The organism is uncultured Dysosmobacter sp. (assembly GCF_947631635.1).
Classification (GTDB): Bacteria; Bacillota; Clostridia; order Oscillospirales; family Oscillospiraceae; genus Oscillibacter.
Window position 1 is genome coordinate 1 of sequence record NZ_CANRMB010000023.1, and the last position, 55,012, is coordinate 55,012.

A 55,012-nucleotide genomic window follows, 5' to 3' on the forward strand; every position below is an offset into this window, starting at 1 on the left:
AATTGGCGATTTTCGTCCGGCCGAAATTGGCTGTTTTCTCCCGGCAGAAAATGGCTAATTTCTCCCGACTCTAACACAGTCTTCTGCGACTCTTCGAGTCTCACGCCCAATTTGGTGTTTCTGTTTACTTTTTTGTTTCTATCTTCACACGTCTACTGTTACTGCATGCGTTTTTCGATTTTTACTCATAGGTAAAACCTTTTTGGAACCACGCGCATAGCACGTGGTTTTCGTTTAACAAGAAGAAGCGCCCCCTGTATCCGGTTGGATACAGGGGGCGCTTGTCATGTTCAAAACGGCGGGTTCATGCCAGAGACCGCAGGGCGGCCAGGTCGCCGGACTGGATGGCCCGGATGCCTGCTGCGATCCTCTCCGTGGGCCAGTCCCACCACCGCAGCTTTAGGAGGGTGTCAATGACCTCCTGGGAAAAGCGCCTGCGGATGGTCCGCGCAGGCACGCCGCCGACGATGGTGTAGGGCGGCACATCCTTTGTGACCACTGCCCGCGCGCCAATGATGGCGCCGTCGCCCACGGTGACGCCCGCCAGGATCACTGCCTCATAGCCGATCCACACATCGTTTCCGATGACGATATCCCCCTTGTTGTCCCACGCCTCCGCGGGACTCATGCCGTGCCCCCAGGCCTCGTAAAACAGCGGAAAGGTGTACGTTGACAGGGAGTTCAGCGTGTGGTTGGCGCTGTTGAACAGGAATTTCGCCCCGCAGGCGATGGAGCAGAATTTCCCAATGACCAGCCTGTCGTGGTTGATGGGATAGTGATAGAGCACGTTGTTTTTCTGAAAATCCCTGGGATCATGAACGAAATCGTTGTAGATCGTAAAGTCGCCGACCTCGATGCTCGGATCATCGATGGCATTTTTCAGATAAATGGTCTGGGTATCCCCCGTTCTCGGATAGATCTTATGACTGTCTGGAACCGTCATTTCAGAGCTCCTCTCTTGAAATTATTTGAAGACGATCCCAGCCAGGACTTGGCAGCGTTTCACCACCACACCCGCTTTCTCTCCTTGGATTTGATCATTTCACCACCACATTGGCCTCGCCCAGCGTCTCCCGCGCCTCCTCCAGCAGGGCTTTGTGCAGCAGGACATTGCTGCCGTAGACCTTCCGGGTGTCCGCCATGACCATCTTCACCGGCGTGGTGCCGGGGAACATGGCAAAGACCAGCTTCATGTGGCGGACCGCCGGGTCCCCGATGCTGGGGAATTTCAAAAACAGCGTGTTCCCCTCCGCGATCTTCTCCCCTCTGGGCCGGGCGGGTCCCTCGGCGGGGATGCCGCCATCCACTGTGGACAGCGGATAGGCGGAGTCGCACATGATCTGGGGGGCCTTCTCGTCCCGGACGGACAGCCGCCCCTTTACCACCACCGCCTGGTTCTCCTTCAGATAGGCGCCGCAGGTGTCCAATACTCTGGAAAAACACAGCAGTTCCATGGAGGCCGTATCGTCCTCCACCATCACATAGGCCATCAGGCTGTTGTTCTTGGTGGTCTTGGTCTTGCTGGAGGTGATCACACCGGCGATGGTGACGCGCTGGCCGTCAGCGAAGCGGGTGGGGCCGCTCTCCTGGGCAAAGTCCTCCAAAATGGACCCAATGGTGGGAGCGTTCAGCTTTTTCACCGTGTTCCGGTAGGCGTCCATGGGATGGCCGGAGAGGTAAAGCCCGGTGGTCTCCTTCTCCATGTTCATCAATTCCTGGGCGCTGTACTCCCGGATATCCGGCAGCGGTATCTCCTTTACAGGCACTGTGCCGCCATTGATGCCGGCGGCCATGGAGAAAAAGTCCATCTGGCCGTCCAGATTCTGCCGCTGCTGGACGGCGGCGGAGTCCATGACCTTCTCGTAGACCCGGATCAGTTGAGAGCGCCGTGCGCCAAAGCTGTCGAAAGCGCCGGAGCGGATGAGGTTCTCCACCGCCCGTTTGTTCATCTCACTGCCGGTCATCCGGCTGCAGAAGTCATTCAGGGAGGCGAAGGGCGCGTTTTCCCGCTCCCGCATCACAGCCTGGATAAAGCCCCGTCCGATATTTTTGATGGCCACCAGGCCGAACCGGATCCCCTCCTCCTCCACTGTAAAGCGGTCGGCGGAGCGGTTGATGTCCGGCGGCAGCAGCTTGATGCCGCAGTCCTTGCACTCGTTGATATACCCCGCCACTTTGTCGGAGTTGTCCAAAACGCTGGTCAGCAGGGCCGCCATATACTCCTTGGTATAGTGGCATTTGAAGTAGGCGGTCTGGTAGGCCACCACGGCGTAGGCCACGGCGTGAGCCTTGTTGAAGGCGTACTCCGCGAAGGCGTCGATCTCCTCATAGATGCCCTTGGCAGTCTCCTCGGGAACGCCGTTGGCGACACAGCCGGCAATCTTGCGCTCCGGGTCGCCGTAGATGAAGAACTGGCGCTCCCGCTCGATCTGCGCCCGCTTCTTCTTGCTCATGGCCCGTCGCACCATGTCCGCCTGGCCCAGGGAATAGCCCGCCAGCCGCTGGAAGATCTGAATGACCTGCTCCTGATAGACGATACAGCCGTAGGTGATGGACAGGATCGGCTCCAGGGACGGGTGGCGATATCGGATCTGCCTGGGGTCGTGCTTGCAGGCGATGAACCGGGGGATGGAGTCCATGGGGCCGGGACGGTACAGGGCGATGATCGCGGTGATATCCTCGATATTCTGGGGCTTCAGGCCCACACACACGCCGGTCATGCCGGAGGACTCCATCTGAAACACACCGGAGGTCTGGCCCCGGGAGATCATCTCGAAGGTCTCCTTATCGTCCTCCGGGATGTCCGCCAGCCGGAAATCCGGCTGATACGCCTGCACCATCTTCACCGCGTCATCCAGCACCGTCAAGTTGCGCAGGCCCAGGAAGTCCATCTTCAAAAGGCCCAGCTCCTCCAGTGTCGTCATGACATACTGGCAGACCACGGCCTCGTCGTTTTTCGCCAGGGGCACGTATTCGTAGACCGGCCGCTTGGTGATGACCACACCAGCGGCATGGGTGGAGGCGTGGCGGGGCATGCCCTCCAGCGCCCTGGCGGTGTCGATGAGCTTGCGGACCTGCTCGTCGCTGTCATAGGAATCACGGAGGGGCTTGGAGAGCCGCAGAGCGTCGTCCAGGGTGATGTGCAGGGTGTTCGGCACCTGCTTGGCAATGACGTCCACCTCGGCATAGGGGATGTTCATGACCCGCCCCACATCCCGGATGACGCCCCTGGCCGCCATGGTGCCGAAGGTCACAATCTGGGCCACATGGTCGTCGCCGTACTTCCGGCGGACATAATCCACCACCTCGCCCCGGCGGGTATCGCCGAAGTCCATGTCAATATCCGGCATGCTCACCCGCTCCGGATTCAGGAAGCGCTCAAAGTACAGGTTGTACTGCATGGGGTCGATATCGGTGATCTCCAAGCAGTAGCTGACGATGGAACCCGCCGCGCTGCCGCGCCCCGGTCCCACCGGGATGTCTACGCTCTTGGCGTAGCGCACAAAGTCGGAGACGATGAGGAAATAGTCCGTAAAGCCCATCTTCTCGATCATGTCCAGCTCGTATTGAAGCTGGCCGCGATACTGATCATCCCCGCCATAGCGGGCCTGATACCCCTCATCGCACAGCTTTTTCAGATAGGCGGCGCTGTCATAGCCGGGAGGCAGCTGGAATTCCGGCAGGTGGTACTTGCCGAAGGTGAATTCCAAATTGCACATGTCCGCGATCTTCGCCGTGTTCTCAAAGGCGCCCGCGCAGTCCCCGAACAGCTCCGCCATCTCTGCCTCGCTGCGGAGATAAAAATTCCTTGGCTCATAGCGCATCCGGTTCTCATCGTCGATGGTCTTACCGGTCTGGATGCACAGCAGCACATCGTGGGCCTCGGCGTCCTCCTTGCGGAGGTAGTGAGCGTCGTTGGTGCACACCAGGGGGATTCCCGTCTCCTCGTGGATGCGCAGCAAGTGCCGGTTCACAACGGCCTGTTCCCGGATGCCGTGGTCCTGCAATTCCAGGTAGAAGTGGTCCGGCCCGAAGATCTCCTGCATTTGCAGGGCGTATTCCTTCGCGTTTTCATACTCCCCGTTCCGCAGCATCCGGGGGATCTCCCCCGCCAGACACGCAGACAGGGCGATGAGGCCTCTGCTGTGCTCCTTCAGCAGGGCCAGGTCGATGCGGGGCTTGATGTAAAAGCCCTCCGTCCAGGCCATGGACACCATGTAGGAGAGGTTGCGGTAGCCCTCCTCGTTCTCGCACAGCAGCACCAGGTGGCGGCTCTCGGCGTCGAACTCGTGGACCTTGTCAAAGCGGGAACGGCCCCTGGGGGTCACATACACCTCGCAGCCGATGATCGGCTTGACGCCCTCTTGTTTGCAGGCCCGGTAGAAGTCGATGACGCCGTACATCACGCCGTGGTCCGTGATGGCGCAGGCGCTCTGTCCCATGGACTTCACCACCTTGGGCAGGTCCTTGATGCGGCATGCGCCGTCCAGCAGGCTGTATTCCGTATGAACATGTAAATGGACGAAGGACATGGGCTATTCCTCAACTTCCTCAAAATTCTCCCGCAAAAAGCGTAAAATATCTTTGGCTCCATCATGGGAATCAATTGTCATGATATAGTCAATTAACTTGAAAAATCGCTTGCGATTTTTCAAGCGGGCTATGCCCGCTGCGCGCAAAGTGCGCAGTAATTGACTATAAAATCTAAATCAAGGCCGCATCCCGCGGCCTGTCACAGCGCACATGCGCTGTGACACTTGAAAAGTGGTGTTACCACTTTTCAAGTTATTTGATTATGGCGTGGATGAAGTGGCGCAGATACAGCACCGTTGCGGCAGCCGCCACCACCACCGTCTCCACAGTGTGGGGTGACAGAAACCAACTGTACACGCCAAGGAGCGGAAAGACCGCAAACAGCAGCTTTCCCGCAGGATGGATACGGAACCGCCCGGACAGGACGCTTCCGCCTCGACCGTCTGAGCGGACCTCTCCGCAAAAGGGATCGTTCCACTGCCAGTCCGTCCTCAGTCCCCTGGTCCAGCCCACACCATTGCCCTTCGGCACCCAGCCGTCCGCCGCGGCATAACGGTGCACGGTCGTTCGTCTCACCGCAAAACGCCTGTTTTTCCATTTGGTCCTGATATAGACCTCCGTATTTTCCAGCTGGTCATAAAACCGGACCTCTCCCGGCAAAATGCCGGGAATGCGTGCCGGCGGCAGCGGGCTGTAAAAGATATACCTCTTTCCCATATGGCACTCTCCCCTGGCAAATTCACGCCTTCTTTTTCAGCAAGTCATTTTCAATAAACGCGATGGTCTCCTCCTGCTGGCGGCGTCCGAATTCCGGGGCCAGCTTTGTCCATAAAAACCAGCCCAGACCGCCCCACAGAAGAACGCAGACCGGCAGCACCGTCAAAGCAAATGCGCTCGCCCCGGCAAAGGCCAGTCCCATCAGGAATGCCGCCGCCATCGCGCCCAGCAGAAAATTCCGCATGGCCCTGGTCGGCTGAAAACCGCCGGAGATATAGCAGCCCTGTTCCGACTCCGTCAAGGTCCCCACAAAGGGCAGTTGGGGGCGGACCTGCCGCATCCCGCCGGTCTTGAGGAGATAAAACCGTCCATCCGGCAGGAGCTTTGCAAAAACCTGGTGCTCCTCATACATCCACCCGATCCTCATTGGCCGTGCCCGCACCAGCAGGCGGGCCCTGACCTGCTCCGGAGTCAGTTCGCTGTACCACTCATATCGTCTCATCGCAATGTACTTTCCATCCAGCGCTCCTCTCACGGTCTCATGACCTGACAGATCACAGCTTTTCACCGCAGTTGGGGCAGTATCTGGGGAGTTTACTGGGTATGCGGCCTCCAAGCATCAGGATTCTCCGCAGGAAGGACATTTGACGTACAAAAAGCCGCAGACCAGCCCCGCCGTCATGCTGGTGACACCCAGAATGGCCAATACGCCCGGGAGCACCACGGAATCTGCCGTGCCGCTGACTGCAATACTCAGGATCAACAGCACAAATCCGCTCCAAAACAAAAGATTTGTGACCCGCAGGGCCTGATGACAGTCCGGTTTCTTTTTCATATTTTTCATATCTACCGCACCTGATCTCTCAAAACAGCTTTCTCCGCGGCATAGCGCTCACGCCTGCTTTTCCCGCTCCGCCAGCATCTCCTCCACGATCTCCACGGCGGTGGTGATCATAATATCACAGTGGCCCGTCAGGCCCATGGCCTTGGCGGCGGGGGTGGTGTCGTCGGGGACGAATTTGTTTTTCAGCAGCTCCTGGCAGCGCAGGGCGCCGAATTTTCCGGAAAAGCGTTTTTGAAGCTCCTTGGACAGCGCCACCGTCCGCTTCTTGCTCCCAACAGGGTCTGCCGCGTCCACCGGGGTCAGCAGTCCCAGTGTCATGACGGCGCCGGTGATGGCGCCGCACAGCTCGCCCGTGCCCGCGCCGGAGCCAAAGCCGCCGCCGATGTCAAAGCTGGCCTGCTCAGTGAGGCCCGTCAGGTCGGTAAAGGCCGCCAGAACGCTCTGGCAGCAGTTGAAGCCCTTCTTGTGCATCTCATGTGCTTTTTCGTAACGATTCATCAGAATATCTCCTTTTATCATGTGATTTTATTTTACAGGTCTTTTGCCAGTTCCATAATTTTGCGAAGCCGGTGGTTCAAACAGGATTTGGTCACCGGCGGGTCAAACTCCTCCGCCAGCTCACTGAGGGTCAGCTCCGGGTTTTCCAGGCGGAGGGCCGCCGTCAATTGCAGCTTGTCCGGCAGCTGCTCCAGAAGCCCCGCCGTCCGAAGCCTGCGGATGGCCTCCATCTGCTCCTGGGCCGCCTCCACCGCCTTGTCCAAATTGGCGCTGTCGCAGTTGAGACGGCGGTTCACACTGTTGCGCAGGTCCTTTTCCAGCTTGGCGGACATGATCTTCATAGCCGCCACCGGCGCGCCGATCAGGGTGAGAAAATCCTCGATCTGGTCGCTCTGCTTAAAATAGGTCACAAAGCTGCTGTTGCGGGCGACGCTCTTGGGCGGATAGCCGCACTCCCGCAGCAGCACCTCCAGCTCCCGGCTGGCCTGGAGGTGGAAGGTGGTCAGCTCCAGGTGATACCGCTTCATCGGGTCCGTGATGCTGCCGCCCGCGAAGAAGATGCCCCGCAGAAACGACGCCCGGCAGCACTCCTCCTCCAGCATGCCGAAGTTGACGTGCAGCACCAGATGCTGTCTGGGGTCGTAGCCCAGCAGATTGATGATGTGATCCAGCTTTTTGCGGTCTGTGATCTGAAACACCATCTTTCCAGGCGGCTCCCCGGCGGACCCGCCGGGGGCGGTCCCATTGGGCCGGGGCGGCTCCGGCTGACGGTCGAACTGCAGATTGAACGCCCGCTTGAACAGCTTGGGGAGACGGGCGGCAAAATTGGGGTTCTCCGTGACGATGCGGACCTCCGTAGAGCTGAAGGTGTTGCAGTACAGCAGGATGCCGTATGCCTCCGCCCGGGCGCAGCACAGCTTCTGCACCGGGAGCCTGCACAATTCGTTTTTCGTATCAAAGGAAAAGGACATCCCTCAACCTCCATCTTTCGCCGCCAGCCATTGCGCTTTGATTGCATCATATTCCGGGTCTTTATCGCCGGATGCATAAGCTCCAATAACTCAGCCGGTTCCAGTCTCATAATATAGTCAGCGCAGTTGAAAAAGAGCTTATGCTCTTTTTCAACTGGCGGACCATTGGTCCGCCAGCGCGCAAGGCGCGCGTGCGTTTCCTATGAAGTCAGGCACATAAGGCCGCATATGCGGTCTGCAACGCTGCATAGCAGCGCTGCATTGAAAAGAATCCAAAGGATTCTTTTCAACTGTGCCGACTATAAAAACATGCGCCCGCGCTGGACGCCGCATATACCTGACTTGCAGCATCATAGGTCCCATAGGAGGAGGCATAGGATTCATAGCCGCTGCCCAAAACAGGAGTCTGGGATAAAATCGACAGGGCGTTCCCCTCCCTGTCATAGGCAAAGAGAGAAATTTTCCCCGGATCATCGGGACTTGGGCTGCATTCGATATAGAACGTCTCATCCTCTTCGCCGGACAGCGGGCCTTTCCTTCCTCGCGTCAAAACACGCCTTGATGCCCTCCACACGGGGGATCATGCCGTCCTCAACAGGGTCCCGCAAATGGTAGGTCTCATCAAAGGGATCACTTTCTTCCGCATCTTCCTCCTGTGCCTCAAGGTCCGCGCCGCAGGCGGATAGGAGCAGGAACGCCAGCAGAAGCCATATCCATTTTTTCCGCATTTTATGGGACCTCTTTCTTCTCCACCCGGTATGTGTCGGCTTTATAATCTCCGGCAATGCGGACGCTCCGCTCCGCATGGAGCAGGATCAGCTCCCGGGCCAGATGGTCGGGATGGTGGCGGACATAACCGTCCTCCACCGTGGCGACGGGGCGGCTCACCACCTCCACGCCTAGGGCATTGCACAGCTCTGTGTCCGCCAGCAGGGGCTCCGCCCCCTCCTCCGCATACCGGGTCACCACGCTCTTGGGGATGGGCGAGGAGTTTGCCAGGCACAGGTCAAACAGTCCCTGGGCAGAGTGGTGGAACAGCGCCGCGATGTGATCCGAGACGGTGTAGCCCTCCGTCTCCCCCTCCTGGGTCATCACGTTGCAGACATAGATCTTCAGGGCACTGGACGCCTGGATGGCCTCCACGATGCCGTCCACCAGCAAATTGGGGATGATGCTGGTGTACAGGCTCCCCGGCCCCAGCACGATCATGTCCGCCTCCCGGATGGCCGCCAGCGCCTCGGGCAGCGCCTTGGGGTATTCGGGGAGCAGGCGCACCCGCTTGATGCGGCAGTCCTCCTTCTTCTTGCAGTAGAAGATCTTGGACTCCCCCACCACCGTGGCGCCGTTTTCAAATTCCGCCTCCAGCCGCACATCCGCCGTGGTCACCGGCAGGACCCGGCCTGTGATCGCCAGGACCTGGCTCATGCGGCTCACTGCCTCGTCAAAGGTCCGGGAGACGCCGTTCAGCGCCGCCAGGAATAGATTGCCGAAGCTCTGCCCTGCCAGGGAGCCCTCCGTGAAGCGGTAGTCGATCAGCTCTTTCATCAGCGGCTCGGTGTTGGCCAGCGCCGTCAGGCAGTTGCGGATGTCCCCAGGCGGGGGCATCCCCAGGTCCTGGCGCAGCATCCCGGAGCCGCCGCCGTCGTCCGCCACCGTGACGATGGCGGAAATATTTTCCGTATATGTTTTCAGTCCGCGCAGCATGGTGGACAGGCCGTGCCCGCCGCCGATAACAGCCACCTTGGGGCCTTTGTCCCTGGGCAGACGATAATAGGATGTAGGTTCCATGAAGCTCCTTTCCCGTCAGCCGCCGCGGTTCATGTCCCGGTGGTTCTCCGTCACCGGATAGCCCTGCTGGCGGATGAACTCCGCCAGGGCGTGGGTCACCGCCACGGAGCGGTGATGGCCTCCCGTGCATCCCACGGCAATGACCAGACCGGTCTTTCCCTCCTCCGCGTACAGGGGCAGGGAAAAGGCCAGCAGGTCCTTCAGCCGTTTCAGATAGTCCTGGGTCTGCTGGAAGCTGAATACATAGTCCGACACCGCCTGGTCCAGGCCCGTCTGGTGCCGCAGCTCCTCGATATAGAAGGGATTCGGCATGAACCGCACGTCAAACACCAGGTCCGCCTCCAGGGGCAGGCCGTATTTAAACCCGAAGGACGTGACGTTGACCGACATGCCCCCCCTCTCCTCCGCGTCGCCAAACAGGCGCAGAAGCTCTCCCCGCAGCTGGGCCGTGGACAGGCGGGTGGTGTCGATCACAAAGTCCGCCCGGTCCCGCACCGGCTGCATCATCTCCCGCTCCTGCCGGACCGCCGCTTCCAAAGAATCCGTGCCGGCCCGCAGGGGATGCCGCCGCCGGGTCTCCTTGTAGCGCTTGATGATGCTCTCGGGAGACGCCTCCAAAAACAGCATCCGGCACACGCCCTCCATGGCCTTCAGCTTATCCAGCACCTCAAACAGCTCCGTAAAGGAGCTGGCGGTCCGCACGTCGTACACCAGGGCCACCCGGTCATAGCGCCCGTTGCCGCCGGCGCAGAACTCCGCAAATTTTAAAATCATGGCGGCGGGCATGTTGTCCACGATATAAAAGCCCATATCCTCCAAAAAGGAGGCCGTCTTGCTCTTTCCGCCGCCGGAGAGGCCGGAGATGATCAAAATTTCCATATGCTTCGCCTTCTTCCCTGATGGTTTTCTCTCACCGAATGATCTTGACTTCCGGTTCCAGCCGCACGCCGGTCTTGTCATAGACCCGCGCCTGGACCTGGGCGATCAGCGCCGTCACGTCGGCGCAGGTGGCACCGCCTTTGTTGATGACAAAGCCCGCATGCTTTTCGCTGACCTGGGCACCGCCCACCGTCAGGCCCTTCAAGCCGCACTGGTCAATGAGCGTTCCGGCAAAATGCCCGGCGGGCCGCTTGAAGGTGCTGCCCGCGCTGGGCCATTCAAGGGGCTGGCTGGCCTTGCGGCGGGCCATCAGCTCCTGCATTTTTTCCCGGATGGCTGCCGGGTCTCCCGGCGCCAGCCGCACCGCGGCCCGCAGGACCACGCCCTCCGGCCGGTCCGTCAGCAGGCTGCAGCGGTAACCGAAGGCCATCTCCTCCCCGGTCAGGGTCTTGACGCCCTCGTCGGGAAACAGCACCGTCACCGCCTGGATGACCTGCTTCATCTCCCCGCCGTAGGCTCCGGCGTTCATGCATACCGCGCCGCCCAGAGTGCCGGGGATGCCGTGGGCGAATTCCAGGCCTGTCAGTCCCTGCTTGCAGGCAAAGTCCGCCAGCCGGGCCAGGGACACGCCGGCCTCCGCTGTGACAGTGCCGTTCTCTTCCCCCTGGATGCCGTGCATGGCCGCGGAGAGATCGACGACCAGCCGGTCCAGGCCCTCGTCGGCAGCCAGCAGGTTCGTGCCGTTGCCGATGACCAGGGTCTCTGCGCCGCATTCCTCCGCAAAGCCCATCAGCAGGACCAGCTGTTCGCCGTTTTGGGGAAAAGCCATCCGCCGGGCCGGGCCGCCGATGCGGAAGGAGGTGTGGCGGCTCATAGGCTCATCCGCCGTGACCTTCAAGTCAGGCAGATAGGCGGCGATCCGTTTGTCCAGTTCTGTATACCAGTCCATAAAAGGGCCTCCCATTTCAAATCACAGTTCCAAGCAGGGCCGCGCCGATAATCCCGGCGTCGTTCCCAAGCTCCGCCCGCAGGATGCGGGGCAGTTTATTGGCGTGGCGGGGATAGCACTCCGCCTCCACCAGACGCCGCAGTGGGTCCATCAGCAGCGCGTCCGGCGCTCCGGCCACGCCGCCGCCCACCGCCAGCACCTCCGGCTGCAAAATATTCACCAGATTGGTGACGCCGGTGGCAAGATAGCCCACATAGTTCCGGCAGACCTCCTTCGCCGCGGCGTCGCCCCGCTCCGCCGCCAGAAAGGCCGTCCGGCCCTCCACGCCGCCAAGCTCTTCGGCCACCGCGTGCAGCAGGCTTTCCGGATGGGCCGCCATGGCCGCCTGGGTCTGCCGTGCCAGGGCCGTGGCGGAGGCATAGGCCTCCCAGCACCCCCGGCGCCCGCAGTTGCAGGGCAGGCCGTCCCGCTGGATCACCATATGGCCCACCTCACCCACCATGCCGCCTCCGGCGTAGAGCCTGCCGTTGAGGATGAAGCCGCCGCCCACGCCGGTGCCCAGGGTGATGATGATAAAATTCCGCGTCCCCCGACCCGCGCCACAGGCCCACTCCCCAACGGCGGCGCAGTCCGCGTCGTTGCCCAGCAGCACCGGCAGGTCCAGACGCCGCCGGAACAAGTCGCTGAGGGGCACGTCACGCATGGGGATGTTGCAGGTGTAGAGGATCTTTCCCCCCTCCACCGCGCCGGGGATGCCCATGCCCACATACGCGATGTCCTCCGGTGCCGCGCCGCCCTTGCGCAGAACGGCCTTCGCCAGCTCCGCCAGCGTCTCCGCAAAAGGCTCCGGCCCCTGGAACGTCCCCAGGGGCCTCCGCTCCACCGCCAGGATGGAGCCCTTTTCGTCCACAAGACCGGCCTTCAGGTTGGTGCCGCCCACGTCGATGCCGATATACACGGTGCCGCGCCTCCGTTTCGTCACTTTTTATTGCTTCCCGCATCCGCCCGCAGGTCCACCCGCCGGGCCAGCTCCTGGGCGGCGTTATAGCCGAATTTCCGGTGGCGGTTGTTCATGGCCGCCACCTCTACGATGCTGGCCAGGTTCCGCCCGGGCCGCACGGGGATGGTCACGATGGGCACCTGGATATCCAGAAGCTCCGTAAAATGGTCCTCGATGCCCAGGCGGTCATAGAATTTCGTCTGGTCCCACTGCTCGAAGTGGACCACCAGGTCCAGCTGGGATTCCACCTTGATGGCCCGCATGCCGAACAGCTGCCGCACATCGATGACGCCGATGCCCCGCAGCTCGATGTAATGCCGGATGACCTCCGGCGCGGTGCCGATCAGCTGGTTGGAGATGCGGCGGATCTCCACCGCGTCGTCCGCCACCAGGCGGTGGCCCCGCATGATCAGCTCGATGGCCGCCTCACTCTTGCCCACGCCGGAGTCGCCGGTGATCATGACGCCCTCGCCGTAGATGTCCAGCAGGACGCCGTGGCGGGTGATGCAGGGGGCCAGGATACGGTTCAGATAGCCGATGGTGTGGCTGGTGAACTCCACCGTGGTCTCCCCTGTGCGCAGGATGGTCTTTTCGTGCTCCCTGGCGCTCTCCAGGCACTCCGGGAAGCAGTCCAGGCCCCGGCAGATCACCAGCGCCGGGATGTCGTAGAGGAACAGGTCATCAAAGCACTTGCGGCGCTGGCTCTCTGTCAGGCCCTTCAGGTAGGTGGCCTCCGCCTTGCCGATGACCTGCAAACGGCGGGGGTCGAAATAGTCGTAAAAGTCGTGGAACTGGAGACCGGGACGGTTCACGTCCGTGATGGTCAGCACAGCCGTGTTGTAATCGCTGCCCTTGTTCAGCACCTCCAGGTCAAACAGCGCGACAAATGCCGTGATCTTCAAACCGTTTTCGTACATGGAACATCTCTCACTTTCCGGCGCGGAGGAACCTCCCGCGCCCGTCCTGCCCAGCCCCGCGAACGCCCGGCTGGGCGGTCAAAAAATCATTGGTTGAAAAGTTATCTTTATTATATATGAAATCCCCTGATTCCGCAACACTTTCACCATATCCAGCCCCGCCGAAAATCATGTAAAATTTCTTTGATTTTTTTGAAATTTCTTCTTGCATTTTCAGAATATTTCTGTTATTATATCAGCTGTGCCTATGAATGACGGCATGGAAGTACGCAACAGCAAGGAGGTGCAACGGATGGCAAAGTGCGAGTTCTGCGACAAGGGCGTTACCTTCGGCATTCAGGTCTCCCACTCTCACCGGCGTTCCAATCGTCCCTGGAAGCCCAATGTGAAGCGTGTGAAGGCGATCGTCAATGGTACCCCCCGCCATGTGTATGTTTGTACCCGGTGTATGCGTTCCGGTAAGGTCACCAGAGCGGTCTGATCGTGCAAACAAGATCCCGGACTTCGGTCCGGGATTTTCTTTTATGGTTCCTCCCCATTCTCCTCTATATTCCCTAGCCTCATATAATTTATCTGTTAGAGAGTCAGGACCACCCGTATAACGGGTGGCCTGCACTCGCCCCTATAAGGGGCTTTTACTGGCAAAGCCTAAAGGCTTTCGAATTTTATTTCTACTGCATCTGTGCCCTGCTGCCGATTTTTATCGGCGGTGGGGTGCAGTCTTTTTCGTCTCTCCGAGACTTTTTCTTGCTTGGGTTCTTTTCATTTAGTTCCAATGTCTATATTCGTGCTTGTACTCAACCTGGTTGCTTTCTTTGGTCTCTTTTCTTCTCATTTTTCTCCGCATAGGCTTAGCCTTTTTAGAACCACGGGCTTAGCCCGTGGTTTTCATTTATACAACAAAAAGGCTCCAAGGTCTCAAGACCTTGGAGCCTTTTTCCATCTTCACATCCAGGCGGTCTCCAGCAGCTCGTCCTTCTTGGCCCGGGTCATCAGCTCCGTGACCACGCCCCGGACGTCCTTGCCGTTGTACAGCACCTCGTAGGCACAGCGGCAGATGGGCATCTCCACATGCTCCCGCTCCGCCAGCTGGTGGATGCTCTCGGCGGCGTAGTAGCCCTCCACCACGGCGCCCACCTCTCTCATGGCCTCCTCCACCGTCTTTCCCTGTCCGATGAGGATGCCCGCCCGGTTGTTCCGGGAGTGCATGGAGGTGCAGGTGACGATGAGGTCGCCCATACCGGCCAGACCGCCGAAGGTCCGGCGGGTGCCGCCCAGCTGCTCGCCCAGACGGGTCAGCTCCGCCATGGCCCGGGTCATCAGCAAGGCCTTGGTATTATCCTGGAAGCCCAGGCCGCTGCAAATGCCGCAGCTGAGGGCCACCACGTTTTTCAGCGCCGCCGCCAGCTCCACACCGATGATGTCATAGCTGGTATAGATCCGGAAGTAGTCGTTCATGAAGGCGTCCTGCACGAAGCAGGCCGCCGTCCGGTCCGGGCAGGCGGACACACAGCCGGTGGGAAGCCTGCGGCTCACCTCCTCCGCATGAGAAGGACCGGAAAGGGCAACCACTTTACAGATATTCTCCGTTGCCTCCTGCAAGACCTGGCTCATGCGCAGATTGGTATCCCGCTCGATGCCCTTGGAGACCGTCACCAAAATGCTGTCCCGCCGCAGGTACGGCGCCGCCCTCTTCCCCGTCTCCCGGACGGCAAAGGACGGCGCGGCGCTGACCACCAGCTCCGCCCCCTCCAGGCAGGCAATGTCCCCCGTGATATGCAGGCCGTCCGGCAGGCGGACGCCCTTCAGCAGGGGATTTTCCCGGGTCCGGGCCATCTCCTCCGCCTTGGCGGAGTTGTGGGACCACAGGGTCACGTCATGTCCGTTGTCACAGAGGACCATGGCCAGGGCCGTGCCCCAGCCGCCGCTGCCCAATACCACTGCTTTCATGGCCGTTCCTCCTATTTCTTATGATGGAAGCTGAATTTGTTCTCCGTGCCGCTCAACAGCCGCTTGATGTTGGCCCGGTGCTGCCACACCACCAGCCCGCCGCAGGCGAAGGCCAGGACCACGATGATGGGGTCTGGATAGCAGTACCAGGAAATAAAGGGGAAACTGGCCCCGGCCCACAGGGAACCCAGGGACACATACCGGGTCAGGATGGTCAAGAGCAGGAACCCGCCCCAGACCACCAGCGCGATACGCCAGTCGATCATGATGGCGATGGTGCCGCCGGAGAGGATGCCCTTACCGCCCTTGAAATGAAACATACAGGGGAACATGTGGCCCAGCAGGCAGAACAGGCCCGCCCAGTATTTTCCCAGCACATACGACCAGCCGAAAAGCCACTGGCCCAGCAAAAGTGCCAGGACCGCCTTTAAGACATCCGCCAATATGACCACCGCGGTCAATGGCCCGCCAAAGGTGCGGTAAAAATTGGTGAGACCTGCGTTGCCGCTGCCATGGTTCCGCACATCGTCCCGCAGGATATACTTGGAGACGATGACCGCGCCGTTAAAGCAGCCCAGGAAATAGGATGCCGCAGCAGTGATCGCCGCCGCCAGCACCATCTGGCCCACGGAGGGCATCGCATAGATATATCCGCCGCTCAAAAGCATCGCCATCGCTCACGCCTCCTTATCGCCCTTCTGCCGGACAGACAGAACAACAGGGGTGCCCTCCAGGCCAAAGGTGCTGCGGATACAGTTTTCCAGATACCGGCGGTAGGAGAAGTGGAACAGCCGCGCGTCGTTGCAGAAGGCCACAAAATGGGGCGGCTTCACGCCCACCTGGGTCATATAGTAAATTTTCAGCCGCCGGCCCTTGTCCGTGGGAGGCTGCACCCGGGTCTGGGCATCCTCCAGGATGCTGTTCAGCATGCCGGTGGTGATGCGGACACTGGCCTGGTTGGCGACGTAGTCGATCATCTCAAACAGCTTTTCCACCCGCTGGCCGGTCTTGGCGGAGATGAACAGGATGGGCGCGTAGGTCATGAAGGCCAGGTCCTGCCGGACCTTCTCCCGCATGTGGTCCATGGTCTTGCCGTCCTTCTCCACCAGGTCCCACTTGTTGATGACGATGATGCTGGCCTTGCCCGCCTCATGGGCCAGTCCGGCCACCTTGGTGTCCTGCTCCGTGACACCCTCGGTGGCGTCGATCATGATGAGGCACACGTCGCTGCGCTCAATGGCCATGGTGGCCCGGAGGACGCTGTACCGCTCGATGTCCTCCTCCACCTTGGATTTTTTGCGGATGCCGGCGGTGTCGATGAACACGAACTTGCCCTGCTCGTTTTCAAAGCGGGAGTCGATGGCGTCCCGGGTGGTGCCCGCCACGTCGGAGACGATGACCCGGTTCTCCCCCAGGATCTTGTTTACCAGGGAGGATTTGCCCGCGTTTGGCTTGCCGATGACCGCCACCTTGATGGCGTCGTCCTCCTCTTCCTCTTCCTCCTCCGGCGGGAAATACCGGACGCAGGCGTCCAGCAGGTCGCCGGTGCCGTGGCCGTGGACGGCGGAGACGGCGATGGGGTCTCCCAGGCCCAGGTTGTAGAACTCGTAGAAATCCGGATCCACCGCGCCGGTGGAGTCCATCTTGTTCACCGCCAGCACGATGGGCTTGCCGCTGCGCAGCAGCATGCCCGCCACCTCCTGGTCGGAGGCGGTGAGGCCGGTCTTGATATCCGTCAGGAAAATGATGACGTTGGCGTTCTCAATGGCAATCTGGGCCTGATCCCGCATGAACTCCAGGATCAGGTTGTCCGTCCGGGGCTCGATGCCGCCGGTGTCGATCAGGGTGAAGGGGCGGCCGTTCCAGTCCGTCTCCCCGTAAATGCGGTCCCGGGTAACGCCGGGCGTATCCTCCACAATTGAAAGCCGCCTGCCGATCAGCTTGTTGAACAGCATGGACTTGCCCACGTTGGGCCGGCCCACGATAGCAACGATGGGTTTCATCGGCTCTCACATCCTTTCTCTTTCTTCTCATAAAAATACAATTATATTATACCCGTCCGCGGGCGGGATAGCAAGTTAAAAAGCAAGGAGGGAAGAATCTCTTCCCTCCTTAGCAAGCATGCAGAATCCTTATTTCGCGACGACGGACTTGACAACCTTGACCTCGCGGCCGTTGTAAGTACCGCACTCCTGGCACATTCTGTGAGGCAGGTGCAGCGCACCGCATTTCGGGCATGCGACGAGACTGGGGGCCGCCAGCTTCCAAGTGGAGCTGCGCCGCTTATCGCGTCTTGCTTTGGATACTTTTCCCTTAGGTACTGCCATTGTGACACCTCCTTGATCATTCAAAGGCCCGGGAGTGTGGCCCGTCCTTATTATTACTTTATTTGTTCTCCAAAAGTTTGGCAAGGACGGCCAGCCGCGGGTCCGTCTCCTTTTTGCAGGAGCAGGGGCCGAGGTTCAGGTCGGCGCCGCAGCGGGGACACAGTCCTTTACAATCTTCAGAACACAGGGTTTTGGTGTCCATTCCGAGAATGAACGCGGTGCGGGCCAGATCGCCCACATCCACCTTGCCGTCCTCCAGCAGGACGATCTCGTCGTTGTCCTCATTCTGGAGTTCTTCCGCCAGCATACAGCTGTAAACGATCTCCTTTTCCTGGGAAAAGGCCTTGCCGCAACGGTCGCAGACCGCGTCCAGCGTGGTCCTGGCCGTCAGCGTCAGGTCCAGCAGGTCGGCGGTGTTGCGGACCTCTCCCCGGACCTCCACGGGACGGCTGACCGGATACCGGCCGGCGAACTCCACATCGGAAAGGTCCAATGCAAACTGGAATTCCAGACGTTTGCCGGGGGTATGCAGGATGGATTTTACGTCAAAAAGCATAAGCTACCTCGCAATGACACGATTAGTATTATAAGGGATGGCTCCCCTGTTGTCAAACAATTTTTTCAAATTTCCGCCAGTTTTTTTCAGCGGTCGTTTTCCGGGTCCAGGTGCTTGTTGGCCAGGTCGATGCCCAGGATGGAATTTCGGAACCCGCCCGCGAGCCGGTCATAGGACACGATAAAATAGGGGTCCTTGGGCCACCGGGCCTCCCAGCAGTCCCGCAGGACCTCCACGAACCGGGGGCAGTCCGTGCCCTCCATGCCCAGCAGCATGGGAGAGAGATAGTCCACCATCATCTGCTTCTCATTGACCTTCACGGCGGCCCGGTTCCAGATGCGCTGGCGCTTCCAGCCCTCCGCCAGCCCGTCCAGGAGCTCTTCCGCCAGGGCCTGAAGGGCCGCCTCATCCCCGCCTGTCCCCAGGACCGCCTCCCCGTAGGCCGGGGCAAAACGCGCCTTGTATTCCGGAAACGCCTTGGGATAGCCCCGCCGGGTAAAGCGGTCCAGCCAGGTCCTGCCGGTCTGGATGGCCGCCAGCAGCTCACTGTTCATGCGTCCTCCCCGCCTTTCCCGCCGTTTTCCGGCAGCTCCTCCGGCTCGTCGCTCCAGGTGGTGGGGTCGTCAATGTGGTCCTTGCCGAACTTGTATGCCCTCCACTCCCGAAGGATCAGCGCGCCGCCCACGGCAAGGAACACCAGGCCGCCGCCGATGCCGATGGCCGGCGTTTCGGAGGTTCCATTGAATACGCCGATGAACAGCTGGGCCGCCAGGTACAGCAGGTATCCGCCCGCCAGCACCCAGATATAATTCACCTTGCCGGTCTGTCTCTTATTCGGACGCTCTCTCATGTGCAGTGTCTCCCCATCCAATCAAAAAATTCCAGCCGGACTTTACAAGCGCCCGGCAAACGGGTATGATAACGAAAACGACGATTCTTTCACAGGAGGCCCACCATGCGGGAATTCACCATTGGAAAAAATGACGCCGGGCAGCGCCTGGACCGCTTCGTGTCCAAGAACCTGCCCCTGCTGCCCCCTGCCCTGCTGCAAAAGTATATCCGCCTCAAGCGCATCAAGGTCAACGGCAAGGGCTCCAAGCGGGACGCCCGCCTCTGCGCCGGGGATGTCCTACAATTATATATCAACGACGAGTTCTTTGACAAGCCCAATGAGGAAAATCTCTTCCTGACGGTCTTCAAGCCCCAGCTGAACATCGTCTATGAGGACGAGAACCTGCTGCTGGTGGACAAACGCCCCGGCCTAGTGGTCCACGCTGATGAGACGGAGAAGGTCAACACCCTCATCAACCACATCCAGGCGTACCTGTACCAGAAAAAGGAGTGGAACCCCAGGTGGGAGAACGCCTTTGCCCCGGCCCTGTGCAACCGCATCGACCGGAACACCGGCGGCATCGTCATCGCCGCCAAGAACGCGGAGACCCTGCGCATCATCAACGAGAAGATCAAAGCCCATGAGTTGGAAAAATCCTACCTCTGCATCACCGTGGGCCGCCCCCGGCCCGCGGAGGGCAGGATCGAGGGCTTTTTGCTGAAGGACGAGGCAAAAAAGCAGGTCTCCTTCTACCGCAGGCCCGTCCCCGGCGGAAAAACCGCCGTCACCCTTTATAAAACCCTGGAAAACCGGGGAGAATTGTCCCTGGTGGAGTGCCGCCTGCTCACCGGACGGACCCACCAGATCCGCGTCTCCATGGCGGAGATCGGATGCCCCCTGCTGGGGGACGGAAAATACGGAAACGGTGCCGTGAACAAGCGCTATCACGAGACCCGCCAGGCCCTGTATTCCTACAAGCTGCACTTTTCTCTCCCCACCGACGCGGGGATGCTGAACTACCTGCGAGGCAAGGCGTTCACCGTGGTGGACGTGCCCTTTCGGGACCGGTACTTCCCCCCCGAAAAAAATACCTGATAAATATAGGTAATTCCCTTGACTTTTGGGGGTACTTCCTATATAGTTCAAAGTGCTGAATTTCGACGAGAAAGGTTCCCCCTCAACAGAGAAAAGAGGCGTATCGTTCAAGCAGAATTACGATTGAAATGGGGGAGGATACATGTCCAAAGAGTTGATTCGCCTGCGTGACCTGTGCATGGCGTACGACAATGAACCTGTATTGAACAACATCAACCTGTACATCAACGACAAAGAATTCCTCACATTGCTCGGACCCAGCGGGTGCGGTAAGACCACCACGCTGCGGATTATCGGCGGCTTCGTGACTCCCACGTCCGGAGACGTCCTGTTCGACGGTGTGAGGATTAATGACGTTCCGCCCTATCGAAGGCAGATCAACACCGTATTCCAGAAGTACGCGCTGTTCCCGCACCTGAACGTGTTCGAGAACATCGCCTTCGGACTGCGGATGCAGAGGCGCCCCGATCCCAGCGATCCCACCGGAAAGAAACAGGTGAAGATCCCCGAGGAGGAGATCCGGGAGCGGGTCATGGAGATGCTGGAGGTCATCAATCTGAAAGGCTTTGAGCACCGCAAGCCCGACGCCCTCTCCGGCGGCCAGCAGCAGCGGGTGGCCATCGCCCGGGCGCTGGTGAACCGGCCCAAGGTGCTTCTGCTGGACGAACCTCTGGGCGCGCTGGATCTGAAGCTCCGCAAGGACATGCAGATCGAGCTGAAGCGCATCCAGCAGCAGGTGGGCATTACGTTTATATATGTGACCCACGACCAGGAGGAGGCCCTCACCATGTCCGACACCATCGTGGTCATGGACAAGGGCTCCATCCAGCAGATCGGCACCCCCGAGGACATCTACAACGAGCCGAAAAACGCCTTTGTGGCGGATTTCATCGGTGAGTCCAACATCATCGACGGCGTCATGGTCCGGGACAGGGTGGTCAAAATGTACGGGCGGGAGTTCCCCTGCCTGGACGGCGGCTTTGCCGAAAACGAGCCGGTGGACGTGGTCATCCGGCCCGAGGACATCGACATCGTGCCCGTGGAGCAGGGCCAACTGACCGGCACCGTCACCAACGTGACCTTCAAGGGCATGCAGTATGACATCATCGTGGACTTCCGCGGCTTCAAGTGGCTGATCCAGACCACGGACCACTCCCCCGTCGGCGCCCGCATCGGCATCAAGATCGACCCCGACGGCATCCACGTGATGAAAAAGAGTTCCTACTCCGGTATGTTCGGCGACTACTCCTCCTTCTCCGAGGAGTATGACGAACTGGACGATGCCAGCCTCGCGCTGGATGAGGAGGAGAGCGAGGATGAAGAATAAGCTCTCTCATTTTGCCATCCCCTACGTGGTCTGGATGGCCCTGTTCGTGGTGGCCCCCATCATCATGGTGGTGGTGTACGCCTTCTCCGCTGCCGAGGGCGGCTTCACGCTGGCGAATTTCGCCAGGATGGGCACCTATACCGTGGTGTTCACCCGTTCCTTCAAGCTCGCCATCATCGCCACACTGGTCTGTCTGCTGATCGGATACCCGGTCTCCTATATGATGAGCAAGGAAGGTCCCCGGTTCCAGCGCATCGCCATGGTTTTGATCATGCTGCCCATGTGGATGAACTTCCTGCTGCGCACCTATTCCTGGATGTCCATTCTGGAGAACAACGGTCTTTTGAACCAGCTGTTCCAAAAGATCGGCCTGATCGCCCTGTATAACAGCATCTTCGGTACGGACATCCAGTTTTTCCGCATGATGAACACCCAGGGCGCCGTGGTGCTGGGCATGGTGTATAACTACCTGCCCTTTATGATCCTGCCCATCTATTCGGTCATCGTCAAGCTGGACAATTCCCTCATTGAGGCGGCCCGGGACCTGGGGGCCGATACGTTCAACGTGTTCCGGCGGGTGATCCTGCCGCTGTCCCTGCCCGGTGTCCTGTCCGGCATCACCATGGTGTTCGTCCCGTCGGTATCCACCTTCGCCATCAGCAAAATGCTGGGCGGAGGTACGGAGATGATGCTGGGCGACCTGATCGAGCAGCAGTTCCTCGGCGGCGCCTACAACCCCCAGCTCGGCGCGGCCATCTCCCTGGTGATGATGATCATTGTGGTGGTGTGTATGGTGGTCATGAACCGCTTCGGCGAGGGTGAAGAACAGGCGGTGATGCTATGAAAAAGAACACCTCCCTGCTCAACCGCATATTCATGGCACTGGTGTTTGTCTTTCTGTACGCGCCGATCATTTTGCTGATCATCTTTTCCTTCAACGCCGGCAGCAGCAACACCGTGTGGAAGGGCTTCTCTCTGGCCTGGTATACAAAGCTTTTCCACAACCGGATCATCATGCAGAGCGTGTATACCACCCTGCTGGTGTCCCTGTTGGCAACGGTCGCCGCCACGGTGGCCGGCACCTTTGCCGCCATCGGCTTCTATGCCATGCGGCGCCGGGTCCGGGAACCGCTGATGACCGTTAACAACATCCCCATGATGAACGCCGATATCGTCACCGGCGTCAGCCTGTGCCTGTTTTTTGTGGCGCTGTTCAACGGCTGGCACAACTTTGCCGTCTGGTTCAACAACGCCCAGCGCACCTTCATCCTGGTGGAAAACCTGCATATGGGGTTCGGTACTCTGCTGATCGCCCATATCGTGTTCAACATCCCCTATGTGATCCTCTCCGTCGGCCCCAAGCTGCGGCAGATGGATAAAAACCTGGTAGACGCCGCCATGGACCTGGGCTGCACCTGGATGCAGGCTTTCTGGAAGGTCATCCTGCCGGAGATCAAGCCCGGCATCGTCTCCGGCGCGCTGACAGCCTTTACCATGAGTATCGATGACTTTGTGATCAGCTATTTCACAGCGGGTTCGTCCTCTTCCACCCTGGCCATGACCATTTACGGCATGACCAAAAAGCGGGTCAGCCCAGAGATCAACGCCATCTCCACACTGCTGTTCGTGACGGTGCTGGCGCTGCTGGCCATCGTCAATATCCGGGAGGCCCGGCAGGAGCGGCGCGCGCTACAGCGCGTCTGATCGGTCCCATGGCCCTCCGGGGCCTTGTGATAAAAATTCAAAGATATTGGAGGAATGATCAATTGAAAAAAATGGTAGCCTTGACTCTCGCCTTGATGATGGCGGCGAGCCTGTTTCTGACCGGGTGCTCTGTGCGGAAGGATGAGCCATCCACCCCCGATAGCTCCGACACGGACACCAGCAGCGGCAGCAACAGCAGTGGCAAGCGCGTGGTAAACGTATGCAGCTGGGGTGAATACATCGACGAGAACCTGATCTATCAATTCGAGGACGAGACCGGTATCACGGTCAATTATCAGACTGCGGAGAGCAACGAGGCTCTGTACTCCCTGCTGAAGACCGGCGCCGGTGATTATGACGTCATCGTCCCCTCTGACTATATGATCGCCCGTCTGATCGAGGAGGATATGCTCGCGGAACTGGATTACAGCAATATCCCCAACTATGATCTCATCGGCGATCAGTATAAGAGCCTGAGCTTTGACCCCGAGAACAAGTACACCGTCCCCTATACCTGGGGCACTCTCGGCATCATCTACAACACCACCATGGTAGACGAGCCCATCACCAGCTGGGACGCCATGTTCGACGAGAAGTACGCGGGCAACGTCCTGATGATCCGCAACTCCCGGGACGCCCTGGCCGCCGCCCTGCTGGACCTGGGATATTCCATCAACACCACCGATGAAGCGGAGATCCGGGAGGCCTATCAGCTTCTGGCGGACGCCAAGAGCAAGGGCGTGTACCAGAGCTTTGTCATGGACGAGATCTTCAACAAGATGGAGGGCGGCAACGCCGCGATCGCCATGTACTACGCCGGCGACTACCTGACCATGCTGGAGAACAACGAGGATCTGGCCTATGTGGTCCCTGAGGAGGGCAGCAACTGGTTCGTGGACGCCATGTGCGTGCTGAAAAACGCGCAGCACAAGGAGGAGGCCGAGGCCTGGATCAACTTCATCGCCTCCACAGAAGCCAACCTGGCCAACATGGACTATATCTGGTACGCCTCCCCCAACACCAAGGCGCTGGAAACCTATCCCGATTACTATGAGGAGACCTACGGTGAGGCGCTGGACATGGGACTCTACGAGATCATGGCCGCTCCCGCAGACGTGCTGGACCGCTGCACGCTCTATGAAAACCTGCCTGCCAGCGTCCTGACACTGTATAACGATCTCTGGACGGAGCTCGGCATCTGATACTATTTTCCCATGAAAAATAGATATTTTTCATGGGAACCGCTGTGCTTCGCACATCGGTATGTCTCATAAGAATTCAACACGCCTTCGGCGCTATAAAAAGTAGCCGCTGTCTACTTTTTAATGAATTCTAGTATGATAAGACCGCGGAAACCGGCGCTGGTCACCAGCGCCGGTTTTTCTTGCAAATCTGGAATTTAGGTGTACACTGAAAGCATCAGAAAATACACGCAAGGAGGAACGCTTATGATCCTGATCGGAACCAAATGCCAGCTGGAACAGACTGTCACCCAGGAGCTCACCGCGGCCGCCGTGGGCTCCGGGGCCCTGCCGGTGTTCGGCACGCCCTTTATGGCCGCCATGATGGAAAACGCCGCGCTGACCTGCCTGCAAAACTTTCTGGCGGAGGGCCAGGGCAGCGTGGGCACCCATCTGGACATCAGCCACGACGCCCCCACCCCTGTCGGCATGACCGTCTGGGCGGAGGCGGAGATCACCGCCGTATCCGAAAACGGCAAAATGGTGGATTTCGCCGTCAAAGCCTGGGATGAAAAAGGCCCCATCGGCGCAGGCACCCACACCCGCGCCATCATCAACAACGAGCGGTTTTTGAGCAAGTGCCAAGCCAAGCTGGGAGGCTGATCCCGCCGCGTGAGACAGACAGGCTGCCCCTCCGGGCAGCCTGTCTGCTTAAAGCGCCAGGTTTTTCTTGCAATTCCCTGAAAATATGCTATGATGTAGTAAACGCAAACGTTTGAGGGGGCGCATTATGGCTTTTCTGACTTTTTTGGAGGACGGATTTCAATTCATCGTGCAGTGCAGCGTCCTGTTTTTGGAGTGCGTGGGCGTGGCAGTGCTGCTGGTGGCCGCCGTCAAAAGCATCATCGGGTGCTTCAGGCATGACCCCCATGTCCGCCTGATCCTCGCCCAGGGCATCGCCCTGGCGCTGGAATTCAAGCTGGGCGGAGAGGTCCTGCGCACAGCCATCGTTCGGGAATACAGCGAATTGATCACTCTGGGCGCCATCATCCTCCTGCGGGGCACCCTGACCTTCCTCATCCACTGGGAGATCAAAAATGAGGAGTCCAGGATCAGCGTCTGAGCCACTGACCTGTCCCAAAAGCGGAAAAGGGTTTTCTATGCGCGGTAAGCCATAGGCTTTTCTGGAAAAGGGCGGCTTACTGGTCTCCCTTCTCCTTCTGGTGCATGGGATACCCCATTGGATCTGGTCCCACCAGCAGATGTCCATGGAGGAATTCTGGGAGCATATCGACTTTTTTTGAGGCTCGCCTTTGCTCTGCTGGTGGCCTGCGTCCCCCTGCTTCTGGTGAAAAAGCTCTTTTTCAAGCGCCCAGTGGGCATCTTTGGATGGTTTACGCTGCTCTGCCTGTTCCTCAATGCCTGGAACTGGGCAGCTCACTCTTTTATGGCCGCTTTTTGAACACTTCCCCGCTTTTCGGCAAAAAAACTGATCGCTCAAAAGCCGTAAAAACCTATGAAAAAAGCGTCCGCAGATGCGGACGCTTTTTGCTGTGTATCGCTTACAGTACCAGAGAGGGTGCGCTGTATACTCGGGCGGCCAGCTCGCTGTTCAGCATGTACAGACTCTTGGGGTCGGAGCCGAACAGCTCCATCTTGGAGATCAGGTCGTTGGCATTGGTCTCCTCCTCGCCCTGCTCCTTGACAAACCAGTCCAGGAACTGCATGGTGCGGAAGTCCTTCACCTCATAGGCGGCGGCATAGATGTCGTTGATGAGGCTGGTGACATAGATCTCGTGCTCCAGACCGGCCTTCAGCACGGTCATGTCGCTGTCCAGCACCTTGTCCGGCTTGGCGATGGCGTCCAGAGTCACGGCCTCGTTGTTGTTGTGCAGATACTGATAGAACAGCATGGCATGGTCCCGCTCCTCCTGGGCCTGGATCTTGTACCAGTTGGCAAAGCCGTCCAGCCCACGGGCCTCAAAATAGTTGGAGAAGTCCAGATACAGATAGGCGGAGTAGAACTCCTTGTTGACCTGCTGGTTCAGCAGGTCTCTGACATTTGCGTTCAGCATGGAAACATGCTCCTTTCCGTTTTTGAATCACCAAGGCAATTCTACCTGCATTCCCGGAAAATGTCCAGTACCAAAATGCCGAAAAATCTCAAATTTTATAGTCGCAACGTCTGTCCGTCAAAACAGCGTCATCTGGCTGGTCTCCGCCATCCCGGCAAAGGACCCCAGCGCCTTCAGCTGTTCGATGTGGGTCTTGGAGAGCTTGTTGCAGCACATGGCGAACTCCTCGATGGAGATGAACTCCTTCCCCTTCCGCTTCTCCACCGTGTCGATGGCCGCCGCCTCGCCCAGGCCATGGACTGTGGTGAAGGGCGGCAGCAGGCCGTTTTCCGTCACCTTGAACTTGGTAGCTTCGGACTTATAGATGTTGATGGTATCAAAGTGGAAGCCCCGGAGGTAGAACTCATAGCACACCTCCAGCGTGGTCAGCAGGTTCTGTTCCACGGCGGTGGCGTCCTTGTTGTTCTCGATCTCCCGGATCTTCCGCTTCACCGCGTCCTTGCCCGCACAGCAGTACTCCGCGTCAAAGGCCTTGGCCCGGACGGAGAAAAACGTGGCGTAAAACGCCAGGGGCTCGTGGACCTTGTACCAGGCGATGCGGAAGGCCATCATGACATAGGCCACCGCATGGGCTTTGGGGAACAGATATCCGATCTTGGCCAGGGAGTCGATGTACCATTCCGGCACCTCATGCTCCCGCATGGCCTCCACCCAGCCCTCGTCGAAGCCGCCCTTCTTCACCTTGCCCTTTCGGACCTTCTCCATGATCTTAAAGGACATCTTGGGGTCCAGGCCCTTGGAGATGAGGTACAGCATGATATCGTCACGGCAGCCCACCGTCTCCAGAACGCCGGCGGTGCCGCTGACGATCAATTCCCGGGCGTTGCCCAGCCACACGTCGGTGCCGTGGGAGAAGCCGGACAGCCGCACCAGGGTGTTGAAGTCCTTGGGCTGGGTGTCGATCAGCATCTGCCGGGTGAACCGGGTATTGAACTCCGGGATGGCCACGGCGCCGGTGGGGCCTAAGATCTCGTCGTTCTCATAGCCCAGCACCTTGCTGGAGGTAAAGATGGACATGGTGTCCGGGTCATCCAGGGGAATGTTGTGGGGGTCCACGCCGGTGAGGTCCTGCATCATGCGGACCATGGTGGGGTCATCGTGTCCCAGCATGTCCAGCTTCAGGATGTTGGCCTCCATGGAGTGGTATTCAAAATGGGTGGTGATGGTGTCGGAGTCGTCGGCGTCCGCCGGGTGCTGGACGGGACAGAAGTCCTCCATATCCTTGTCGTCCGGGACCACCACCAGGCCGCCGGGATGCTGTCCGGTGGTGCGCCGGACGCCCACGCAGCCCGTGGCAAGGCGCTTTTTCTCGGCGCTGCCCACCTCCATGCCGTTCTCCTCCAGGTATTTCAGCACGAAGCCGAAGGCGGTCTTGTCCGCCAGGGTGCCGATGGTGCCCGCCCGGAACACCTGGGTCTCGCCGAACATCTCAATGGCGTGGCGGTGGGCGCGGGCCTGATACTCGCCGGAGAAGTTCAGGTCAATATCCGGCACCTTGCCGCCGCCAAAGCCCAGGAAGGTCTCAAAGGGGATATCGAAGCCGTCCTTGACATATTTGGTGCCGCAGACGGGACAGATCTTATCCGGCATATCCGCGCCGCAGCCGTAGGAGCCGTCGGTGATGAACTCGCTGTTTTTGCACTTGGGGCAGCGGTAGTGGGGCGGCAGGGAGTTGACCTCCGTGATGCCGGACATGTAGGCCACCAGGGACGAGCCCACGGAGCCACGGGAGCCCACCAGATAGCCGTTTTCCAGGGAGCGCTGCACCAGCTTCTGGGCGGACATGTACACCACGTCATACTTGCCTAAGATGCCGCTCAGCTCCACGTTCAGGCGGTCCACGATCAGCTGGGGCGGGTCCTCGCCGTAGAGGCGGTGGACCTTCTCCCACACCAGGCGGTTCAGGTCCTCCTCGGAGTTCTCCAGCCGGGGCGGGAACAGCTCGCTGGGCAGCAGCTCGAAGGTCTCCACCTGGTCGGCCACCAGCCGGGTGTTGTCCACCACGACCTCGTAGGCCTTCTCCTCCCCCAGATAGCTGAACTCCCTCAGCATCTCATCGGTGGTCTTGAAGTAGATGGGCAGGGACTCGTTGGCGTCCGCAAACTTTTTGGAGGCCAGAATGATGTGGCGGTACACCTCGTCCTCCGGCTCCTGGAAGTGCACATCGCCGGTGGCGCAGACCGGCTTGCCCAGCTCGTCGCCCAGGCGGATGATGGTGCGGTTGAACTCCCGCAGGTCCTCCTCGGACTGCACCTCGCCGTTGCGCAGCATGAACATGTTGTTGCACAGGGGCTGGATCTCCAAATAGTCATAGAAGGAGGCGATGCGCTTCAGCTCGTCCCAGTCCTTGTGGTCCTTCACCGCCTGGAACAGCTCGCCCGCCTCGCAGGCGGCGCCCACGATAATGCCCTCCCGGTGTTCCCGCAAAAGGGTCTTGGGGATGGTGGGCACCCGCTTGAAGTATTTCAGGTTGGAGGCGGAGATCATCTGATACAGGTTTTTCAGGCCCACCTTGTTCCGGGCCAGCAGGATGATGTGCTTGGGGAAGCGGTTGGTCTTACTGCCTAAGGGCCGCAGCTTCTCCATCTCCGGATTGACGGCCTGAAGGGTGTGGATGCCCCGCTCATGGAGCATCTTCCAGAAGGGGATCAGCATATAGCCCACCGTGGCCGCGTCGTCGCTGGCCCGGTGGTGGTTGAAGGCGGGCAGGTCCAGGTGCTCCGCCACGATATCCAGTTTGTACTTGTGCAGATCCGGCAGCAGGTTCTGGGCCAGGATCAGGGAGTCCACATAGGTGGGATGGAACTCCAGGCCCACCTGCTTGCAGCCCGCACGGATGAAGCTGATGTCGAATTCCGCGTTGTGGGCCGCCAGGGGGCGGCCGTTCACAAAGCGCAAAAAGTCCGTCAGCGCCTCCTTCAGCTGGGGCGCGTCCTTCAGCATGTCGTCGGTGATACCGGTGAGGCCGATGTTCTCCGGCGTCAGGCGGCGGTTTGGATTGACAAAGGTCTGGAACCGCTCCGTGATCTCGCCGTTTTTCAGCACCACCGCGCCGATCTCCGTGATGGCCTCCCGGTCCACCTTCAAGCCCGTGGTCTCGATGTCAAAGCAGACGAACTCGTCATCCAACGAGCAGTCCAGCGGGCCGTGGACCACCACCCGGTCGTCGATATTGTTGACAAAATAGCCCTCTACGCCGTAAAGTATTTTTATTTTATCCCCCGCGGCGTGCCAGGCATCCGGGAAGGACTGGGCCACGCCGTGGTCGGTGATGGCGATGGCGGGATGCCCCCAGCGGATGGCCTCCTGAATAACGGATTTGGTGTCGGTCAGGGCGTCCATGTTGCTCATGCGGGTATGTAAGTGCAGCTCCACCCGCTTCACCGGGGCGGTGTCCTCCCTGCCCTTGTGTTCCACCACATTGATGTGGTAGGGGTTCAGCTGGATGTCCTTGCCGTCCCAGGTGGGCTCCATCTTGCCCTGGACCCGCAGCCACATGTCGGGCTTGATGGCGCTCTCCAATGCCTGGGCCTCCTTAACGGTCAGGTTCTTCTGCACGGTCACGGAGTTGGTGTAGTCCGTCATGTCGATGCTCATCCGCCACATACCGGGCCGCCGGGTCTCCCGGCACTCAAAGGCAAAGACCTTGCCCTCCACGGTGGCGTTGCCCATCTTCAGGTTCAGGTCCTTCATAGGGCCGGGCCGGGTCTTGATGGGATTTCCCATCAGCACCTTCCCCGTGGGTTTGCCGCCCTGGTTCCCCGCAGGCGCGGATGGCTGTCCAATGGGCCTGGGCGTCTCCTGGGGTTTGCAGGTGACGTCGATGTCCACCTTCCGGAAACCGTAAACCGCCCGGATCAGGTCCTGCATATTCCGCAGGTCGTCCTCCGACAACGGGAATTTGACCAGCAGGCGCAGGCTGATGGTCATGGCCCCCTGGTCGATGCAGGCTCCTGTCAGCACGGCGCCCGCCAATTTCAGCCGCAGTTCTCCCGAGAGCTGCAGCTCTGCAAACATTTCAAAAAATGGGATATCCTTTGACATGAGTCCTCCGTTGTCTCAAGGTATTTTATTTCGACTGTGTCAGTATGGAACAGCAGCCCCCTGGCCGCTGTGCTTGGCCGTCATGGGAGAGTCCTGTTCCATCTCAATCACCGGGCACCTTCCTGCTGATCGTCTTTTGCTTCTTCGTCATGGAAGTGTCCTTCTATATCAAAACGGCTCATAGCTTTTCGATCTCTTCCATCAAAGCGTCTACAAGCCGCTCCTGTGGCACCTTGTAAAGTGTCTTTCCTTTTCGGAATAGCAGGCCCTCGCCCTTGCCTCCGGCGATGCCGATATCCGCGGCGGCGGCCTCTCCGGGGCCGTTGACAGCGCAGCCCATCACCGCCACGGTGATGTTCTTTTTGCAGTTCGCCAGCCGCCGTTCCACCTCCTCCGCAATGGGGATGAGGTCGATGCGGGTGCGGCCGCAGGTGGGACAGGCGATGAGGTTCACGCCCTCGCGCCGCAGTCCCGCGGCTTTCAAAATCTTGTGGGCGGCGTAAATCTCCTCCACCGGGTCGGCGGTCAGCGTCACCCGGATGGTGTCGCCAATGCCCATGCACAGCAGCCCGCCGATGCCCATGGCGGATTTCACCATACCCATAGAGGGCGTGCCCGCCTCGGTGACGCCCAGATGCAGAGGGTAATCCGTCTGCTGGCTCAGCAGCGTGTAGGCCCGCATGGTCAGGGGCACGTCGGAGCACTTCACAGAGATGCAGATGTCGTCAAAGTCGAACTTGTTCAGCAGATGTACATGGCCCATGGCGCTCTCCACCAGGGCCTCGGCGGTGACGCCGCCGTACTTCGCCCGCAGCTCCTTTTCCAGGGAGCCGCCGTTGACGCCGATGCGGATAGGGATGCCCTTTTGGCGGCAGATATCCGCCACGGCCTTCACCCTCTCCTCCCCGCCGATGTTGCCGGGGTTGATGCGCAGGGCGTCGATGCCTCGCTCCGCACATGTCAGGGCGAACTTATAATTGAAGTGGATGTCGGCGATCAGCGGGATGGAGATCTGCTCTTTGATTTTGTCCACAGCCTCCGCCGCCGCTTGGTCCGGGATGGCCACCCGGATGATCTCGCATCCGGCGGCCTCCAGAGCCTTGATCTGGGCCACCGTGGCGGCCACATCGTCGGTCTTTGTGTTGCACATGGACTGGATGGACACCGGAGCGCCGCCGCCCACGGGCACACTGCCCACGAATAACTGCTTTGTCATCTCTCGTTCCTCCCTACCGGAACAGTTTGAACACGTCCTGGAATGTCACCACCAGCATAAAGCCCATCAGCGCCACGAAACCCACTGTGTTGACGGCGGCCTGGTACTTCTCCGGCACCTTCCGCTTGAACAGCAGCAGCGCCAGGGCGTCCACCAGCAGGAAAAAGATGCGCCCGCCGTCCAGAGCCGGAATGGGGAGCATGTTCATCACCGACAGGTTCACCGCCAGCAGCGCCGCGAAATAGAAGATCTGGGACCAGGCGTCCCGGGCGGTCTCCGCCTCAGAGCCGACTTCCGTGATGGTGGACACAATGCCCACCGGGCCGCTGAGGTCCTCCATGGACGCGCCGCCGGAGACCAGCTGTACCAGGCTGAACCACACCAGCTGCACAAAGTCCTTGGCCGTGTTCCAGGTGTATCTCAACTTGCTGCCAAAGGTCGCTTTCTCCGCACTGGCGCCCACATACAGGCCAAAGCCGGTATAGGTGCCGCCGTCGCTGTTGAGATAGGTCTGCCGGGTTATGGGAAGGTCCTTCAGGACCACCTTCTCGCCGTCCCGAATAACCTCCAGGTCCATGGTGTCGCCGTCGTGGTAGCTCAAAAACAGCGACGCGTCGCCCCGCAGATAGGTGCGGTAGCCATCGATCTTATAGAAAATGTCCCCTACCATCAGGCCGTTCTCGCCCTCCAGAGGAAAGCCCGGCGCAAAACCGGTGATCTGGTCGGTGTAGAACGCCGTCGCGCCGGTATACAGCACTAGCAGGATCACCAGTCCCGTCAAAAAGTTCATGCCGGAGCCGGCGGCCAGGATGACCAGTTTTTTCCAAAAGCCCTGCCGGACAAAGGAGCGGTCGTCGCCGGTGTCCTCGTCTTCGCCCTCCATGGCACAGAAACCGCCGATGGGCAGGGCCCGCAGGGAGTACTGGGTCTCCCCCCTCTGCCTGTGCCAGACTGCGGGCCCCATGCCGATGGAGAATTCGTTGACCCGCACGCCGCAGAGCTTTGCCGCCACAAAATGGCCCAGCTCATGGACGGCGATCAGCACGCCAAAGATCAAAATCGCTGCCAGGATAAAAATTGGTTTCATGCAATAGCTCCTAAATACTCAATTCCCTAGGACGATCTGCCGGGCCGCCTGGTCCGCCGCCAAAATCTCCTCCAGTGTGGGGTTTTGCACCACGGGCACCGCCGCCCGGGCCTTCTCCACCAGCCGGGGGATGTCGTGGAAGCCCACGCGGTCCGCCAGGAACAGTCGGACCGCCTCCTCGTTGGCGCCATTTAGAATGGCGCAGGCGGTGCCGCCCTGGGTGGCCGCCTCCTCCGCCAGACGCAGGCACGGGAAGGCCTCCCGGTCCGGCGCATCAAAGGTCAGGGGCGGGCAGGACAGCAGGTCCAGCGGCTCCGCGGGGTTCTCGCCCCGCTCCGGATAGGTCATGGCGTAGCGGATGGGCAGGCGCATATCCGGCGTGCCCAGCTGGGCCAGCACCGCGCCGTCCCGGTACTCCACCAGGGAGTGGACGATGCTCTGCCGGTGGATCACCACCCGCACCTGCTCCAGCGGCAGGCGGTACAGCCGCATGGCCTCGATGACCTCCAGGCCCTTGTTCATCAGGGTCGCGCAGTCGATGGTGATCTTGGGGCCCATCTTCCAGTTGGGGTGCTTCAAAGCGTCCGCCTTTGTCATTCTGCCCACTTCATCGAACCGCATACCGTAAAATGGCCCGCCGGAGCAGGTCAGGATCAGGCGCTTGATCTCCCGGCGGTCCGTACAGCCCTGGACGCACTGGAAGATGGCGGAGTGCTCGGAGTCCACCGGCACGATCTCCGCCCCGCATGTATCCGCCGCGTCCATCACCAGCTGTCCGGCGCAGACCAGGGTCTCTTTATTGGCCAGGGCGATCCGCTTTTTCTCCCGAATGGCGGCCAGGGTCGGCTTTAGTCCCACCATGCCAACCACAGCGGTGACCACCGTGTCAACTTCGGGGACTGTCGCCGCCTCTTCCAGGGCCGCAAAGCCGCCCAGCACCGTTGTATCCGTGTCCGCCAGGCGCACGGCAAGGTCCCTTGCCGCCGCCTCATCGGTCAGCACGGCCAGCCGGGGCTTGAACTGCCGCGCCTGTGCCTCCATGCGCTCCACACTGGAATTTGCCGTAAGGGCCGCCACCCGCAGGCCCATCTGCTCCGCCACGTCCAGGGTCTGACGGCCGACGGAGCCGGTGGAGCCAAGTATCGAAATTGTATTCGTCATAACACCAACTTATTTCACAAAGCTTAAAACGATCTCAATGACCGGCGTTACGAACAGCACGCTGTCGAACCGGTCCAGCACACCGCCGTGCTCCAGGAACAGATGGCCGTAGTCCTTGATGCCGAATTCCCGCTTGATGAGGGAAAAGCTCAAATCACCCAGCTGGGCCACCATGCCGCACAGCAGCGCCAGGATGACCATAGGGCCATAGCCGATGCTGCCGCCGAACCAGCGGTCCATCACAAAGGCGAAAAGCAGGCCGCAGACCACATTGCCCAAAAGCCCGCCGATGGAACCCTCGATGGTCTTTTTCGGACTGACCTTCGGTGCCAGCTTGTGTTTGCCCAAAGTCAGTCCGGCAAAGTAGGCAAAGGTGTCGCAGGCGAAGCTCAAAATAAAGGGCAGCAGCAGATAGGCCCGGTGGACACCAGAGGCCTCCATGCGTAAAAACGCGGAGAAGGACCAGCCGATGGCGATGCCGCCGAACAGCCCCGCCATGATCTGGGCGAACTTCACCTCGCCCGCCTTCACGATGGCGTAGCCGAAGAACAGCACTGTTGCAAAAACAAACAACAGTTCCATATGATCTGGGCAGACATAGTATCCCTCTACGGTAAGTATCGCGCATACACCGCCGAGTTCTGTCACTCCGCTGCGTTTCACACCACTGACACACCGCTCCAATTCCGTAGCGCCGATAAACGCCAGCAGGATCAGCGCAATCGTCATCACTTGGATCGGCGCCCAAAGCACCACCCACACCAGCACTGGAACACCGATGACAGCCACCAAAATTCTCGATTTCATAAATCGCCCTCTTTTCTATAAAGGCTTATTTCTTTACGCCGCCGAAACGACGGTCTCTTCCCTGATAGGCCGCGATGGCGCGATCCAGCTCCGCCTCGTCAAAGTCCGGCCACAGCACATCCGTGAAATAGAACTCCGAATAGGCGCACTGCCACAACAGAAAGTTGCTCAGCCGCAGCTCTCCGCTGGGGCGGATGATCAGCTCCGGGTCCGGGATGCCCTTGGAATCCAGATAGCCGGAGAACATGGCGTCATCCAGCTCCTCTGGCCGCCTCTCCCCTGCCGCGCAGTCCGCGGCAAACCGCCGCACCGCCCGCAGGATCTCATCCCGGCCGCCGTAGTTCAAACAGACGTTGGCCTGAAAATCGTCGGCGGACAGGTGCTCCGTGATCTCGTCCGTCTCCCGGGCCAGCGCCCGCAGCTCCGGGGAGATGGGCGTCATGTCCCCGAAAAAGTGGAGCCGGATGTGGTCCCGCTCCATGGTGTCCACCGCCTCCAGCAGATACTTTTTCAAGAGGGTCATGATGGCCCCCACCTCATCGGCGGAGCGCTTCCAGTTTTCCGTGGAAAAGGCGTACACCGTCAGATACTGCACACCGATATTCTTGCAGTATGTGGCGATGCGGCGGAAGGTCTCGGCTCCCGCCTTGTGACCGGCAGTCCGGGGCAGGCCCCGGCGTGTGGCCCAGCGGCCGTTGCCGTCCATGATGATGGCGATATGGCGGGGCGGGTCCTGTACCCGCCCGTTCTCATTTGACATGGCTTCTCTCCTTCCGGTGGGCGCTCATGCCCTCCCGGTCTCACGGACAGCCTCCTGAAGCCGCTCCAAAAAGGCGCAGGCCTCCAGACCGTCCATCTGTACATGGTGGAATTGGAAGGACAGCGGCAGCAGTGCCCTGCCGTTTTCCTCCCGGTATTTGCTCCAGATCAGAAAGGGGTTGTTAAAGATGCCGGAATACATGTTCGCCGCGCCGTCGATCTCATACCGGACCAGACTGGAGGTGCCCACCATCATGCGGCCAGGCAGCTCGTGGTCCACGCATGTTTGGCGCACCCGCTCCGTCAGCTCCAGATATGTCCGGCTGAAGGTCTCCAGGTCCGGCGAACAGGGCAGGTCACAGGAGCTGAGGCCGCCCTTTTGGTTCGCCACGATCACGCTGACGCCCAGGCGGTCATATTGGATCAGCTTCTCTCCCACCGGCAGCAGGTAAAACTCCGGCGTGGCCTCCGCCGCCTGAGCGACGCACCAGCACAGCAGCATATTCAGCTTGTATCCCTGGTCCTTCCGCCGCAGCAGCGGCGTGATGTCCAGGGTCTTGAACAGGGTGACCATCGGCATGGGCGCGCTGTGATAGAGCGCCCAGCTGTCCGCCCGGCCGGTCTCCCGTGGGTCCACCTCCCGCATCTTCTCCTCCTTCCCTAAAACGAACCAATGGGCCGGCACAGAGACCGGCCCTCGGCTTGATCAAAATGTTTTTGCGCAGCAGATGCTCATTCAATCGCGCTGAAAGTCTCCTGGTCCTCCTATGGGAACAGGGCTCAGACCGCCAGCAGTTCCTTTTCCTTTTTCGCCAGAAGCTCGTCGATTTTCTTGCAGCTGTCATCGGTCAGCTTCTGGAGGTCCTTCTCCGCCATCTTCATCTCGTCCTCAGTGATCTCGGACTTCTTCTCCTGCTTCTTGAAATGGTCCATGGCGTCCCGGCGGATATTGCGGACAGCCACCTTGCCGGCCTCGGCGTACTTGCGGATCTGCTTCACCAGCTCCTTGCGGCGCTCCTCCGTCAGCTGGGGGAACGTCAGGCGGATGCAGCGGCCGTCATTCTGGGGATTGATGCCCAGGTCGGAGTTCTGGATGGCCTTTTCGATGGTTTTCAGGGCCTTGCTGTCCCAGGGGGAGATCACCAGCGCCCGGGGATCGGGAGAGGAGATGGCCGCGATCTGCTGGATGGGGGTGGGGCTGCCGTAGTAGTCCACCATGATGCGGTCCAGCACGGCGGCGTTGGCCCGGCCCGCCCGCACGGAGGCAAAGTCGGCGGCAACGGAGTCGATGCTCTTCTTCATTTTGTCCTCGTATACCTTGTATTCATCCTTCAACATAAATAGGTCCTTCCTTTCACAGTTCTGTTATGGGAGGCGCACAAGCGCGTTCTTATTCCTTGACGATGGTGCCGACCTTCTCGCCGCACAGGGCCCGGATGATGTTGCGGGGGTCCTTCAGGGCGAATAGCAGCACGGGGATGTGGTTGTCCATGGACAGGGACGTAGCGGTGGAATCCATGACCATCAGGTGCTGGGCCAGCACGTCGTCGTAGCTGATGGTGTCGTATTTCACGGCGTTGGGGTCCTTCACCGGGTCGGCGGTGTACACACCGTCCACGTTCTTGGCAAGGAGGATGACGTCGGCGTTGATCTCAGCCGCCCGCAGGACAGCCGCCGTGTCCGTGGAGAAGAAGGGGTTGCCGGTGCCGGCGCCGAAGATGACCACCCTGCCCTTTTCCAGGTGCCGGATGGCCCGGGAGCGGATGTACGGCTCCGCGATGGCCCGCATCTCGATGGCCGTCTGCACCCGGACGGGGATGCCCTTCTGCTCGCACACATCGGCCACCGCCAGGCAGTTCATCACCGTGGCCAGCATGCCCATGTGGTCGGCCCGGGTGCGCTCCATCTTGCCTCCGCTGTTCTTGGCACCGCGCCAGAAATTGCCGCCGCCCACCACCAGGCCCACCTGGACGCCCATATCCAGGCACTCCTTGATGACGTCGCACACACTGCCGATCATCTCAAAATCCAGGCCGGTGCCTTTGCCGCCGGCCAGGGCCTCGCCGCTGATCTTCAGCAGGACCCGCTTATAAACAGGTTTCGCCATTTTGAAAAACCTCCATCTTATGCTTGCAGATCATATGGGTTTATTTTATCGTATTTTTTGAGATTTGCATAGGGGGTAGACAAGATTTTCCCGAAAAAAAGCGGGCGCTGTCCATTCCCGCTGGCAGAGGGCTTTTCCTGTGCTGTGAACCATTTCCCTACAAAATGCCCGCAAATCCGCCGCCGCAACCGATATTTGACATGCGGGTGGTAGATTTTCGCCTGGAAATCTGTCATACTGTTGCCTGAAAAGGAGGTGTCCGCCCATGACCTTGGGACAGCGGATCAGCCAATATCGAAAGGGACTGGGGATCTCCCAGGAGGAATTGGGGGCGCGTCTGGGCGTCAGCCGCCAGGCGGTCAGCAAATGGGAGACCGGCGCGGCGGCGCCGGATATGAACAACCTGATGGCGCTGGCGCGGGAATTCAATATTTCCTTGGCGGAGCTGACGGAGACACCGGATGAACCGGTTTCCAAAGCCAGGGAAGATGCGGCGGACGTTCCGGAGCCCACACCGCGCCAATCCTCCGGCTCCCACCGTTCTTTCCGGTCGATGGTCTGCGCTGTTTCGGCGGTGTTCCTGCTTTTGGCAGTGGCAGTGGCATTTTTCTATGACTGGACCATAGCGGCCGTTCCAGGTAAAGACGCCCTTGTGGATGCCGTTACAGCCACTTTTGATGAGCCGCCCACCCGCTACCCCGCCACAGACTTCGCCCTGCTCTGGACCAACAGCGACGGGAACGAGGAATTTCTGGAGCTGGGGGCACAAGAGGACTTCTTTCCCTTCGGAACTTCTCTGGAGCTGACCGCGCCGGAGGAGGTCCTGGACACAGACTTCCACCTGACGGTCCTACACAACGCTGTCTGCGGCGCCATCAACCTCTCCTATCTGCATACGGAGCAAGACCTGGAAATGGACCCGGCGTCCGTGGAGTGTGAATCCGTCATCCGTCTGTCCACCATCGCCCCAAGCGTCCATACCCCCCAGTGGATTCACGTGGGCAGCACCAAGGCCGACGTGGTGAAAGCCTACGGCGACGAACTGGTGTACTGTTTGAAGGAAGAGGGCGGCTATACCCTGGTGCCTCACGATTATTACTATATCTACCAGCCGAAATCCGCCTTTTCCCTCTATCTGGCCATCTATATGCGGGACGGCCTGGTGGCCGGACTGCTGATGGAGGATCTGATCGACGCCGGGAACGAATTCTTTCTGCCCAACAATGTCTCCCGCTTCCCCACCATCAGCGGCGAGCCGGACTTCTCCCAGCGGCAGGAGCCAGAGCGGGAGGACATAGACGACACCCGGAGGGTCTACATCGCCTGGAATCAGCTGGTGACCAACAACAATCTCTCCGCCGAGGAGCGGTACGCTTATCGCAGGGATGCATTTAGCCTTTTGCCAGATATGGACTGGGGCGAACTCAAAAAAATGGGGCATACGAATCAGGATGACGATACACCGTCCGCCTTTATGTGGTGGCTGTCCAGTCAAGATGACTACTCTTACTCTGAAATCCTTTGGATTCAGATGGGGTGTACCGCAAGAGGATTGGATGGTGCGTATTCCGAATCTTACAGCAACATCCTCTCCAGCACATTCTTCTATAATCCGGTTGTATTTGCAAAGGCACTGACAGCAGACGGCGTGGACGAGGAGGTAAAATGGCACGCCATCTGCTCCACCGCTTATGATGCGGAGCTGTACCCCGTGGAGCTGCAAACCGCCCTGGACACGCTGGACGCCGCCATAGACGGCGGCAGCTTCACGGAGGTGGAACTGGGCTGGGCAAAGCTGCTGCGGCTTTATCTCGTGACCCCCATCAACGAGCGGAACGAGCTGCCCAAGGCCCCGGCGGAACTGATATGAAAAAAGGAACGGCTTTCGCCGTTCCTTTTTTATCGGTCTTATCGCTCGCAGGCCGCGTTCAGCAGGCCGATCAGCTCTTCCTTCCCCGTCCCCTTTTCCGCGGAGAAGGGCACCAGGACATCCGCCTCCGCCAGCTCCAATGTCTCCCGGATCAGGGCCAGGGCAGGCTCCACCTGACTGCGTTTCAGCTTGTCCAGCTTGTTGGCCACCACGATCTCCGGACAGCCGGTCTCCCGAAACCAGGTGTGCATGGTCACATCGTCCGCCGTGGGCTTGTGGCGGATGTCCACGATCAGAACGCCGGCGGTGATGATCTGGGCCTCATCCTGGAAATAGCTCTCCATCAGGCGGCCCCACCGCTCCTTTTCGGCCCGGCTGACCTTGGCGTAGCCATAACCCGGCAGATCTACCAGATAGGCGCCCCTGTCCACCAGAAAATAGTTGATCTGGGTGGTCTTCCCAGGGGACGCGCCCACATAGGCCAGGTTCTTCCGCCCCACCAGACGGTTGATGACGGAGGATTTACCCACGTTGGAGCGGCCCGCGAAGGCGAACTGGGGCAGGCCGTCCCGCAGGAACTGGGTCCGTGCGGCGGCGGAGCGGATGAACTCCACCTTTGCAAAATTCAAAGCCATGATCTGCTCCTTTACTGCCGCAGGGCGGTATCGTTCACCGCCTCCCGGCTCTTGGGCGCAAAGGCGGCCACATGGGGGGCCACCTCCTCCCGGACGGGGTCGGCCTCCGGGCACAGGGCCGCGGCAAATACCTCGTCCACCGTGCCGACAGGCACAAAGCGCAGGGCGGCCCGCACGGTCTGGTCGATCTCCTCCAGGTCCCGCATATTGTCCCTGGGGATCAGGACCGTGCCGATGTGGTTGCGCAGCGCAGCCATGGTCTTTTCCTTCAAACCGCCGATGGGCAGCACCCGCCCCCGTAAAGTAACTTCACCTGTCATCGATACGCCTGCCTTGATTCTCCTGCCTGTCAGGGCAGAGAGCATGGCGGTGGTCACGGCAATACCTGCGGAGGGGCCGTCCTTGGGCACCGCGCCCTCCGGGAAGTGGACATGGATGTCCTTCGTCTTGTAGAAGTCCGCTTCAATACCCAGCACCGCCGCCCGGCTCCGCAGACAGCTCAGCGCCGCCTGGGCAGATTCCTTCATGACATCTCCCAGATTGCCGGTCAGCTCCAGCTTGCCGGAGCCTTCCATGACATTGACCTCGACCTCCAGGATCTCGCCGCCGGCTTCGGTCCAGGCCAGGCCGTTCACCACGCCGATCTCCTCCTTCTCCGTGTGGAGCGCAGGGGGATACGGCTGGCAGTCCAGCAGCTTCGGCAGGTCCTTCTCTATGATGGTAATACGCTTTACATTGCCTGTCAGCAGGCGCATATCCGCCTTCCGGCAGATGGCCGCCAGCCGTCGTTCCAGCAGGCGGACGCCGGACTCCCGGGTGTAGTCCCGGATGATGGCCCGCAGCACATCGTCGCTCATCCGCAGGGCGCCCTTTTTGACGCCGTGCTCCTCCATCTGCTTGGGAAGCAGATGGAGCCTGGCGATCTGCACCTTCTCCTCGTCGGTATAGCTGGAGAGCTGGATGATCTCCATGCGGTCCAGCAGGGGCCGGGGAATGGTGTCTGTGGTGTTGGCGGTGGTGATGAACATCGCCTTGGAGAGATCCACGGGGATCTCCAGGAAGTGGTCCCGGAAGGCATAATTCTGCTCGCTGTCCAGCACTTCCAGCAGGGCGGAGGCCGGGTCGCCCCGGTAGTCGCTGCCCAGCTTGTCGATCTCATCCAGCAGGAGCAGCGGATTCATGGAGCCGCTGCGGCTGATGGCCTCGATGATCCGGCCGGGCATGGAGCCTATGTAGGTCTTGCGGTGGCCCCGGATGTCCGCCTCGTCCCGGACGCCGCCCAGGGAGATCCGGGCCAGCTTCCGGTTCAGCGCCTTGGCGACGCTGATGGCAATGGAGGTCTTTCCCACGCCGGGAGGGCCAACCAGGCAGATGATCTGCCCCTTGGCCGACGGATTCATCTGCCGGACGGCGATGGTCTCCAAAATGCGTTCCTTCACCTTTTCCAGGCCAAAGTGGTCTTTTTCCAGCACCTTGCGGGCCGCATCCACGCTGACCCGTTCTTTTGTGGTGACGTTCCAGGGCATTTCCAGGCACACATCCAGATAGTTCCGGATGACAGCTCCCTCGGCGCTGCCGAAGGGCTGCTTGGCCAGCTTGTGCACCTCCTTCAAGAGGTGCTTCTCCGTATCCTCGTCCAGCGCCAGTCCGGTGATCTTCTGGCGGTAGGTCTCGATCTCGTCGTCCGCGTCCCCCGCCTCTCCCAGCTCGTTTTGCAGAACGCGGATCTGGGTCCGCAGGATCTGGTCCCGCTGGGATTGGGCCAGCTGGTCCCGGATCTTGCCCTCCATCTCATGCTCAAAGCTCAGGACGTTGCACTCCCGGGCCAGAAAGCCATTCAGCTTCCGCAGACGGACAAAGGGAGCCATCTCCTCCAGGATCTCCTGCTTGTCGTCATACCGCAGGGCGATATTCTGGGCGATGTAATCCGCCAGATAGCCCACGTCCCGGCAGTCCATGACGGTGGTGATGACCTCCTCCGCCATATTGCCGGCCAGTCCGGCATACTCGCTGACCAGGTTCCAGGTCTGCCGGAGCAGCGCCTCCGTGCGGGGACTGCGCTGGAAGGCCTCCGAGGGCGTCTCCTCCTCCATCAACTCCACGTTGGCCTGGAGGAAGGGCTCGGTCTGCCACAGGCGGCGCAGGCGCGCCCGGCGGCGGCCCTCCACCACACAGCGGACGGAATTTTTGGAGAGCCGCAAAATCTGGGAGATATGGGACAGAGTCCCCACCTGATACAGGTCCTTCTCCCCCGGCGCGTTGACGCCGATCTCCCGCTGCGCCACCAGGAAGATGTCCTGGTCCGCCTCCATGGCCCGCTCCAGGGCAGTGATGGAGATGCGGCGCTCCACGTCGAAGGTCAGGCTCATATGTGGGAAAACCGTCAGGCCCCGGAGGGCCAGAACGGGAATATTCAAAGTCGTCGGTTCCATAGGGATAGATTCCTTTCACGGAAATAGAGGAAGGGGCGCTTTTGGCGTCCCCTCCTCCTCTTTGCTTAAGACGCCGATCTGGGGGCAGAGCCGCCGGACGCGGACTTATCCCCCTTGCCGGTGTTCAGTTTCACGGAATAGTTGATCTTGTTCGGGTCATGGGTCAGGACCGGCTGGCCCTTCCCCTCCACGCAGTCGCGGGTGATGACCGCCTTGACGATGGTGGGGTCCGAGGGAATGTCGTACATGATCTGAGTCAGCATCCCCTCCATGACGGCCCGCAGGCCCCGGGCGCCGATGTTCCGCTCAATGGCCTTGTCGGCGATGGCCTCCAATGCCTCCGGCTCGAATTCCAAGTCCACATCGTCGTATTCCATCAGCTTTTTATACTGCTTCACCAGGGCGTTCTTGGGCTCTTGCAGGATGCGCACCAGATCCTCCCGCCGCAGGGCGTTCAGGGGCGCGATGACCGGCAGGCGGCCCACCAGCTCGGGGATGATGCCGAATTTCAGGATGTCGTGGGGCTGGACCTCGTGCAGGATCTTGTTCATATCCTTGTCCTTCTTCCCCTGGACATTGGCGCCAAAGCCGATGCTCTTTTGGTCCAGACGCCGCTCGATGATCTTTTCCAGTCCGTCGAAAGCGCCGCCGCAGATGAACAGGATATTTTTGGTATTCATCTGGATAAATTCCTGATGGGGGTGCTTCCGTCCGCCCTGGGGCGGCACGTTGGCGACGGTCCCCTCCACGATCTTAAGCAGGGCCTGCTGCACACCCTCGCCGGACACATCCCGGGTGATGGAGGTGTTCTCGCTCTTCCGGGCGATCTTGTCGATCTCGTCCACATAGATGATGCCGTGTTCGGCCCGCTCCACGTCAAAATCCGCGGCCTGGAGCAGACGCAGGAGGATATTCTCCACATCGTCGCCCACATAGCCGGCCTCCGTCAGGGTGGTGGCGTCGGCAATGGCAAAGGGCACCTTCAAAATGCGGGCCAGCGTCTGGGCAAACAGCGTCTTGCCGGAGCCGGTGGGACCCAGCATGAGAATATTGCTCTTTTGCAGCTCCACGTCCTCGTCGCCGCCGAAAAAGATGCGCTTATAGTGGTTGTACACCGCCACGGACAGGGCCACCTTGGCCTCTTCCTGGCCGATGACGTACTGGTCCAGCACGTCTTTGATCTCCCGGGGCGTGGGAAGCTGATCGGGGATATCCTCCAGGGGATTGGAGCTGGTATCCTCGAATCCGTCGTTCAGGATGCTCATACACAGCTGGACGCACTCGTCGCAGATGCGTACGCCGGGGCCCTGGATCATGCGGTGGACCTGCTGCTCATGCTTGCCGCAGAAGGAGCACCGCAGAGACTTCTTGCCATCGTCACTCATGGTATTACCTCAGTTTCGTTTCTCGCTTATTTCTTTCCGGTGATGATCTTGTCGATCAGGCCGAATTCCTTGGCCTCCTCGGCGCTCATGAAATTGTCGCGCTCGCAGGCAGCCGTGACCTCTTCGATGGTCCTGCCGGTATTCTCCGCCATGATGCGGTTCATCCGCTTCTTGATGGTCTCCAGCCGCTTCAGGTGGATGGCCATGTCGGTGATCTGGCCCTGGGTGCCGGCGGAGGGCTGGTGGATCATGATCTCCGCGTTGGGCAGGGCGATGCGCTTGCCCTTGGCGCCGGCGGACAGCAGGAATGCGCCCATGCTGGCGGCCATGCCTACGCAGATGGTGGAGACGTCACACTTGACGTACTGCATGGTGTCGTAGATCGCCATGCCGTCGGTGACGGAACCGCCGGGGCTGTTGATATACAGCTGGATATCCTTATCGGGGTCCTGGGCCTCCAGATACAGCAGCTGCGCCACGACCAGACTGGCGGTGGTGGCGTTGACCTCTTCACCCAGGAAGATGATGCGGTCGTTCAGCAGACGGGAGAAGATGTCATAGGAACGTTCTCCGCGGTTGGTCTGCTCCACAACATAGGGGACTAAGCTCATGGTCGAAAACCTCCTCTTTTGTGCGCTCCCGCAATTGGAATACGCTGGGGCCCAATGGCCCTATAAACCATTCTCTCATGATACCACAGGCACCATGAGAGAATGTGTCGAATCTGTAAAATGTACGCGCAGAAAGATTCGCGCTTATTCGGCTTCCTTCTCGGCGGACTTCTCTTCGCCCTCAGCAGCCTCGGCCTTCTTCGCTGTCTTTTTCTTGGCGGCGGGCTTCTTGGCGGGCTTTTCCTCGCCCTCAGCAGCCTCCTCCGTCTTCTTGGCAACCTTTTTGGCGGTCTTCTTCTCGGGCTTGACGGCGGTGGCGCTGTCCACAACGACGGCCACGGCCTTCTGGCTCACGATCTGGTCCTTCACCTGATCGGCCTGCAAATACTTCTTGACCATCTCAAGGTCCATGTTGTACTGGTCGGCCAGCTTCTTGAACTCGGCCTCCACGTCCTCATCAGAGGCCTCGATGTTCTCGGCCTTGATGATGGCGGCCACAGCCAGGTCCATCCGCACCTGACGCAGGGCGGGCTCCTTGGCGTCCTCCAGCAGCTTGGCCTCGTCCATGCCGGTGATCTTCAGATACTGGTCATAGGGGATGCCCTGCTGGGAGATCTGCATCTTGAAGTTGTCCAGGAACTGGCGGCACTGGGCCTCCACCATGGCGTCGGGGATGTCGGCGGTGATGCCATCGGCCACCTTCTCCATCAGCGCGTCCTCAAAGGCACGGTCGGCGTCCTTCTGGCGCTCCTCGGCGATCTTCTTCTTCAGGTCGGCCTTCAATTCCTTCAGGGTGTCAAATTCGGACACATCCTTGGCGAACTCGTCGTCCAGGGCGGGAACTTCCTTCTCCTTCACCTCGTGGACCTTCACCTTGAAGACCACGGCCTTACCGGCCAGGTCGGCGTGATAGTCCTCGGGGAAGGTGATGTCGATGTCCTTCTCGTCACCGGCCTTCATGCCGACAACCTGCTCCTCAAAGCCGGGAACAAAGCTGTGGGACCCCAGCTCCAGGCTGTGGTTCTCGCCCTTGCCGCCGTCAAATGGCTTGCCGTCCAGGAAGCCCTCGAAGTCGATGACAGCGGTGTCGCCCTCCTTGGCCTCCCGCTCCACGCTCACCAGACGGGTGTTGCGGTCAGACAGCTGCTTCAGGCGCTCGTCCACGTCGGCGGCAGTGACCTTGACCTCATCCTTGGGAGCGGACAGGCCCTTGTACTCGCCCAGGGTGACCTCGGGATACACGGGGACCGTGGCCTTGAAGGTGAAGCCCTCCTTGGTGCACTCGCCCACCATCTCGACAGCGGGATAGCCCACGGCCTGGAGCTCCTGCTCCTTCACCGCGGCCTCATAGGCGTCAGGGAATGCAATATTAATGGCCTCCTCGAAAAACACCTCTGCGCCGTACATGCCCTCAATGATCTTGCGGGGGGCCTTGCCGGGACGGAAACCCGGCACGTTGATCTTCTTGCGCATCTTCTGATATGCTTTTTCGACGGCGGCCTCAAATTCCGCCGCGCCGACCTCGATGGTCAGAGCGACCTGGCTTTTTTCAACTTTTTCGCAGCTTTTGACACTCATTATGTTAACTCCTCCGTTCATCACCGGCTGGATGCCGGTGCAAATAGATATTTTACCAGAAAAATCTCGAAAATGCTAGCCTTTTTTCTATCAATCGCAAATTTTTTTTGGAACAAAGCCCAGATAGTCCGCGGATATCAGGGAAAAGTCTGTTTCCCCCCGTCTTCCCTCCATTCTGCGCTTGATAGTGGGGCCGTGGAGATGGCCGTAACAGCAGGCACGGACATGGTACTTCTCCAGCATTGCCAGGATCTCCGGGCACTCGTAGCCCTGGTACAGCGGCGGATAGTGGAGGAAGCACAGGATGGGCCGTCCCCCCGCCGCCTGCAGGGAGGTCTCCAGGCGCATGACCTCCCGGTTCAGCACCTTGGCGTTGTGGGGCTTTTGGTCCTCCTCCAGAAACCATCCCCGGGTGCCGCAGATGGCCCAGTCCCCGTAAAGGGCGCAGTTGTTGTGCAGGATGTCCAGCGTCCGGATGCCCTTCTCCTCAAAAAAGCGGTGGAGCTTGGCCGCCGTGACCCACCAGTAGTCATGATTGCCCTTGACCAGCAGCTTCCGGCCCGGGAAGCGGTCCAGGAAGCGAAAATCCGCCTCAGCCTCCGTGAGGTCGATGCCCCAGGAGGTATCCCCCGCCAGGACCAGGGTGTCTTTCTCGGTCAAAACGCCCAGGGCCTCCTCGATGCGGGCGTGATAGTTCTCCCACACGGGGCCGAACACCTCCATGGATTTGTTGGCTGTCAGGGAGAGGTGCAGATCCCCGATGGCATAGAGGGCCATTTGACCACTCCCTTCTCTTTTTTTCCAAAGCCGCCGTCCGTCCCACCGGCGGCGGCTGGGCGTGGAGGAATGCTCCTCCGGTGTCCGCCTGCAACAGTGCCGAAGCCTGCTCCGTCCGCAGCGCTATTCTCTCCGGCAGAAGGCCCATTCAGTCCACCCACTCAAACCGGGCGCCGCAGCTCCGGCAGCAGCCGGTCCCGCCCCGTTTCTGCCAGAGCCGGACCGATCCCTTTCCGCATGTCGGACAGCGCAGGCGGCGGTTCGCGGAACGGGACACCAGAAACAGCGCAGCTGCAAGGCCAAGCAAAAGGAGCACCGCCCTGGCCCACTTCCGTTTCAGCCGCTTCATGCCGCCGCTCCTTTCGTGGGAGTTCCGCCCGCCCTTTCCGTCACAGGAAGCCATGGAAATACATCCTGCGGCTTTTGCTCACTTTTTCATCTCGTCATCAAAGACATATTTTGTTCCGCAGTAGGGACAGGCCGGAGCCGCGCCCTTTTTCACCATCAGGGGCGCGCAGCTCCTGCCGCATCCCCGGCAGGTCAGGCACCGCAGCCGGATGAACCAGGCGGCCGCAAACATCGCGCCTGCCAAGCAGAGCAACATGATCCGGGGTGTTCCCTTCGCCATGATCCCAACGGGGACCAGCAGGATCGCCCAGATCGCCAGAAGGCATACCGCGCGGGCCCATTTCCGCTGATAGCGGATCTTCTTTTTCTCAGCCATGCCTTGCCCTCCTTATTTCAGGAAGTCCAGCACCATGTTGTCCATCTCCTGCTTCTCCGCCGTCAGGTCGAAGCGGCGGGCCTTGCCCTTCAGCGCCGCCAGACGGCGGGGCACCGCCACGCCGGACACGGCGTTCAGCTGGTCCAACAGTTTCACGCCATCGCCCGCCGGGGTCTCCCCGATGGCCGTCAGCACATGGTTGCAGAACTTGTAGGGAGAGGCGGTGGAGGCGAACACTGTCACCGTCCCGTCGCCGGTGGCCCTGCGGTACTGCTCCAGCACATTGGCCGCCACAGCGGTGTGGGTGTCGATGAGGTAGCCCTTGTTCTTGTAATAGTCCGCGATGGTGGCGGCGGTGCCGTCCTCGTCGCAGAAGCCGCCCCAGTACTGTTCCGCCAGCGCCGCCTTGATGGTGCCGGAGACCTCGTACCTCCCGTCCTTCGCCAGGGCGTCCATATAGCCCCGCACCTCCGCGTCGTTCTCACCGGAGAGGTCGAACAGCAGACGCTCCAGGTTGCTGGACACCAGGATATCCATGGAGGGACTCATGGTGGTGTGGAAGGGCCGGTTGCGGTCGTACACGCCGGTGCGGAGGAAGTCCGTCAGCACGTCGTTGCGGTTGGAGGCGCAGATCAGCCGCCCCACGGGCAGGCCCATGCGCTTTGCGTAATAGGCGGCCAGGATGTCGCCGAAGTTGCCGGTTGGGACGCAGAAGTTCACCTTCTCTCCCATGGCGATCCTGCCGTCCCGCAGGAGATCGCAGTAGGCGGAGATGTAATAGACCACCTGGGGCAGGATACGGCCCCAGTTGATGGAGTTGGCGGAGGACAGCACATAGCCCCGGTCCGCCAGCGTGGAACGGATGCGCTCGTCGGAGAAGATGCGCTTCACACCGGCCTGGGCGTCGTCAAAGTTGCCCACCACGGCGCACACGCCCACGTTCTCCCCCTCCTGGGTGACCATCTGGGCCTCCTGGACAGCGGACACGCCGTCCTTGGGATAGAACACCATGATCTTGGTCTGGGGCACGTCGGCAAAGCCCTCCATGGCGGCCTTGCCGGTGTCGCCGGAGGTAGCCACCAGAATGCACACCGTCTTGTCCTCCCCGGTCTTGCGGAGCGCGGCGGAGAGCAGTTGGGGCAGCATTTGCAGCGCCATGTCCTTAAAAGCGGAGGTCGGGCCGTGCCACAGCTCCAGGCAGTGGGTGGTTTCGTCCACCGTGCGGACGGGCGCCACGGCGTCCGTGTCGAACTTGTCGGGACCGTAGGCGTTCTCCGCGAAGGTCAGCAGCTCCTCCTGGGTATAATCCGTCAAATACAGGCCCATGACCCTGGCCGCCCGCTCCTGATACCGGGCGTTCACCAGGCTCTTCAAAAACGCCTCGTCGATCTGGGGGATCTCGCAGGGCGTCAGCAGTCCGCCGTCTCTGGAGAGGCCCATCTTCACCGCCTCCGCCGCGGAGAAGCGCAGTGATTTGTCCCGTGTGCTGTAATATTTCATGTTGATTTCCTCACTTTCAGGAAAATTCTCTATTCAAAGGCGTTTTCCAGGTATTCCACCCGGAGCTTCCCGTCTTTTTCCGCATAGACCTCCGCCACGTCGAACCGGGCGGGCGCGTCGATCTCGTAGGTGCTCAGGTACGCGGCGGCGGCAGATCGCAGCCGCTCCTGTTTCCGGCTGTCCACGAACTCCCGGGGCAGGGCGATGGAACCGGCGCTCCGGAGCTTGACCTCCACAAAGCAGATCGTTCCCCGCCTGTCCCGCGCCACCAGGTCCAGCTCTCCGAACCGGCAGCGCCACTGACTGGCCAGGAGCGTATAGCCCTTTTTTCGCAGGTACCTGGCGGTCTCCGCCTCGCCCCGGTCCCCCGCCGCTTTTCTGACGCTCATCGCCTGGCCTCCCACTTTTTCAGAAAGGTCCTCCGGTGCGCCGGACAGGGGCCGTAGCGGTCCAGCATCTCATAGTGCAGCTTCGTGCCATAGCCCTTGTGCCTGGCAAATTGGTACTGGGGGTATTGGGCGTCCAGCTGGCCGGACACATAGCGGTCCCGGCTGACCTTCGCCAGAATGGACGCCGCCGCGACAGAGGCGCTTTTTCCGTCCCCCTTGACAATGGTCACATGGGGCGCTGTGATGGCATACCTGCTGCCGTGGTCCCGGTTGCCGTCGATGAGGGCCAGGTCCGGCGGGACGGACAGACCGTCGATGGCCCGCTGCATCGCCAGCATCCGGGCGTTGAGGATGTCCATCTCGTCGATCTCCGCCGCCTCCACCCGGGCCACGCTCCATGCCTCCGCCTGGGCGGTGATGATGCCGTAGAGGGCCTCCCGCCTCTTCTCCGTCAGCTTTTTGGAGTCGTTGAGGCCGGGAATGTCCAATTCCCGGGGCAGGATGACGGCGGCGGCATATACCGGCCCCGCCAGCGGTCCGGCCCCCGCCTCGTCCACGCCGCAGACAGCGGCAAAGCCATGCGCCCACTGTTCCCGCTCATAGGTCCAAAGGTCCATTTATTCCACCTCAAATCCCACCGCCAAAACACTTCCCGTATTCCGCACATGGACGCAGTTGGGGATCACGATCCGGTAGCTGCCAGGCTCCAGCGGCGTGCGGTAATAGCCGCCGATGTCACAGTACCAGGTGAATTCCCCGCCGCCCCAGCGTACCACGCCAGACGGTGTGGAAGTGAGGGTACAGTCCTCCTCCCGGAAGCGCCACTGGGGCATCTCGACCTTGGAGCGCATAGTGTGCCAAGCCCCGCCGGTCTGCCGCTCCAGATACCATTGGAAATCGGGATGATCCGATAATATGACCACATCATCCGGCGCGTCGTTTCGGAAATACAGGGTGATGGTCTCCACATCTGTGGGGTAGACGGCCTGATCCGCGGTAAAGGTCATATACTCCCATTCATACAGGTCATTGACCGTCTCATAGGGCGATACGCCGCCCACAGGTCCGCGGAGCCAGAAATACAGGCCCATGGCGGCGCTGCACAGCAGGATAGCCAGCGCCAGCACGACGCTTTTCCGTTTCACGGCGCTCCCCCCTTCTATTTATGGCTGCCCGCCCGCGCCAGGCAGGAGGCCATCCTACTCCGGCAGCTCCAGTGTAAAGCGCCCCAGCTTGCCGCCCCGGAACTCGTCCAGCAGGATCTTCGCCATCCGCTCCGTGTCCACCTCGCCGCCGGAGACCAGGAAGCCCCGCTTCCGGCCCGCCGCCTCCAGCAGGCGGTAGCCGTAGGCCACGTCGTTCTCCGTCTCCTCCCGTTCCGGGAGGGCGGGCAGCTTATAGGCAGTGGTCACTGCGCCGGGATATTGCTCCCCCAGGTACGCCATCAGATGGCAGCCCAGGGTCTCCACGTCCAAAATCTCGTCCTTCACCGCGCCGGTAAACGCCAGGTTCAGTCCCACGCTCTGGTCCTCAAATTTGGGCCACAGGATGCCCGGTGTGTCCACCAGCTCCAGACCGCGGTCGATGGGCACCCACTGCTTGGAGCGGGTGACGCCGGGACGGTCCTCCGTCTTGGCGGTCTTGCGGCCCGCCACTTTGTTGATAAAGGTGGATTTCCCCACATTGGGGATGCCCAAAATCATCACCCGGATCACCCGGCCCGCCATGCCCCGTTCGGCATAGGACCGGAGCTTGTCCGCCAGCAGCTCCCGGACGGCCCCGGCGAATTTTGCCGTGCCCATGCCGCCCTTGGCGTCGGACTCCAGCACAGCATAGCCCTTTGCCCGGAAATGGGCCGCCCACCTCCTGGTGGCCTCGGGGTCCGCCTGGTCCACCCGGTTCAGCACCACCAGACGGGGCTTCCCCGCCGTCAGCTCGTCCACATCCGGGTTCCGGCTGGACAGAGGGATGCGGGCGTCCAGAATCTCGCACACCGCGTCCACATGCTTGATCTGTTCCGCGATCATGCGCCGGGTCTTGGTCATATGGCCGGGATACCATTGGATATTCATGCGATCACTCCGATCCGTTCAAAGCTCCGCTGGCCGGTCCACTCGTCCGGCCCCGGGAAGGCCAGGAACACCGCTTTTCCGATGACATAGCGGGTGTCCACCGTCCCCAGCCGGGAATCCCGGCTGTCGCTGCTGTGATTGCGGTTGTCGCCCATGACAAAGATGCTGCCCTCCGGCACGGTCAGGGGAAATTCCGTCCCCTCCTCCAGAAAGGTCAGTTCATTGATATAGTCCTCCTTCAAAAGCTTTCCATCCACATAGACGCTTCCGGTGGTAAAGTCGATGTCCACCGTCTGTCCCTCCGTGGCGATAACGCGTTTCACAATGGGCTCGTCATCGAATACACCGTCCTTCCGCAGAATCACGATGTCGCCGTATCCATAGTCATGGTACAGTATGGAGTTCAGCACCAGCAGACGGTCTCCGTCCTGGAGCGTGGGCACCATGGAGTGCCCATCCACGCCGATCAGCCGGATGACGAAGGTGAACAGCACCACCACCGCCAGCACGGAGCACACCAGCGCCTGGACCCACTCATAAAGGCCCTGCCCGCTGTCCTTCTGCTCCTTCTCCTGTTCCTTTTTCCGCATATCTGTCTCTCCTCAGGTCAATTCAAAGTGCCAATCCGGCGCCATTCCCGCCGCTCCAGTTCCGCTGTCTCCCCTGGAAACGCCAGCAGGACCGCGCGGCCCACGATGTGCCGGGTGTCCAACGGTCCCAGCTCCTCACAGCGGCTGTCCTTGCTGTGGTTGCGGTTGTCGCCCATGACGAACACACAGCCCTCCGGGACCGTGATGGGAAATCCCAGCCCCTCGTCCAGCCAGGTCGGCTCCCGGGTGTACGGCTCTTCCAGCTCCTCCCCGTCCACGAATACCGCGCCGGCGGCAAAGTCGATGTCCACCGTCTGCCCCTCTGTGGCGATGACGCGCTTCACGATCAGCTCGCCGTTTTCAAAATCGGGCTTCTGAAAGATCACGATATCGCCCCGGCGGTACTCCCCACAGAGATATCCGTTCAGCACCAGCAGCTTATCGCCGTCTTGCAGGGTCTCACGCATGGAGGGGCCGGAAACGCCCACCACCCGCACCGCGAAGGTGAATACCAGCACCACCGCCAGTACGGAACAGAGCACCGCCTGGACCCAGTCATACAGGCCCCGATCCGGCTGCTTTTCCTTTTTTTCAGGCTCCATGCTCATCCCTCCGCAGTCCATACGTTTCCATTACAATCTAAAGTAGTATAACAAAAAAATCCCGGGACCACAAGGGAATCCGGCAAATTTTCCAGGAGGAGCGTGCCACTTCTGTGACAATTGCGGCTTGCTTCCCTGCTCTCGATCCACAAAAACAAAAAAGAGAGGCTTCCGCCTCTCTCTTTGTCTCTCTTAGAGCTTCTCCTTGACCTTGGCACCCTTGCCGACGCGGCCGCGCAGATAGTACAGCTTGGCACGGCGGACAGCGCCGTTGCGAACGACCTCGATGGTGTCGATGGAGGGAGAATGCACAGGGAAAACCTTCTCCACGCCAACGCCGTAAGAAATGCGGCGGACGGTGATGGTCTCCTCGATGCCGCCGTGCTTCTTGGCAATGACGGTGCCCTCGAAGACCTGGATACGCTCACGAGAACCCTCCTTGACCTTCACGTGGACACGCACGGTGTCGCCGATCTGGACGTTGGTCACTTCGTTCTGCAGGGTTTCCTTGTTCAGTTCCTGAATGAGATCCATGGATTTTTCCTCCTAATATATAGGCGTTCATGCCGCTTTCAAGGCACATCGGCGCATATCCAGCGCGTGCACGACAGAGGACCACCCTTTGTAGCCCTGATAGGATACCATAAACCCCACGCAATTGCAAGCACTATTTTCAATTTTCCTGCCTGAATTTTACAAAACCGCCCCTTTTCCGCCGCATTCCCGTCCAGCTGCCGCCAACAGGCCCACTGCCGCCGGAAGCAGCCATAGACTGCCGCCGCTGCACCATATTATGCAGAGGACGCCAAATGCCAGCGCCGCCGCTGCCGCCGCGCCGATCCACCGCACAGCCCACTCCCCCGCCGCCGGACCGGCGGCCCAGGACACCAGCAGTCCCAGCGCTTTGCCGCCGTCCAGCGGCCGCACCGGAAGCAGATTGAATGCGCACAGCACCAGATTCGCACCCAGAAATATCGTCCACCGCTCCCCCAGCGGCGCCAAAAGAAGCGCACACAGCAGATTTGCGGCCGGTCCCGCCAGCACCGCCGCCAGCTCCCCGCCATAGGAGAGATGGGTGCTGTCGGTTTCCAGAACAGCGCCAAACACGCTTAATCGAAGCCTCTTGATCTCCGCTCCCAGGCTTTTCAGCACCAGGCAGTGTCCCAGCTCATGGACGGCGGCGGCGCCCAGCACCACCGCCAGCAGCTCCCAGCCGTTGACAAGGGCAAACCAGGTGACCAGAAGGCAGAAGCCCGTGGAGAGCTGGACCGGCCATTCAGACCGTGGAGACATAGTAGATGGGATTCAGATACGTGCTGTCCCGGTGCAGCTCAAAATGCAGATGGGGTCCGGTGGCCATGCCGGTCTCTCCCACCTCCGCGATCTTCTGCCCCTCCTTTACCGCCGTGCCGGAGGAGGCCGTCACCCGGCTGCAATGGGCGTACAGGGTGGAGTATCCGCCTGTGTGCGTTACGATGCAGTATTTTCCATAGCTGCTGCTCTCCCCCACTGCCGTCACTGTGCCGTCGGCAAAGCAGTTGACCGCGGTTCCGGTGTCCGCCGCCAGGTCCACGCCGTAGTGGAACCGTTCCTCTCCCTCCACCGGGTGCTCCCGGTAGCCGAAGTTGGAGGTCAGTGTCCCGCATACCGGCGTGCAGTAGTCGAAGCCCAAAATCGCCTGCTCCAAACTCACATCCTCCGGCAGGTTATTGTCCGAGTACAGGACATAGGCCAGCGTCGATACCTCCGTCTGCTCCTCCGCCGGCGGCTCCTGGGACTGCTGCTCCGCCGCTGCCCGGTATTCCCGCAGGTCCTCCAGCGCTGCCAATTCATCCAGCGGCAGTCCTTCCAGCGCCGCCGTCTCCAGGGCCTCCCCTTTTTCGGGATGGAATACCGCCTGATAGACATCCTCTATCGCACCGCCAGCGTCCTTTTCCCCTGTAACGGCCCGCCCCACCGCTGAGAACACGGCCTGTACGTCCATATTCTGGCGCAGCGCGCCGGAGATCTTCTCGTTGATCTGCGTCATCTTTGCGGGCAACAGCAGCTTGGCCGCCACCAGCAAAACAAAGATGCCGCTGCACGCGACCAATTGCAGAAGCCGTCTGCGCTCCTGGGGGCGCAGAGCCTCATCCCGCCGCTGCCGGACCGCCTGTCTGGCTCCGCCCCGTTTGCCGCCGAATTTTCGGTGCTGTGCCGCGATGGTGGAAATTCTGCGCCCCGCCTGCCGTGAAGTCATGGCCCTCTCCTCCCAATTCAAACTTCTTTTGCAGTGTATGAGGGCTTTTCCTGTAATATAACCTTGACATCCGGCGAGAAATTCCGTATAATAATTGTCGCTGACTTGGCAAGTAAAAATCTTCCTGATGTCTGCCGGTCAAACTATCCGGGTGTAGCGCAGTTGGTAGCGCGCTTGGTTCGGGACCAAGAGGCCGTGGGTTCAAATCCCGCCACTCGGACCAA

At 60.3% G+C, this 55,012-nt stretch carries 57 protein-coding genes, 1 tRNA gene and 1 pseudogene; 10 read left to right on the plus strand and 49 right to left on the minus strand.

Annotation, left to right across the window (positions count from 1 at the left end; genetic code table 11):
• Window positions 1–304: 304 nt before the first annotated feature.
• The 14 genes from Q0Z71_RS11610 to Q0Z71_RS11675 all read right to left on the minus strand — a co-directional run bounded on the left by Q0Z71_RS11610 (window position 305) and on the right by Q0Z71_RS11675 (window position 13,307).
• On the minus strand, window positions 305–943 hold the full coding sequence (locus Q0Z71_RS11610) for a CatB-related O-acetyltransferase (RefSeq protein ID WP_298022675.1): 639 nt from the start codon (window positions 941–943) through the stop codon (window positions 305–307).
• A gap of 94 nt (window positions 944–1,037) precedes the next feature.
• Entirely contained in the window at window positions 1,038–4,532 is a 3,495-nt protein-coding gene (locus tag Q0Z71_RS11615) for a DNA polymerase III subunit alpha (protein ID WP_298022678.1), read from the minus strand.
• Window positions 4,533–4,785: 253 nt separating this feature from the next.
• Complete coding sequence (locus tag Q0Z71_RS11620; protein WP_298022681.1) at window positions 4,786–5,250, minus strand: hypothetical protein; 465 nt, start codon at window positions 5,248–5,250, stop codon at window positions 4,786–4,788.
• Between the two features lie 22 nt (window positions 5,251–5,272).
• Window positions 5,273–5,752: a hypothetical protein gene (locus Q0Z71_RS11625; protein WP_298022684.1), complete on the minus strand. Its 480-nt coding sequence runs from the start codon at window positions 5,750–5,752 to the stop codon at window positions 5,273–5,275.
• A gap of 117 nt (window positions 5,753–5,869) precedes the next feature.
• On the minus strand, window positions 5,870–6,094 hold the full coding sequence (locus tag Q0Z71_RS11630; RefSeq protein ID WP_298022687.1) for a hypothetical protein: 225 nt from the start codon (window positions 6,092–6,094) through the stop codon (window positions 5,870–5,872).
• A gap of 48 nt (window positions 6,095–6,142) precedes the next feature.
• Window positions 6,143–6,592 (minus strand): C-GCAxxG-C-C family protein, encoded by a 450-nt coding sequence (locus tag Q0Z71_RS11635; RefSeq protein WP_298022690.1) that lies wholly within the window; start codon window positions 6,590–6,592, stop codon window positions 6,143–6,145.
• Window positions 6,593–6,624: 32 nt separating this feature from the next.
• A complete protein-coding gene (gene whiA / locus Q0Z71_RS11640) occupies window positions 6,625–7,563 on the minus strand; it encodes a DNA-binding protein WhiA (RefSeq protein WP_298022693.1) in 939 nt (312 codons plus the stop codon).
• 506 nt (window positions 7,564–8,069) lie between these two features.
• Window positions 8,070–8,291 carry a hypothetical protein gene (locus tag Q0Z71_RS11645; protein ID WP_298022696.1) on the minus strand — a complete coding sequence of 74 codons (222 nt, stop codon included), beginning with the start codon at window positions 8,289–8,291 and terminating at the stop codon, window positions 8,070–8,072.
• Window position 8,292: 1 nt separating this feature from the next.
• Complete coding sequence (locus tag Q0Z71_RS11650) at window positions 8,293–9,351, minus strand: gluconeogenesis factor YvcK family protein (protein WP_298022699.1); 1,059 nt, start codon at window positions 9,349–9,351, stop codon at window positions 8,293–8,295.
• 15 nt (window positions 9,352–9,366) lie between these two features.
• Window positions 9,367–10,230 carry an RNase adapter RapZ gene (rapZ, locus tag Q0Z71_RS11655; protein WP_298022702.1) on the minus strand — a complete coding sequence of 288 codons (864 nt, stop codon included), beginning with the start codon at window positions 10,228–10,230 and terminating at the stop codon, window positions 9,367–9,369.
• A gap of 31 nt (window positions 10,231–10,261) precedes the next feature.
• Window positions 10,262–11,179 carry a UDP-N-acetylmuramate dehydrogenase gene (gene murB / locus Q0Z71_RS11660; RefSeq protein WP_298022705.1) on the minus strand — a complete coding sequence of 306 codons (918 nt, stop codon included), beginning with the start codon at window positions 11,177–11,179 and terminating at the stop codon, window positions 10,262–10,264.
• A 16-nt stretch (window positions 11,180–11,195) separates the two neighbouring features.
• Window positions 11,196–12,161: an ROK family protein gene (locus Q0Z71_RS11665; RefSeq protein ID WP_298022709.1), complete on the minus strand. Its 966-nt coding sequence runs from the start codon at window positions 12,159–12,161 to the stop codon at window positions 11,196–11,198.
• Window positions 12,158–13,096 carry an HPr(Ser) kinase/phosphatase gene (hprK, locus tag Q0Z71_RS11670; protein WP_298022712.1) on the minus strand — a complete coding sequence of 313 codons (939 nt, stop codon included), beginning with the start codon at window positions 13,094–13,096 and terminating at the stop codon, window positions 12,158–12,160. Before hprK ends, Q0Z71_RS11665 begins: the two co-directional genes overlap by 4 nt.
• A 10-nt stretch (window positions 13,097–13,106) precedes the next feature.
• Entirely contained in the window at window positions 13,107–13,307 is a 201-nt protein-coding gene (locus tag Q0Z71_RS11675; RefSeq protein ID WP_298022715.1) for a hypothetical protein, read from the minus strand.
• An 81-nt stretch (window positions 13,308–13,388) separates the two neighbouring features.
• Here Q0Z71_RS11675 and rpmB point away from each other — a divergent pair, with 81 nt between their 5' ends.
• Window positions 13,389–13,577 (plus strand): 50S ribosomal protein L28, encoded by a 189-nt coding sequence (gene rpmB, locus Q0Z71_RS11680; RefSeq protein ID WP_298022718.1) that lies wholly within the window; start codon window positions 13,389–13,391, stop codon window positions 13,575–13,577.
• 464 nt (window positions 13,578–14,041) lie between these two features.
• On the opposite strand, the gene Q0Z71_RS11685 is transcribed toward rpmB, so the two are convergent.
• From Q0Z71_RS11685 to Q0Z71_RS11715, 7 genes are all read right to left on the minus strand, one after another.
• A complete protein-coding gene (locus tag Q0Z71_RS11685) occupies window positions 14,042–15,046 on the minus strand; it encodes an NAD(P)H-dependent glycerol-3-phosphate dehydrogenase (RefSeq protein WP_298022721.1) in 1,005 nt (334 codons plus the stop codon).
• 11 nt (window positions 15,047–15,057) lie between these two features.
• The gene (plsY, locus tag Q0Z71_RS11690; protein ID WP_298022724.1) at window positions 15,058–15,720 is read right to left on the minus strand and encodes a glycerol-3-phosphate 1-O-acyltransferase PlsY; all 663 of its coding nucleotides are present in this window, start codon (window positions 15,718–15,720) and stop codon (window positions 15,058–15,060) included.
• Window positions 15,721–15,723: 3 nt separating this feature from the next.
• The gene (gene der, locus Q0Z71_RS11695) at window positions 15,724–17,049 is read right to left on the minus strand and encodes a ribosome biogenesis GTPase Der (RefSeq protein ID WP_298022726.1); all 1,326 of its coding nucleotides are present in this window, start codon (window positions 17,047–17,049) and stop codon (window positions 15,724–15,726) included.
• A 129-nt stretch (window positions 17,050–17,178) separates the two neighbouring features.
• Window positions 17,179–17,373: a 50S ribosomal protein L32 gene (gene rpmF, locus Q0Z71_RS11700; RefSeq protein ID WP_298022729.1), complete on the minus strand. Its 195-nt coding sequence runs from the start codon at window positions 17,371–17,373 to the stop codon at window positions 17,179–17,181.
• A gap of 58 nt (window positions 17,374–17,431) precedes the next feature.
• On the minus strand, window positions 17,432–17,929 hold the full coding sequence (locus tag Q0Z71_RS11705) for a DUF177 domain-containing protein (protein ID WP_298022732.1): 498 nt from the start codon (window positions 17,927–17,929) through the stop codon (window positions 17,432–17,434).
• A gap of 86 nt (window positions 17,930–18,015) precedes the next feature.
• Window positions 18,016–18,483, minus strand: a complete 468-nt coding sequence (locus tag Q0Z71_RS11710; RefSeq protein WP_298022735.1) for a hypothetical protein — start codon at window positions 18,481–18,483, stop codon at window positions 18,016–18,018.
• The gene (locus tag Q0Z71_RS11715) at window positions 18,480–18,779 is read right to left on the minus strand and encodes a hypothetical protein (RefSeq protein ID WP_298022739.1); all 300 of its coding nucleotides are present in this window, start codon (window positions 18,777–18,779) and stop codon (window positions 18,480–18,482) included. The genes Q0Z71_RS11710 and Q0Z71_RS11715 overlap by 4 nt, the downstream gene beginning before the upstream one ends.
• 105 nt (window positions 18,780–18,884) lie before the next feature.
• On the opposite strand from Q0Z71_RS11715, the gene Q0Z71_RS11720 reads away from it, so the two are divergent.
• The 7 genes from Q0Z71_RS11720 to Q0Z71_RS11750 all read left to right on the plus strand — a co-directional run bounded on the left by Q0Z71_RS11720 (window position 18,885) and on the right by Q0Z71_RS11750 (window position 25,191).
• Window positions 18,885–19,856 carry an RluA family pseudouridine synthase gene (locus Q0Z71_RS11720; RefSeq protein ID WP_298022742.1) on the plus strand — a complete coding sequence of 324 codons (972 nt, stop codon included), beginning with the start codon at window positions 18,885–18,887 and terminating at the stop codon, window positions 19,854–19,856.
• A 142-nt stretch (window positions 19,857–19,998) separates the two neighbouring features.
• Complete coding sequence (locus Q0Z71_RS11725) at window positions 19,999–21,183, plus strand: ABC transporter ATP-binding protein (RefSeq protein ID WP_298022745.1); 1,185 nt, start codon at window positions 19,999–20,001, stop codon at window positions 21,181–21,183.
• Window positions 21,173–22,027 carry an ABC transporter permease gene (locus tag Q0Z71_RS11730; RefSeq protein ID WP_298022748.1) on the plus strand — a complete coding sequence of 285 codons (855 nt, stop codon included), beginning with the start codon at window positions 21,173–21,175 and terminating at the stop codon, window positions 22,025–22,027. Before Q0Z71_RS11725 ends, Q0Z71_RS11730 begins: the two co-directional genes overlap by 11 nt.
• Window positions 22,024–22,887, plus strand: coding sequence for an ABC transporter permease (locus tag Q0Z71_RS11735; protein ID WP_298022751.1), 864 nt, complete (start codon window positions 22,024–22,026; stop codon window positions 22,885–22,887). Before Q0Z71_RS11730 ends, Q0Z71_RS11735 begins: the two co-directional genes overlap by 4 nt.
• Window positions 22,888–22,958: 71 nt before the next feature.
• Window positions 22,959–24,089 (plus strand): PotD/PotF family extracellular solute-binding protein, encoded by a 1,131-nt coding sequence (locus tag Q0Z71_RS11740; protein ID WP_298022843.1) that lies wholly within the window; start codon window positions 22,959–22,961, stop codon window positions 24,087–24,089.
• A 246-nt stretch (window positions 24,090–24,335) separates the two neighbouring features.
• The gene (locus tag Q0Z71_RS11745; protein ID WP_298022755.1) at window positions 24,336–24,731 is read left to right on the plus strand and encodes a thioesterase family protein; all 396 of its coding nucleotides are present in this window, start codon (window positions 24,336–24,338) and stop codon (window positions 24,729–24,731) included.
• A gap of 127 nt (window positions 24,732–24,858) precedes the next feature.
• Window positions 24,859–25,191: a DUF1622 domain-containing protein gene (locus tag Q0Z71_RS11750; RefSeq protein WP_298022758.1), complete on the plus strand. Its 333-nt coding sequence runs from the start codon at window positions 24,859–24,861 to the stop codon at window positions 25,189–25,191.
• 439 nt (window positions 25,192–25,630) lie between these two features.
• On the opposite strand, the gene Q0Z71_RS11755 is transcribed toward Q0Z71_RS11750, so the two are convergent.
• The 10 genes and pseudogenes from Q0Z71_RS11755 to pyrH all read right to left on the minus strand — a co-directional run bounded on the left by Q0Z71_RS11755 (window position 25,631) and on the right by pyrH (window position 37,384).
• On the minus strand, window positions 25,631–26,143 hold the full coding sequence (locus Q0Z71_RS11755; protein ID WP_298022761.1) for a ferritin: 513 nt from the start codon (window positions 26,141–26,143) through the stop codon (window positions 25,631–25,633).
• A 117-nt stretch (window positions 26,144–26,260) separates the two neighbouring features.
• A complete protein-coding gene (locus tag Q0Z71_RS11760; protein ID WP_298022764.1) occupies window positions 26,261–30,247 on the minus strand; it encodes a PolC-type DNA polymerase III in 3,987 nt (1,328 codons plus the stop codon).
• Between the two features lie 178 nt (window positions 30,248–30,425).
• Window positions 30,426–31,466: pseudogene (gene ispG / locus Q0Z71_RS11765) on the minus strand (flavodoxin-dependent (E)-4-hydroxy-3-methylbut-2-enyl-diphosphate synthase); the annotation flags it as partial.
• 10 nt (window positions 31,467–31,476) lie between these two features.
• Window positions 31,477–32,550 carry an RIP metalloprotease gene (locus Q0Z71_RS11770; RefSeq protein ID WP_298022767.1) on the minus strand — a complete coding sequence of 358 codons (1,074 nt, stop codon included), beginning with the start codon at window positions 32,548–32,550 and terminating at the stop codon, window positions 31,477–31,479.
• Between the two features lie 18 nt (window positions 32,551–32,568).
• A complete protein-coding gene (locus Q0Z71_RS11775; protein ID WP_298022770.1) occupies window positions 32,569–33,711 on the minus strand; it encodes a 1-deoxy-D-xylulose-5-phosphate reductoisomerase in 1,143 nt (380 codons plus the stop codon).
• Between the two features lie 9 nt (window positions 33,712–33,720).
• Window positions 33,721–34,518, minus strand: coding sequence for a phosphatidate cytidylyltransferase (locus Q0Z71_RS11780; RefSeq protein WP_298022773.1), 798 nt, complete (start codon window positions 34,516–34,518; stop codon window positions 33,721–33,723).
• A 25-nt stretch (window positions 34,519–34,543) separates the two neighbouring features.
• Entirely contained in the window at window positions 34,544–35,278 is a 735-nt protein-coding gene (uppS, locus tag Q0Z71_RS11785) for a polyprenyl diphosphate synthase (protein ID WP_298022775.1), read from the minus strand.
• A gap of 24 nt (window positions 35,279–35,302) precedes the next feature.
• Window positions 35,303–35,923 carry a CatA-like O-acetyltransferase, family 2 gene (locus Q0Z71_RS11790; protein WP_298022778.1) on the minus strand — a complete coding sequence of 207 codons (621 nt, stop codon included), beginning with the start codon at window positions 35,921–35,923 and terminating at the stop codon, window positions 35,303–35,305.
• A gap of 134 nt (window positions 35,924–36,057) precedes the next feature.
• Entirely contained in the window at window positions 36,058–36,615 is a 558-nt protein-coding gene (frr, locus tag Q0Z71_RS11795; protein WP_298022781.1) for a ribosome recycling factor, read from the minus strand.
• Window positions 36,616–36,667: 52 nt separating this feature from the next.
• The gene (gene pyrH, locus Q0Z71_RS11800) at window positions 36,668–37,384 is read right to left on the minus strand and encodes a UMP kinase (RefSeq protein ID WP_298022785.1); all 717 of its coding nucleotides are present in this window, start codon (window positions 37,382–37,384) and stop codon (window positions 36,668–36,670) included.
• 265 nt (window positions 37,385–37,649) lie between these two features.
• Between pyrH and Q0Z71_RS11805 the strand changes: the two genes are divergently transcribed.
• Window positions 37,650–39,254: a helix-turn-helix domain-containing protein gene (locus tag Q0Z71_RS11805; RefSeq protein ID WP_298022788.1), complete on the plus strand. Its 1,605-nt coding sequence runs from the start codon at window positions 37,650–37,652 to the stop codon at window positions 39,252–39,254.
• A 38-nt stretch (window positions 39,255–39,292) separates the two neighbouring features.
• On the opposite strand, the gene yihA is transcribed toward Q0Z71_RS11805, so the two are convergent.
• The 18 genes from yihA to Q0Z71_RS11895 form a co-directional block, all read right to left on the minus strand.
• A complete protein-coding gene (gene yihA, locus Q0Z71_RS11810; RefSeq protein ID WP_298022791.1) occupies window positions 39,293–39,889 on the minus strand; it encodes a ribosome biogenesis GTP-binding protein YihA/YsxC in 597 nt (198 codons plus the stop codon).
• Between the two features lie 11 nt (window positions 39,890–39,900).
• Window positions 39,901–42,321 (minus strand): endopeptidase La, encoded by a 2,421-nt coding sequence (gene lon, locus Q0Z71_RS11815; protein WP_298022794.1) that lies wholly within the window; start codon window positions 42,319–42,321, stop codon window positions 39,901–39,903.
• A 65-nt stretch (window positions 42,322–42,386) separates the two neighbouring features.
• On the minus strand, window positions 42,387–43,706 hold the full coding sequence (gene clpX / locus Q0Z71_RS11820; protein WP_298022796.1) for an ATP-dependent Clp protease ATP-binding subunit ClpX: 1,320 nt from the start codon (window positions 43,704–43,706) through the stop codon (window positions 42,387–42,389).
• A 26-nt stretch (window positions 43,707–43,732) separates the two neighbouring features.
• Entirely contained in the window at window positions 43,733–44,317 is a 585-nt protein-coding gene (gene clpP / locus Q0Z71_RS11825; protein ID WP_298022799.1) for an ATP-dependent Clp endopeptidase proteolytic subunit ClpP, read from the minus strand.
• Window positions 44,318–44,461: 144 nt separating this feature from the next.
• Window positions 44,462–45,895, minus strand: coding sequence for a trigger factor (tig, locus tag Q0Z71_RS11830; RefSeq protein WP_298022802.1), 1,434 nt, complete (start codon window positions 45,893–45,895; stop codon window positions 44,462–44,464).
• Window positions 45,896–45,985: 90 nt separating this feature from the next.
• The gene (locus Q0Z71_RS11835; RefSeq protein ID WP_298022805.1) at window positions 45,986–46,672 is read right to left on the minus strand and encodes a metallophosphoesterase; all 687 of its coding nucleotides are present in this window, start codon (window positions 46,670–46,672) and stop codon (window positions 45,986–45,988) included.
• A 148-nt stretch (window positions 46,673–46,820) separates the two neighbouring features.
• Window positions 46,821–47,075 (minus strand): hypothetical protein, encoded by a 255-nt coding sequence (locus tag Q0Z71_RS11840; protein WP_298022808.1) that lies wholly within the window; start codon window positions 47,073–47,075, stop codon window positions 46,821–46,823.
• Window positions 47,076–47,099: 24 nt separating this feature from the next.
• Window positions 47,100–47,396 (minus strand): hypothetical protein, encoded by a 297-nt coding sequence (locus tag Q0Z71_RS11845; RefSeq protein WP_298022811.1) that lies wholly within the window; start codon window positions 47,394–47,396, stop codon window positions 47,100–47,102.
• A gap of 12 nt (window positions 47,397–47,408) precedes the next feature.
• Window positions 47,409–48,896, minus strand: a complete 1,488-nt coding sequence (gene thrC, locus Q0Z71_RS11850) for a threonine synthase (RefSeq protein ID WP_298022814.1) — start codon at window positions 48,894–48,896, stop codon at window positions 47,409–47,411.
• Between the two features lie 29 nt (window positions 48,897–48,925).
• Entirely contained in the window at window positions 48,926–49,285 is a 360-nt protein-coding gene (locus tag Q0Z71_RS11855) for a YraN family protein (RefSeq protein WP_298022816.1), read from the minus strand.
• Window positions 49,282–49,902 (minus strand): ribonuclease HII, encoded by a 621-nt coding sequence (locus Q0Z71_RS11860; protein WP_298022819.1) that lies wholly within the window; start codon window positions 49,900–49,902, stop codon window positions 49,282–49,284. Before Q0Z71_RS11860 ends, Q0Z71_RS11855 begins: the two co-directional genes overlap by 4 nt.
• Window positions 49,903–50,430, minus strand: a complete 528-nt coding sequence (locus Q0Z71_RS11865; protein ID WP_298022822.1) for a hypothetical protein — start codon at window positions 50,428–50,430, stop codon at window positions 49,903–49,905.
• Between the two features lie 54 nt (window positions 50,431–50,484).
• Window positions 50,485–51,357, minus strand: coding sequence for a ribosome biogenesis GTPase YlqF (gene ylqF / locus Q0Z71_RS11870; RefSeq protein ID WP_298022825.1), 873 nt, complete (start codon window positions 51,355–51,357; stop codon window positions 50,485–50,487).
• Window positions 51,354–51,947 carry a signal peptidase I gene (lepB, locus tag Q0Z71_RS11875; RefSeq protein WP_298022828.1) on the minus strand — a complete coding sequence of 198 codons (594 nt, stop codon included), beginning with the start codon at window positions 51,945–51,947 and terminating at the stop codon, window positions 51,354–51,356. Before lepB (Q0Z71_RS11875) ends, ylqF begins: the two co-directional genes overlap by 4 nt.
• 17 nt (window positions 51,948–51,964) lie before the next feature.
• Window positions 51,965–52,549, minus strand: a complete 585-nt coding sequence (gene lepB, locus Q0Z71_RS11880) for a signal peptidase I (RefSeq protein WP_298022831.1) — start codon at window positions 52,547–52,549, stop codon at window positions 51,965–51,967.
• A gap of 192 nt (window positions 52,550–52,741) precedes the next feature.
• Window positions 52,742–53,083 carry a 50S ribosomal protein L19 gene (gene rplS, locus Q0Z71_RS11885; protein WP_298022834.1) on the minus strand — a complete coding sequence of 114 codons (342 nt, stop codon included), beginning with the start codon at window positions 53,081–53,083 and terminating at the stop codon, window positions 52,742–52,744.
• 159 nt (window positions 53,084–53,242) lie between these two features.
• On the minus strand, window positions 53,243–53,842 hold the full coding sequence (locus Q0Z71_RS11890) for a site-2 protease family protein (protein WP_298022837.1): 600 nt from the start codon (window positions 53,840–53,842) through the stop codon (window positions 53,243–53,245).
• A complete protein-coding gene (locus Q0Z71_RS11895; RefSeq protein WP_298022841.1) occupies window positions 53,826–54,788 on the minus strand; it encodes a M23 family metallopeptidase in 963 nt (320 codons plus the stop codon). Before Q0Z71_RS11895 ends, Q0Z71_RS11890 begins: the two co-directional genes overlap by 17 nt.
• A gap of 147 nt (window positions 54,789–54,935) precedes the next feature.
• On the opposite strand from Q0Z71_RS11895, the gene Q0Z71_RS11900 reads away from it, so the two are divergent.
• Window positions 54,936–55,011: transfer RNA gene (locus Q0Z71_RS11900), tRNA-Pro, on the plus strand.
• Window position 55,012 lies beyond the last annotated feature (1 nt).

Bases quoted from the DNA above. Each gene is read 5' to 3' on its own strand.
- Q0Z71_RS11610 (WP_298022675.1), bottom strand. From the start codon at position 943: ATGACGGTTCCAGACAGTCATAAGATCTATCCGAGAACGGGGGATACC.
- Q0Z71_RS11615 (WP_298022678.1), bottom strand. From the start codon at position 4,532: ATGTCCTTCGTCCATTTACATGTTCATACGGAATACAGCCTGCTGGAC.
- Q0Z71_RS11620 (WP_298022681.1), bottom strand. From the start codon at position 5,250: ATGGGAAAGAGGTATATCTTTTACAGCCCGCTGCCGCCGGCACGCATT.
- Q0Z71_RS11625 (WP_298022684.1), bottom strand. From the start codon at position 5,752: ATGAGACGATATGAGTGGTACAGCGAACTGACTCCGGAGCAGGTCAGG.
- Q0Z71_RS11630 (WP_298022687.1), bottom strand. From the start codon at position 6,094: ATGAAAAATATGAAAAAGAAACCGGACTGTCATCAGGCCCTGCGGGTC.
- Q0Z71_RS11635 (WP_298022690.1), bottom strand. From the start codon at position 6,592: ATGAATCGTTACGAAAAAGCACATGAGATGCACAAGAAGGGCTTCAAC.
- whiA (WP_298022693.1), bottom strand. From the start codon at position 7,563: ATGTCCTTTTCCTTTGATACGAAAAACGAATTGTGCAGGCTCCCGGTG.
- Q0Z71_RS11645 (WP_298022696.1), bottom strand. From the start codon at position 8,291: ATGCGGAAAAAATGGATATGGCTTCTGCTGGCGTTCCTGCTCCTATCC.
- Q0Z71_RS11650 (WP_298022699.1), bottom strand. From the start codon at position 9,351: ATGGAACCTACATCCTATTATCGTCTGCCCAGGGACAAAGGCCCCAAG.
- rapZ (WP_298022702.1), bottom strand. From the start codon at position 10,230: ATGGAAATTTTGATCATCTCCGGCCTCTCCGGCGGCGGAAAGAGCAAG.
- murB (WP_298022705.1), bottom strand. From the start codon at position 11,179: ATGGACTGGTATACAGAACTGGACAAACGGATCGCCGCCTATCTGCCT.
- hprK (WP_298022712.1), bottom strand. From the start codon at position 13,096: ATGTACGAAAACGGTTTGAAGATCACGGCATTTGTCGCGCTGTTTGAC.
- Q0Z71_RS11675 (WP_298022715.1), bottom strand. From the start codon at position 13,307: ATGCAAGAAGAAATTTCAAAAAAATCAAAGAAATTTTACATGATTTTC.
- rpmB (WP_298022718.1), top strand. From the start codon at position 13,389: ATGGCAAAGTGCGAGTTCTGCGACAAGGGCGTTACCTTCGGCATTCAG.
- Q0Z71_RS11685 (WP_298022721.1), bottom strand. From the start codon at position 15,046: ATGAAAGCAGTGGTATTGGGCAGCGGCGGCTGGGGCACGGCCCTGGCC.
- plsY (WP_298022724.1), bottom strand. From the start codon at position 15,720: ATGGCGATGCTTTTGAGCGGCGGATATATCTATGCGATGCCCTCCGTG.
- der (WP_298022726.1), bottom strand. From the start codon at position 17,049: ATGAAACCCATCGTTGCTATCGTGGGCCGGCCCAACGTGGGCAAGTCC.
- rpmF (WP_298022729.1), bottom strand. From the start codon at position 17,373: ATGGCAGTACCTAAGGGAAAAGTATCCAAAGCAAGACGCGATAAGCGG.
- Q0Z71_RS11705 (WP_298022732.1), bottom strand. From the start codon at position 17,929: ATGCTTTTTGACGTAAAATCCATCCTGCATACCCCCGGCAAACGTCTG.
- Q0Z71_RS11710 (WP_298022735.1), bottom strand. From the start codon at position 18,483: ATGAACAGTGAGCTGCTGGCGGCCATCCAGACCGGCAGGACCTGGCTG.
- Q0Z71_RS11715 (WP_298022739.1), bottom strand. From the start codon at position 18,779: ATGAGAGAGCGTCCGAATAAGAGACAGACCGGCAAGGTGAATTATATC.
- Q0Z71_RS11720 (WP_298022742.1), top strand. From the start codon at position 18,885: ATGCGGGAATTCACCATTGGAAAAAATGACGCCGGGCAGCGCCTGGAC.
- Q0Z71_RS11725 (WP_298022745.1), top strand. From the start codon at position 19,999: ATGTCCAAAGAGTTGATTCGCCTGCGTGACCTGTGCATGGCGTACGAC.
- Q0Z71_RS11730 (WP_298022748.1), top strand. From the start codon at position 21,173: ATGAAGAATAAGCTCTCTCATTTTGCCATCCCCTACGTGGTCTGGATG.
- Q0Z71_RS11735 (WP_298022751.1), top strand. From the start codon at position 22,024: ATGAAAAAGAACACCTCCCTGCTCAACCGCATATTCATGGCACTGGTG.
- Q0Z71_RS11740 (WP_298022843.1), top strand. From the start codon at position 22,959: ATGGTAGCCTTGACTCTCGCCTTGATGATGGCGGCGAGCCTGTTTCTG.
- Q0Z71_RS11745 (WP_298022755.1), top strand. From the start codon at position 24,336: ATGATCCTGATCGGAACCAAATGCCAGCTGGAACAGACTGTCACCCAG.
- Q0Z71_RS11750 (WP_298022758.1), top strand. From the start codon at position 24,859: ATGGCTTTTCTGACTTTTTTGGAGGACGGATTTCAATTCATCGTGCAG.
- Q0Z71_RS11755 (WP_298022761.1), bottom strand. From the start codon at position 26,143: ATGCTGAACGCAAATGTCAGAGACCTGCTGAACCAGCAGGTCAACAAG.
- Q0Z71_RS11760 (WP_298022764.1), bottom strand. From the start codon at position 30,247: ATGTCAAAGGATATCCCATTTTTTGAAATGTTTGCAGAGCTGCAGCTC.
- Q0Z71_RS11770 (WP_298022767.1), bottom strand. From the start codon at position 32,550: ATGAAACCAATTTTTATCCTGGCAGCGATTTTGATCTTTGGCGTGCTG.
- Q0Z71_RS11775 (WP_298022770.1), bottom strand. From the start codon at position 33,711: ATGACGAATACAATTTCGATACTTGGCTCCACCGGCTCCGTCGGCCGT.
- Q0Z71_RS11780 (WP_298022773.1), bottom strand. From the start codon at position 34,518: ATGAAATCGAGAATTTTGGTGGCTGTCATCGGTGTTCCAGTGCTGGTG.
- uppS (WP_298022775.1), bottom strand. From the start codon at position 35,278: ATGTCAAATGAGAACGGGCGGGTACAGGACCCGCCCCGCCATATCGCC.
- Q0Z71_RS11790 (WP_298022778.1), bottom strand. From the start codon at position 35,923: ATGCGGGAGGTGGACCCACGGGAGACCGGCCGGGCGGACAGCTGGGCG.
- frr (WP_298022781.1), bottom strand. From the start codon at position 36,615: ATGTTGAAGGATGAATACAAGGTATACGAGGACAAAATGAAGAAGAGC.
- pyrH (WP_298022785.1), bottom strand. From the start codon at position 37,384: ATGGCGAAACCTGTTTATAAGCGGGTCCTGCTGAAGATCAGCGGCGAG.
- Q0Z71_RS11805 (WP_298022788.1), top strand. From the start codon at position 37,650: ATGACCTTGGGACAGCGGATCAGCCAATATCGAAAGGGACTGGGGATC.
- yihA (WP_298022791.1), bottom strand. From the start codon at position 39,889: ATGGCTTTGAATTTTGCAAAGGTGGAGTTCATCCGCTCCGCCGCCGCA.
- lon (WP_298022794.1), bottom strand. From the start codon at position 42,321: ATGGAACCGACGACTTTGAATATTCCCGTTCTGGCCCTCCGGGGCCTG.
- clpX (WP_298022796.1), bottom strand. From the start codon at position 43,706: ATGAGTGACGATGGCAAGAAGTCTCTGCGGTGCTCCTTCTGCGGCAAG.
- clpP (WP_298022799.1), bottom strand. From the start codon at position 44,317: ATGAGCTTAGTCCCCTATGTTGTGGAGCAGACCAACCGCGGAGAACGT.
- tig (WP_298022802.1), bottom strand. From the start codon at position 45,895: ATGAGTGTCAAAAGCTGCGAAAAAGTTGAAAAAAGCCAGGTCGCTCTG.
- Q0Z71_RS11835 (WP_298022805.1), bottom strand. From the start codon at position 46,672: ATGGCCCTCTATGCCATCGGGGATCTGCACCTCTCCCTGACAGCCAAC.
- Q0Z71_RS11840 (WP_298022808.1), bottom strand. From the start codon at position 47,075: ATGGCTTCCTGTGACGGAAAGGGCGGGCGGAACTCCCACGAAAGGAGC.
- Q0Z71_RS11845 (WP_298022811.1), bottom strand. From the start codon at position 47,396: ATGGCTGAGAAAAAGAAGATCCGCTATCAGCGGAAATGGGCCCGCGCG.
- thrC (WP_298022814.1), bottom strand. From the start codon at position 48,896: ATGAAATATTACAGCACACGGGACAAATCACTGCGCTTCTCCGCGGCG.
- Q0Z71_RS11855 (WP_298022816.1), bottom strand. From the start codon at position 49,285: ATGAGCGTCAGAAAAGCGGCGGGGGACCGGGGCGAGGCGGAGACCGCC.
- Q0Z71_RS11860 (WP_298022819.1), bottom strand. From the start codon at position 49,902: ATGGACCTTTGGACCTATGAGCGGGAACAGTGGGCGCATGGCTTTGCC.
- ylqF (WP_298022825.1), bottom strand. From the start codon at position 51,357: ATGAATATCCAATGGTATCCCGGCCATATGACCAAGACCCGGCGCATG.
- lepB (WP_298022828.1), bottom strand. From the start codon at position 51,947: ATGCGGAAAAAGGAACAGGAGAAGGAGCAGAAGGACAGCGGGCAGGGC.
- lepB (WP_298022831.1), bottom strand. From the start codon at position 52,549: ATGGAGCCTGAAAAAAAGGAAAAGCAGCCGGATCGGGGCCTGTATGAC.
- rplS (WP_298022834.1), bottom strand. From the start codon at position 53,083: ATGGATCTCATTCAGGAACTGAACAAGGAAACCCTGCAGAACGAAGTG.
- Q0Z71_RS11890 (WP_298022837.1), bottom strand. From the start codon at position 53,842: ATGTCTCCACGGTCTGAATGGCCGGTCCAGCTCTCCACGGGCTTCTGC.
- Q0Z71_RS11895 (WP_298022841.1), bottom strand. From the start codon at position 54,788: ATGACTTCACGGCAGGCGGGGCGCAGAATTTCCACCATCGCGGCACAG.